Source organism: Massilia sp. P1_C10 (genome assembly GCF_056406475.1).
Genome location: NZ_JBFUAC010000002.1, coordinates 57,672 through 114,103, shown reverse-complemented (window position 1 = coordinate 114,103; position 56,432 = coordinate 57,672). Strand labels below are relative to the sequence as shown.

The 56,432-nt window shown below is 67.0% G+C and carries 52 protein-coding genes (2 of these 52 cut by a window edge); 26 read left to right on the top strand and 26 right to left on the bottom strand.

The genetic code is table 11. The features are described from left to right. The 6 genes in view from AC1D02_RS04625 to AC1D02_RS04600 are tightly spaced (each overlapping or abutting the next) and all read left to right on the top strand, a layout consistent with a single transcriptional unit that may run on beyond the window. Positions 1–309, top strand: the 3' end of a protein-coding gene (locus AC1D02_RS04625; protein WP_477314207.1) for a glucoamylase family protein. The gene continues 1,131 nt to the left of window position 1, outside the view; 309 of the gene's 1,440 nt are visible here — the last part of the coding sequence; the start codon falls outside the window, past its left edge; its stop codon occupies positions 307–309. After that, positions 306–1,589 carry a sugar ABC transporter substrate-binding protein gene (locus tag AC1D02_RS04620; RefSeq protein WP_477314205.1) on the top strand — a complete coding sequence of 428 codons (1,284 nt, stop codon included), beginning with the start codon at positions 306–308 and terminating at the stop codon, positions 1,587–1,589. Before AC1D02_RS04625 ends, AC1D02_RS04620 begins: the two co-directional genes overlap by 4 nt. Continuing rightward, positions 1,586–2,464 (top strand): carbohydrate ABC transporter permease, encoded by an 879-nt coding sequence (locus tag AC1D02_RS04615; RefSeq protein WP_477314203.1) that lies wholly within the window; start codon positions 1,586–1,588, stop codon positions 2,462–2,464. The genes AC1D02_RS04620 and AC1D02_RS04615 overlap by 4 nt, the downstream gene beginning before the upstream one ends. Further along, positions 2,461–3,294, top strand: coding sequence for a carbohydrate ABC transporter permease (locus AC1D02_RS04610; RefSeq protein ID WP_477314201.1), 834 nt, complete (start codon positions 2,461–2,463; stop codon positions 3,292–3,294). The genes AC1D02_RS04615 and AC1D02_RS04610 overlap by 4 nt, the downstream gene beginning before the upstream one ends. Further along, positions 3,291–6,254 (top strand): hypothetical protein, encoded by a 2,964-nt coding sequence (locus tag AC1D02_RS04605; protein ID WP_477314199.1) that lies wholly within the window; start codon positions 3,291–3,293, stop codon positions 6,252–6,254. Before AC1D02_RS04610 ends, AC1D02_RS04605 begins: the two co-directional genes overlap by 4 nt. Next, the gene (locus AC1D02_RS04600; RefSeq protein ID WP_477314197.1) at positions 6,251–7,651 is read left to right on the top strand and encodes a GH1 family beta-glucosidase; all 1,401 of its coding nucleotides are present in this window, start codon (positions 6,251–6,253) and stop codon (positions 7,649–7,651) included. Before AC1D02_RS04605 ends, AC1D02_RS04600 begins: the two co-directional genes overlap by 4 nt. Here AC1D02_RS04600 and AC1D02_RS04595 read toward each other — a convergent pair. Continuing rightward, positions 7,648–8,622 carry a questin oxidase family protein gene (locus AC1D02_RS04595; protein WP_477314195.1) on the bottom strand — a complete coding sequence of 325 codons (975 nt, stop codon included), beginning with the start codon at positions 8,620–8,622 and terminating at the stop codon, positions 7,648–7,650. The genes AC1D02_RS04600 and AC1D02_RS04595 overlap by 4 nt on opposite strands. A 69-nt stretch (positions 8,623–8,691) precedes the next feature. On the opposite strand from AC1D02_RS04595, the gene AC1D02_RS04590 reads away from it, so the two are divergent. Both AC1D02_RS04590 and AC1D02_RS04585 read left to right on the top strand, forming a co-directional pair. Then, positions 8,692–9,351: a hypothetical protein gene (locus AC1D02_RS04590; protein ID WP_477314193.1), complete on the top strand. Its 660-nt coding sequence runs from the start codon at positions 8,692–8,694 to the stop codon at positions 9,349–9,351. A gap of 9 nt (positions 9,352–9,360) precedes the next feature. Then, a complete protein-coding gene (locus AC1D02_RS04585) occupies positions 9,361–10,308 on the top strand; it encodes an alpha/beta hydrolase (protein ID WP_477314191.1) in 948 nt (315 codons plus the stop codon). Between the two features lie 6 nt (positions 10,309–10,314). On the opposite strand, the gene AC1D02_RS04580 is transcribed toward AC1D02_RS04585, so the two are convergent. From AC1D02_RS04580 to cyoA, 7 genes are all read right to left on the bottom strand, one after another. After that, positions 10,315–10,851 (bottom strand): response regulator transcription factor, encoded by a 537-nt coding sequence (locus AC1D02_RS04580; RefSeq protein ID WP_477314189.1) that lies wholly within the window; start codon positions 10,849–10,851, stop codon positions 10,315–10,317. Then, on the bottom strand, positions 10,841–12,091 hold the full coding sequence (locus AC1D02_RS04575; RefSeq protein ID WP_477315353.1) for an ATP-binding protein: 1,251 nt from the start codon (positions 12,089–12,091) through the stop codon (positions 10,841–10,843). The genes AC1D02_RS04580 and AC1D02_RS04575 overlap by 11 nt, the downstream gene beginning before the upstream one ends. A 70-nt stretch (positions 12,092–12,161) precedes the next feature. Beyond that, positions 12,162–12,932: an SURF1 family protein gene (locus AC1D02_RS04570; RefSeq protein ID WP_477314187.1), complete on the bottom strand. Its 771-nt coding sequence runs from the start codon at positions 12,930–12,932 to the stop codon at positions 12,162–12,164. Then, positions 12,929–13,315 carry a cytochrome o ubiquinol oxidase subunit IV gene (gene cyoD / locus AC1D02_RS04565; RefSeq protein WP_477314185.1) on the bottom strand — a complete coding sequence of 129 codons (387 nt, stop codon included), beginning with the start codon at positions 13,313–13,315 and terminating at the stop codon, positions 12,929–12,931. Before cyoD ends, AC1D02_RS04570 begins: the two co-directional genes overlap by 4 nt. Then, complete coding sequence (cyoC, locus tag AC1D02_RS04560) at positions 13,312–13,947, bottom strand: cytochrome o ubiquinol oxidase subunit III (protein WP_477314183.1); 636 nt, start codon at positions 13,945–13,947, stop codon at positions 13,312–13,314. The genes cyoD and cyoC overlap by 4 nt, the downstream gene beginning before the upstream one ends. Then, the gene (gene cyoB, locus AC1D02_RS04555) at positions 13,940–15,943 is read right to left on the bottom strand and encodes a cytochrome o ubiquinol oxidase subunit I (RefSeq protein WP_477314181.1); all 2,004 of its coding nucleotides are present in this window, start codon (positions 15,941–15,943) and stop codon (positions 13,940–13,942) included. Before cyoB ends, cyoC begins: the two co-directional genes overlap by 8 nt. Beyond that, positions 15,927–16,955 (bottom strand): ubiquinol oxidase subunit II, encoded by a 1,029-nt coding sequence (gene cyoA, locus AC1D02_RS04550; protein WP_477314179.1) that lies wholly within the window; start codon positions 16,953–16,955, stop codon positions 15,927–15,929. The genes cyoB and cyoA overlap by 17 nt, the downstream gene beginning before the upstream one ends. Before the next feature lie 152 nt (positions 16,956–17,107). On the opposite strand from cyoA, the gene AC1D02_RS04545 reads away from it, so the two are divergent. Further along, positions 17,108–18,454, top strand: a complete 1,347-nt coding sequence (locus AC1D02_RS04545; RefSeq protein WP_477314177.1) for an MFS transporter — start codon at positions 17,108–17,110, stop codon at positions 18,452–18,454. 61 nt (positions 18,455–18,515) lie between these two features. Here AC1D02_RS04545 and AC1D02_RS04540 read toward each other — a convergent pair whose 3' ends face one another. Genes AC1D02_RS04540 through AC1D02_RS04525 form a run of 4 tightly spaced genes read right to left on the bottom strand, consistent with a single transcriptional unit; the run spans position 18,516 to position 21,084 of the window. Beyond that, a complete protein-coding gene (locus tag AC1D02_RS04540; protein WP_477314175.1) occupies positions 18,516–19,217 on the bottom strand; it encodes an MBL fold metallo-hydrolase in 702 nt (233 codons plus the stop codon). Beyond that, positions 19,214–19,636 carry a YeeE/YedE family protein gene (locus tag AC1D02_RS04535; RefSeq protein WP_477314173.1) on the bottom strand — a complete coding sequence of 141 codons (423 nt, stop codon included), beginning with the start codon at positions 19,634–19,636 and terminating at the stop codon, positions 19,214–19,216. The genes AC1D02_RS04540 and AC1D02_RS04535 overlap by 4 nt, the downstream gene beginning before the upstream one ends. A 10-nt stretch (positions 19,637–19,646) precedes the next feature. Further along, a complete protein-coding gene (locus tag AC1D02_RS04530) occupies positions 19,647–20,075 on the bottom strand; it encodes a YeeE/YedE family protein (protein ID WP_477314171.1) in 429 nt (142 codons plus the stop codon). Between the two features lie 49 nt (positions 20,076–20,124). Continuing rightward, positions 20,125–21,084, bottom strand: coding sequence for a cation diffusion facilitator family transporter (locus AC1D02_RS04525; protein WP_477314169.1), 960 nt, complete (start codon positions 21,082–21,084; stop codon positions 20,125–20,127). Positions 21,085–21,318: 234 nt separating this feature from the next. Here AC1D02_RS04525 and AC1D02_RS04520 point away from each other — a divergent pair, with 234 nt between their 5' ends. After that, positions 21,319–22,782, top strand: coding sequence for an MFS transporter (locus AC1D02_RS04520; RefSeq protein WP_477314167.1), 1,464 nt, complete (start codon positions 21,319–21,321; stop codon positions 22,780–22,782). Then, complete coding sequence (locus AC1D02_RS04515) at positions 22,779–23,330, top strand: DsbA family protein (protein ID WP_477314165.1); 552 nt, start codon at positions 22,779–22,781, stop codon at positions 23,328–23,330. The genes AC1D02_RS04520 and AC1D02_RS04515 overlap by 4 nt, the downstream gene beginning before the upstream one ends. Here AC1D02_RS04515 and AC1D02_RS04510 read toward each other — a convergent pair. Then, positions 23,327–24,085, bottom strand: a complete 759-nt coding sequence (locus AC1D02_RS04510) for a transporter (protein WP_477314163.1) — start codon at positions 24,083–24,085, stop codon at positions 23,327–23,329. The two genes, AC1D02_RS04515 and AC1D02_RS04510, sit on opposite strands and share 4 nt — an antisense overlap. A gap of 139 nt (positions 24,086–24,224) precedes the next feature. Here AC1D02_RS04510 and AC1D02_RS04505 point away from each other — a divergent pair, with 139 nt between their 5' ends. Next, positions 24,225–25,541, top strand: a complete 1,317-nt coding sequence (locus tag AC1D02_RS04505; RefSeq protein ID WP_477314161.1) for an outer membrane protein assembly factor BamB family protein — start codon at positions 24,225–24,227, stop codon at positions 25,539–25,541. A 256-nt stretch (positions 25,542–25,797) separates the two neighbouring features. Here AC1D02_RS04505 and AC1D02_RS04500 read toward each other — a convergent pair whose 3' ends face one another. The 3 genes from AC1D02_RS04500 to AC1D02_RS04490 all read right to left on the bottom strand — a co-directional run bounded on the left by AC1D02_RS04500 (position 25,798) and on the right by AC1D02_RS04490 (position 29,831). Further along, entirely contained in the window at positions 25,798–27,621 is a 1,824-nt protein-coding gene (locus tag AC1D02_RS04500) for a S8 family serine peptidase (protein WP_477314159.1), read from the bottom strand. Between the two features lie 348 nt (positions 27,622–27,969). Beyond that, the gene (locus AC1D02_RS04495; protein WP_477314157.1) at positions 27,970–28,740 is read right to left on the bottom strand and encodes a substrate-binding periplasmic protein; all 771 of its coding nucleotides are present in this window, start codon (positions 28,738–28,740) and stop codon (positions 27,970–27,972) included. A gap of 8 nt (positions 28,741–28,748) precedes the next feature. Continuing rightward, entirely contained in the window at positions 28,749–29,831 is a 1,083-nt protein-coding gene (locus AC1D02_RS04490) for a GGDEF domain-containing protein (protein ID WP_477314155.1), read from the bottom strand. Positions 29,832–29,992: 161 nt separating this feature from the next. Here AC1D02_RS04490 and AC1D02_RS04485 point away from each other — a divergent pair, with 161 nt between their 5' ends. From AC1D02_RS04485 to AC1D02_RS04470, 4 genes are read left to right on the top strand one after another with little or no spacing between them, the layout of a single operon-like run. Next, positions 29,993–31,096, top strand: coding sequence for a hypothetical protein (locus tag AC1D02_RS04485; protein ID WP_477314153.1), 1,104 nt, complete (start codon positions 29,993–29,995; stop codon positions 31,094–31,096). 10 nt (positions 31,097–31,106) lie between these two features. Then, positions 31,107–31,928: a GNAT family N-acetyltransferase gene (locus AC1D02_RS04480; protein WP_477314151.1), complete on the top strand. Its 822-nt coding sequence runs from the start codon at positions 31,107–31,109 to the stop codon at positions 31,926–31,928. After that, positions 31,925–33,793, top strand: a complete 1,869-nt coding sequence (lplT, locus tag AC1D02_RS04475; protein WP_477314149.1) for a lysophospholipid transporter LplT — start codon at positions 31,925–31,927, stop codon at positions 33,791–33,793. The genes AC1D02_RS04480 and lplT overlap by 4 nt, the downstream gene beginning before the upstream one ends. Before the next feature lie 39 nt (positions 33,794–33,832). Then, positions 33,833–34,537 carry a glutathione binding-like protein gene (locus tag AC1D02_RS04470; protein ID WP_477314147.1) on the top strand — a complete coding sequence of 235 codons (705 nt, stop codon included), beginning with the start codon at positions 33,833–33,835 and terminating at the stop codon, positions 34,535–34,537. 8 nt (positions 34,538–34,545) lie between these two features. Here AC1D02_RS04470 and AC1D02_RS04465 read toward each other — a convergent pair whose 3' ends face one another. The 6 genes from AC1D02_RS04465 to AC1D02_RS04440 form a co-directional block, all read right to left on the bottom strand. Further along, on the bottom strand, positions 34,546–34,932 hold the full coding sequence (locus tag AC1D02_RS04465) for a c-type cytochrome (protein ID WP_477314145.1): 387 nt from the start codon (positions 34,930–34,932) through the stop codon (positions 34,546–34,548). Next, on the bottom strand, positions 34,932–35,513 hold the full coding sequence (locus AC1D02_RS04460; RefSeq protein ID WP_477314143.1) for a ferritin-like domain-containing protein: 582 nt from the start codon (positions 35,511–35,513) through the stop codon (positions 34,932–34,934). Before AC1D02_RS04460 ends, AC1D02_RS04465 begins: the two co-directional genes overlap by 1 nt. Before the next feature lie 28 nt (positions 35,514–35,541). Beyond that, complete coding sequence (locus AC1D02_RS04455; RefSeq protein WP_477314141.1) at positions 35,542–36,219, bottom strand: RNA polymerase sigma factor; 678 nt, start codon at positions 36,217–36,219, stop codon at positions 35,542–35,544. 104 nt (positions 36,220–36,323) lie between these two features. Next, complete coding sequence (locus tag AC1D02_RS04450) at positions 36,324–36,665, bottom strand: zinc ribbon domain-containing protein YjdM (RefSeq protein ID WP_477314139.1); 342 nt, start codon at positions 36,663–36,665, stop codon at positions 36,324–36,326. A gap of 50 nt (positions 36,666–36,715) precedes the next feature. Continuing rightward, positions 36,716–37,237, bottom strand: coding sequence for a 4'-phosphopantetheinyl transferase superfamily protein (locus AC1D02_RS04445; protein WP_477314137.1), 522 nt, complete (start codon positions 37,235–37,237; stop codon positions 36,716–36,718). A gap of 8 nt (positions 37,238–37,245) precedes the next feature. After that, positions 37,246–41,262 (bottom strand): Pls/PosA family non-ribosomal peptide synthetase, encoded by a 4,017-nt coding sequence (locus tag AC1D02_RS04440; protein WP_477314135.1) that lies wholly within the window; start codon positions 41,260–41,262, stop codon positions 37,246–37,248. A 165-nt stretch (positions 41,263–41,427) separates the two neighbouring features. On the opposite strand from AC1D02_RS04440, the gene AC1D02_RS04435 reads away from it, so the two are divergent. The 6 genes from AC1D02_RS04435 to AC1D02_RS04410 all read left to right on the top strand — a co-directional run bounded on the left by AC1D02_RS04435 (position 41,428) and on the right by AC1D02_RS04410 (position 47,328). Further along, entirely contained in the window at positions 41,428–42,339 is a 912-nt protein-coding gene (locus AC1D02_RS04435) for a tetratricopeptide repeat protein (RefSeq protein WP_477314133.1), read from the top strand. Between the two features lie 152 nt (positions 42,340–42,491). Then, a complete protein-coding gene (locus AC1D02_RS04430) occupies positions 42,492–43,898 on the top strand; it encodes a cytochrome ubiquinol oxidase subunit I (RefSeq protein ID WP_477314131.1) in 1,407 nt (468 codons plus the stop codon). Between the two features lie 2 nt (positions 43,899–43,900). Further along, positions 43,901–44,908 (top strand): cytochrome d ubiquinol oxidase subunit II, encoded by a 1,008-nt coding sequence (cydB, locus tag AC1D02_RS04425; RefSeq protein WP_477314129.1) that lies wholly within the window; start codon positions 43,901–43,903, stop codon positions 44,906–44,908. An 8-nt stretch (positions 44,909–44,916) separates the two neighbouring features. Then, positions 44,917–45,039: a DUF2474 domain-containing protein gene (locus tag AC1D02_RS04420; protein ID WP_477314127.1), complete on the top strand. Its 123-nt coding sequence runs from the start codon at positions 44,917–44,919 to the stop codon at positions 45,037–45,039. An 89-nt stretch (positions 45,040–45,128) separates the two neighbouring features. Next, on the top strand, positions 45,129–46,805 hold the full coding sequence (locus AC1D02_RS04415) for an AMP-binding protein (RefSeq protein WP_477314125.1): 1,677 nt from the start codon (positions 45,129–45,131) through the stop codon (positions 46,803–46,805). Positions 46,806–46,833: 28 nt separating this feature from the next. Next, positions 46,834–47,328, top strand: coding sequence for an SET domain-containing protein (locus AC1D02_RS04410; protein ID WP_477314123.1), 495 nt, complete (start codon positions 46,834–46,836; stop codon positions 47,326–47,328). Positions 47,329–47,396: 68 nt separating this feature from the next. On the opposite strand, the gene AC1D02_RS04405 is transcribed toward AC1D02_RS04410, so the two are convergent. Beyond that, positions 47,397–48,674: a dicarboxylate/amino acid:cation symporter gene (locus tag AC1D02_RS04405; RefSeq protein WP_477314121.1), complete on the bottom strand. Its 1,278-nt coding sequence runs from the start codon at positions 48,672–48,674 to the stop codon at positions 47,397–47,399. A gap of 115 nt (positions 48,675–48,789) precedes the next feature. On the opposite strand from AC1D02_RS04405, the gene AC1D02_RS04400 reads away from it, so the two are divergent. Genes AC1D02_RS04400 through AC1D02_RS04385 form a run of 4 tightly spaced genes read left to right on the top strand, consistent with a single transcriptional unit; the run spans position 48,790 to position 53,614 of the window. After that, a complete protein-coding gene (locus tag AC1D02_RS04400) occupies positions 48,790–51,177 on the top strand; it encodes a bifunctional salicylyl-CoA 5-hydroxylase/oxidoreductase (protein WP_477314119.1) in 2,388 nt (795 codons plus the stop codon). Between the two features lie 15 nt (positions 51,178–51,192). Continuing rightward, positions 51,193–52,047 carry an enoyl-CoA hydratase family protein gene (locus AC1D02_RS04395; RefSeq protein WP_477314117.1) on the top strand — a complete coding sequence of 285 codons (855 nt, stop codon included), beginning with the start codon at positions 51,193–51,195 and terminating at the stop codon, positions 52,045–52,047. Between the two features lies 1 nt (position 52,048). Further along, positions 52,049–53,203 carry an acyl-CoA dehydrogenase family protein gene (locus tag AC1D02_RS04390; RefSeq protein ID WP_477314115.1) on the top strand — a complete coding sequence of 385 codons (1,155 nt, stop codon included), beginning with the start codon at positions 52,049–52,051 and terminating at the stop codon, positions 53,201–53,203. Positions 53,204–53,221: 18 nt separating this feature from the next. Beyond that, positions 53,222–53,614 (top strand): RidA family protein, encoded by a 393-nt coding sequence (locus AC1D02_RS04385; protein WP_477315351.1) that lies wholly within the window; start codon positions 53,222–53,224, stop codon positions 53,612–53,614. A gap of 60 nt (positions 53,615–53,674) precedes the next feature. Here AC1D02_RS04385 and AC1D02_RS04380 read toward each other — a convergent pair whose 3' ends face one another. The 3 genes from AC1D02_RS04380 to fghA all read right to left on the bottom strand — a co-directional run. After that, positions 53,675–55,018, bottom strand: a complete 1,344-nt coding sequence (locus AC1D02_RS04380; protein ID WP_477314113.1) for an erythromycin esterase family protein — start codon at positions 55,016–55,018, stop codon at positions 53,675–53,677. 3 nt (positions 55,019–55,021) lie between these two features. After that, entirely contained in the window at positions 55,022–55,687 is a 666-nt protein-coding gene (locus AC1D02_RS04375; protein ID WP_477314111.1) for a phosphoribosyltransferase, read from the bottom strand. Positions 55,688–55,769: 82 nt separating this feature from the next. Further along, a protein-coding gene (fghA, locus tag AC1D02_RS04370) for an S-formylglutathione hydrolase (RefSeq protein ID WP_477314109.1) crosses the window boundary here: on the bottom strand, positions 55,770–56,432 show its 3' portion. Its footprint extends 177 nt past the window's final position; only the last 663 of its 840 coding nucleotides appear in the window; the start codon falls outside the window, past its right edge; its stop codon occupies positions 55,770–55,772.

Below are 56,432 nucleotides of genomic sequence, written 5' to 3'. Positions count from 1 at the left end.
GAAATCGCGATCCCCGCAATCGTCCACATGCGCAACCGCTACGGCGAACACATTTACAGCAAATACGGCTTCCTGGATGCCTTCAACCCGACCTTCGACTTCGACGTCAAGCTGGCCAACGGCCGCCGCATTCCCGGCTTCGGCTGGGTCGACACCGACTATCTCGGCATCGACCAGGGCCCGATCCTGGCGATGGTGGAGAACTACCGCAGCGACATGGTGTGGCGGGTGATGCGCAAGAACCCGTACATTCGCGCCGGCCTGGTGAAGGCCGGCTTCAAGGGCGGCTGGCTGGACGCGCCGCAATGATGGTGCGCCGGCGCTCGCTTGCATGCGCGGCAGTCCTGGCCGTCCTGGCAGGACTGCTGGCCGCGTGCACGCATCGCGCCGACAGCCCGGTGGTGCTGCGGTTCTGGGCCCTGGGGCGCGAAGGGGAGGTGGTCCAGCAGCTGCTGCCCGAATTTCACCGCACGCATCCGGGCATCCGGGTCGTCGTCCAGCAATCGCCGTGGCTGTCGGCGCAGGAGAAGCTGCTGACGGCCTTTGCCGGCGACGTCACGCCCGACATGTGCCAGCTCGGGAACACCTGGCTGCCGCAGTTCGCCGCGCTTGGCGCGCTGGCGCCGCTCGATGCGCGCGTCGCCGCATCGACACGGGTGCCGCCGGCCGACTACTTCGAAGGCATCTGGGACTCGAACCGCATCGGCGCCACCTTGTACGGCGTGCCCTGGTACGTCGACACGCGCGTCATGTACTACCGCAAGGACCTGCTGGCCGAAGTGGGCTTCGACAAGCCGCCGGCGTCGTGGGCCGAATTCAATCGCGCCCTCGTGGCCCTGAAGGCAAAATCGCCCGATAAATTTGGCGTTCTTTTGCCCCTGAACGAATACGAGCCGCTGCTGATGTTCGCTTTGCAGCAGAAGGAAGAACTGCTGCGCGACGGCGGCCGTTACGGAAATTTTCGCAGCGCCGAATTTCGCCGCACGCTGACGAATTACGTCGAGATGTTCCGCAACCAGTGGGCGCCGAAAGTGTCTAACACTCAGATCTCCAACGTCTGGGATGAATTCGGCAACGGCTACTTCTCCTTTTATATTTCGGGACCATGGAACATCAGCGAATTCAAAAGCCGCTTGCCGGCGCGGCTTCAGCAAAGCTGGGGAACCGCGCCGATGCCCGGGCCGAATGGACCGACCGTCTCGGTCGCGGGCGGATCGAGCCTGGTGGTCTTCAAGGCATCGAAGCACCAGGACGAAGCGTGGCAGTTAATCGAATACCTCGCGCAGCCCGAGGTGCAGCGGCGTTTCTTCCAGCTGACTGGCAACCTGCCGCCGCGGCGCACCGGCTGGCAGGGCACGGCGCTGGAGAACGACCAGTATGTCTCCGGTTTTCGCGACCAGCTCGAGCGCACCAGGTCGCCGCCCAAGGTGCCCGAGTGGGAGCGCATCGGCACCGAGTTAAGGCTGGTGACCGAGTCGGCGGTGGCTGGCGAGATCACCATCGACCAGGCCGTGACCGAACTGGACAAGCGCGCGGACCGCATTCTTGAAAAGCGCCGCTGGATGCTGCAACACGGAGGTGTCAAATGAAAACCCAACGCGCCGCGTGGCTGCTGGTGGGGCCGTCCCTGCTGGTGATCGGCGTCTTCTTCTTTCTGCCCGTGCTCGCGGCGTTCGCCATGAGCATGACAGATTTCGACCTGTACGCGCTGGCCAGCATGAGCAACCTGCGCTTCGTCGGCATCGACAACTACGTCGAACTGATGCACACGCCCCTGTTCTGGCAGGCGCTGGGCAACACTCTGTTCTTCGTCGTCGCTGGCGTGCCGCTGTCGATCGGCGCCTCGCTGTGCGCCGCGCTGCTGCTCAATTCGAAACTGGCTATGTTCAAGCCGCTGTTTCGCACCGCGTTCTTCGCACCGGTCGTCACCTCGATGGTCGCGGTGGCCGTGATCTGGCGCTACCTGTACCACACGCGCTATGGTTTCATCAATTACGGGCTCGATTCGATCGGCTTCACGCCGGTCGACTGGCTGGGCGATCCACGCACCTCCATGCCGGCGATTATTTTCTTCGCCGTGTGGAAGAACTTCGGCTACAACATGATCATCTTCATCGCCGGCCTGCAAAGCATCCCGGCGGAGCTGTACGAGGCGGCCGAACTCGATGGCGCCGGCACGTTCTCGCTGCTGCGCCACATCACCTTGCCGGCGCTTGCGCCGACGATGTTCATGGTGAGCATCCTGACGATGGCGGGCTACTTCCAGCTGTTCGCCGAGCCGTACGTGATGACGCAGGGCGGCCCGCTGCAAAGCACGGTCAGCGTGCTGTACATGATGTATGAGCAGGGCTTCAAATGGTGGAACCTCGGCACCGCCACCGCGGTCGCCTTCGTGCTCTTCGTGCTGATGTTCGCCGTCACGCTGCTGCAAATGAAATTCGCGCGCAGGGGGCTGGAAGAATGAACCGTCACCACAGTACCGGCGCGAAGCGCACCGGCGTCAACTTCCTGCTGATACTGACCGGCATCCTGACGATATTCCCGCTGGCCTGGATGCTGTCGGTGTCGTTCATGGCGCGCGGCGAGGCGAGCCACTTCCCGCCGCCGCTGCTGCCGGCGCATCCGACGCTGGATGCATACCGCGAACTGTTTGCGCTGGCCGGCATCGGCCGCAATTTCGCCAACAGCGTGCTTCTCGCGGTCGCCGCCACGCTGCTGTCGCTGACGTTCAACGTCGGCGCCGGTTACGCCTTCGCCAAGCTGCGTTTCCGCGGCCGCGAGCGCATATTCAAGCTGCTGCTCGGTGCGCTGGTGATCCCGGGCCAGGTGGCGATGCTGCCGCTGTTCCTGATCCTCAAGCAGATGGGCCTCGTGAACACGTACTTCGGCGTGCTGGTGCCCGCCGCCGCGAGCATCTTCGGCATCTTCCTGGTGCGCCAGTACGCGCTGACGATTCCCGACGCGCTGCTCGAAGCGGCGCGCCTCGACGGCGCCAGCGAGATCCGCATCTTCCGCTCCATCGTGCTGCCCCTGCTGACGCCGATTCTCGTCACGCTGGCAATTTTCAGCTTCCTCGCCAGCTGGAACGACTTCATGTGGCCGCTGATTATCCTTACCGACAAGGACCTGTACACTTTGCCGGTGGCGCTGGCCTCGCTGTCGCGCGAGCACGTGCAGGACAACGAGATGATGATGGCGGGCTCGGTGCTGACCATCTTCCCGGTGCTGCTGCTGTTCCTCGGCCTGCAGCGTTATTACATCCAGGGACTGCTGATGGGGAGCGTCAAGGGATGAAACGGCTCCTGTTCGCATTGCTGCTGGCGGCCGGCGCGGCGCATGCGCAAGTCACCGACGACTTCGAGCGCATCGGCGCATGGCAGGCGGTGGGCTCGGACGGCGTGCGCGCCTCGGTGCAGGGCGTGCCGGGCCGCGAAGGACAGGCGATGCGGCTCGACTTCGATTTCGGCGGCGCGGCCGGTTACGCCGCCGCGCGCCGCGCGCTGCCGCTCGACTTCGGCGACGACTACGAAATCTCGTTCTGGCTGCGTGCCGATGCGCCCGTCAACAACCTCGAATTCAAACTGGTGGACGCCAGCGGCGACAACGTCTGGTGGGTGAACCGGCCCAACTTCGCCATCTCGCGCGAATGGCAGAAGGTCGTCTTCAAGAAGCGCCACGTCAAATTTGCATGGGGTCCGCTGACTGACCACACCCTGCGCCATACCGAAAAAGTGGAACTGGTGGTCAGCGCCGGCCGCGACGGCGGGCGCGGTTCGGTCTACTTCGACCAGCTGAACGTGCGCAAGCTCGCTGCGCCTGGTCCCGCGCCGGAGCCTGTGTTTTCCACCTCGTTCGACGGCGGCGAGCAGCAGCGGACGGTCGACTTCGGCCGGCCGCGCGAATTCGGCGGAGTGATTCTGCACTGGTCGACGCCGGCTCCGCGCTACGACATCGACTTCTCCGACGATGGCCGCACCTGGCGCACGGTGCGGCGCGTGACGGACGGGAACGGCGGCGCCGACCCGATCCTGCTGGGCGAAGCCGAAACGCGATTCCTGCGAGTCGCCATGCATGACAGCGCGGCCGCCAGGTACCGCCTCGACAGGCTGGAAACGAAGGACCTGGACTTTGGCGCGTCGCCCAACGCTTTCTTCCAGGCGCTGGCGAAGGAAGCGCCGCCCGGCGCCTACCCGCGCGGCATGTCCGGCCAGCAGAACTACTGGACCGTGCTGGGCGTGGACGGCGGCCACGAAACCGGCCTGCTGTCCGAAGACGGCGCGCTGGAAGTGGCGCGCGGCGGCTTCTCGATCGAGCCGTTCGTGGTCGAAGGCGGAAAGCGTTCCAGCTGGGCCGACGTCAAGGTCTCCCAGTCCCTGCGCGACAACTACCTGCCCATCCCCAGCGTGACCTGGCGCGCGCCGAAATGGACCTTGCGCACCACCGCGTTCGCGCACGGCACCCCGGACAAGTCCGGACTCGCGGCGCAGTACGAAGTCGCCAACCTGACCGACAAGCCGCTGCAATTAAGACTGGTGCTGGCGGTCCGGCCGTTCCAGGTCAACCCGCCGATGCAGTTCCTGAATACGCCGCCGGGCGTGAGCGAGATCAAGGACATCGCGTGGGACGGCGCCGCGTTCTCGGTCAACGGCAAGCGGCGCGTGATCGCTGCAAGCCAGCCCGACGCAGCGGGCGTGTCCTCGTTCGACGCCGGCGGCGACGGCTTCGGCAAGCTCGCCGTGCACGACGACACCGGCTTCGCTTCCGGCGCACTGGCCTACGACATCCGCTTGGCGCCGCACGCGTCGGCACAGGTCGGACTGTCCATTCCATTGACCGGAGAACCTCTGGCGTCGTCGCACCTGCAGGATGAAGTCGCGGCTTACTGGCGCGAACGCCTTAATCGTGTCGCGATCACAGTCCCACCCGCCGGACGGGCGATCGTCGACACCATCCGTTCGTCGCTGGCGCACATGCTGATGACGCGCGACGGGCCGATGCTGATGCCGGGCACCCGTTCCTACGCGCGCTCGTGGATCCGCGACGGCGCCATGATGTCCGAAGCGATGCTGCGCTTCGGCGACGACAAGGTGGCGCGCGACTACCTCGAGTGGTTCGCGCCGCACCAGTTCGCGGATGGCAAAGTGCCGTGCTGCGTCGACAAGCGCGGCGCCGATCCGGTGCCCGAAAACGACAGCCAGGGCGAATTCATCTTCCTCAACGCGCAACTGTGGAAGTACACGCAAGACCGCGCGCTGCTCGAGCGCATGTGGCCGCGCGTGCTGAAGGCCGCCGGCTTCATGGAAGCGCAGCGCCAGTCGGAGCGCACCGCCGCCAACCGCGGCACTTCGCTATTTGGCCTGCTGCCCGCGTCGATCAGCCACGAAGGCTATTCGGCCAAGCCGATGCACTCGTACTGGGACGATTTCTGGGGCCTGCGCGGCTACCGCGATGCCGCGTTGCTGGCCCGGGTCCTCGGCAAGCCGGAGGCGGCTTCGCTGGCGGCGCAGGCCGACGAATTCGAACGCGAACTATTCGCATCGCTGCGCCAGTCGGCCAAAGAGCACAAGGTCAACTACCTGCCCGGCGCCGCGGAGCTTGGCGACTTCGACGCCACCTCGACCACCATCGCGCTGTCGCCTGGCGGCCTGCAGGAGCGCCTGCCGCAGGATCTGCTGAACGGCACCTTCGAGCGCTACTGGCGGCAGTTCACGGCGCGCCGTGACGGCAAGCTGGAATGGAAGGACTACACGCCTTACGAGCTGCGCAACGTCGCCGCTTTCGTGCGCCTGGGCTGGCGCGACCGCGCGCACGAGCTGCTCGATTTCTTCCTGCGCGACCGCCGTCCGACCCCGTGGAACCAGTGGGCCGAGGTGGTGGGCCGCGAGGTGCGCGAGCCGCGCTTCGTCGGCGACATGCCGCACGGCTGGATCTCATCCGATTACATCCGCTCCGCGCTCGACCTGTTCGCCTACGAGCGCGAGTCGGACCACGCGCTGGTGCTTGGCGCCGGCGTGCCGCGCGCGTGGCTGGCCGGCCAGGGCGTATCAGTGCGCGACCTGCGCACGCCTTACGGCAAGCTTGGCTACCGCATGCGTGAGCGCGCCGGCCGCATCGTCCTCGACATCGACGCGGGCTTGACTATTCCGCCAGGCGGACTCGTCGTTCGCGCTGCGAACGGAGCGGACGAACGGCGTGTCCGCAAACTGCCCGCCACCATCGTCATCGAACAATCAACCAGCAAGGCCAGACCATGAACAAGTCCATCAAGTTTCCCGAAAATTTTGTGTGGGGCGCCGCTACGTCGGCCTACCAGATCGAAGGCTCGCCGCTTGCTGACGGCGCCGGCGCCAGCATCTGGCAGCGCTTCGTCAACACGCCTGGCACCATCCGCGACGGCGACACGGGTGACGTCGCCTGCGACCACTACAACCGCTACAAGGAAGACGTCGCGCTGATGAAGAAGATCGGCCTGCAGGCCTACCGCTTCAGCATCTCGTGGAGCCGCGTGATCCCGCAGGGCCGCGGCGCGATCAACCAGAAGGGCCTCGGTTTCTATGACAAGCTGGTCGACGAACTGCTCGCCAACGGCATCGCGCCGATGGTCACGCTGTTCCACTGGGACCTGCCGGTTGCGCTCGACGACCAGGGGGGATGGCTTAACCGCGATATCGCCGACTGGTTCGCCGACTACTCGCGCGTGATGTTCGACAAGCTCGACGACCGTGTGAAATCGTGGGCCACGCTCAACGAACCCTGGGTAGTGGCCGACCAGGGCTACCTGCACGGCATGCTGGCGCCTGGTCACCGCAACAAGTACGAAGCGCCGGTCGCCGCGCACAATCTGCTGCGCGCGCACGGCGCCGCGGTCAAGGCGTATCGCGAAGTGGGCAATCACCAGATTGGCCTTGTGGTGAATCTGGAACCGAAGTATCCGGCCAGTTCCGATCCTGCCGACATCGAGGCGTGTGCGCGCGCGCATTCGCAGATGAACGCGCAGTACTGCGATCCGATCTTCCTCGGCAAATACCCGGACAACATGAAGGACGTCTACGGCGAGGCATGGCCCGACTGGCCGGCCGAAGACCTGGCGCTGATCAACCAGCCGATCGACTTCCTGGGCATTAACTACTACACGCGCAGCGTCAACCGCCACGACCCGAAAGCCTACGTGGCGCGCGCAACGCCGGTGCGCCAGCCGATGTCGACCCACACCGAAACCGGCTGGGAAGTGTTCGACCAGGGCCTGACCGACACCTTGAAATGGGTCGCCAAAAACTACGGCAATCCGCCGATCTACATCACCGAAAACGGCTCCGCGTTCTACGATCCGCCGGTGGCGGAGGGCGGCAGGGTGAACGATCCGCTGCGCGTGACCTACCTGCAAAAGCACCTGCGTGCGATTCACAGCGCGATCGAGGCGGGCTGCGACGTGCGCGGCTACTGCGCCTGGTCGCTGATGGACAACCTGGAGTGGGCGCACGGCTACTCGAAGCGCTTCGGCATCGTCCACATCAACTTCGAGACGCAGGAGCGCACGCTCAAGGACAGCGCCTATTTTTACAAGGAAGTCATCGCCACCAACGGCGCGGTGCTCGACACGGTGCCGGCGGTGCCCTCGACCTGGCGCGGCGAGCCAATGTGCACTAACTAAAGCCGCAGGATGCGCCTGGCCGCCGCGGTATACAGCGGCGCGCCGGTACGCTGGCTTTCGCGTCGGCAGATGTGAACCAGCTTGATCACGTGGTCGTTGTCCGATTTGATGGCGGCCGCCGCGAATTGATCCCAGCCCCCGGAATCATCCACTTCGCCGGGCGCCTGCAACGGCGGGGAGCCGAAGGACACGTAGGCAGCGCAGAATGCAGCCCAAGTCTGTTCGATGGCATCCGGCGGCAGCAGCTCGCCGATGCTGCGCGCCGCGGCCAGCCCGGTCACCATGTGCAGTGCCGTGAAGTCGTTTTTTTGCCAATAGATTTCGATGGCCGCTCGCGCCATCTCGTCCAGCAGCGAAGCGTGCGGCGTTACGGAGAGGGCAGCGGCGAACACCGGATCTTGAGCGACTCCCCGCAGTTTCGCAGTGATCGACGGGCCGGCGGACGCATATGATTTGCCCTGCATCGCCTGCGACAGGCGTTCCAGTGCCGCATCGACAGTCGGCGCCGACGCCAACTGCGCGACTTCGACCGGCAGGTAGCCGCTGACATACGCCGCCAATGCCGCCGCCACTTCTCCGGTATGACCCACCTCCAGTCCGTAGGCGAGGCGGATGATCGCGTGGAACGCTCCGGTGGCCGGCGCAAACGGCTGTGCGCGAAGCACCGAACGCACCACAGCATCGATTCCGTCCACGCGCATCCAACCCGCAAAACAATCGCTCAACGCACCGAACGCATCCTGCTTTCCGAGCCATGCCTGCCAATCGGCGCGCTCGATCCGATTCGTGTTTGCCGGCGCCGCAATCGCATATCGCTCGCGCCACATCTCGAAGAATTCCTGCAGCCGCTGGTCCGATGCGCCCATATCGGCCAGCGCGCACAAGGCCATCGGACAGTGGTTGGTGGTGCCTTTGGCGTTGAGGGCAAAGGCGCCGTTGGCGTCCAGGAGTTTATGCAGCATGGTGACCATTCGATAGTTTTCGAGGATGACTTTATCGTTACTATGCTCTTTGTCTAATTCTTTGTACAGGAGATGGCCTTGAACAGCTTTGAGGATCGGCTGCTCGCTTGCGAGCAGGAGGATGCCCGACTGCGCAAGCGGATCGCACGCCAGAACATCGTCTGGCTAGGCGGGCTGCTGCTGCTCGCCGGCGGGGCGGCGATTGCCGGCACCGCGATCAAGAACGCCATCTTCGACTCGATCCGCGCCAAGGAAATCGTTGTGGTCGATGCCAGGGGTGTGATCCGCGCGCGCATGTCGGGCGACATGCCGGACGCCGTTTTCTCGGACGGACGCGTCTCCAAGCGCGGCTCGAAGGCCGGCGGTTTCATGATCTACGACGAGGAGGGCACGGAGCGGGGCGGCTACGTCACGATGGACACCGGCAGCAATGCGATGCTGACGCTCGACTCCAAGACGCGCCAGTCGGCCTTGTTCGTCGCCGGACCGGAGCCGAGCCAGGCCAGCGCGCTGCGCCTTTGGACGAATGGCAGCGCGATCGAAATGCGGGCAGACTCGAGCGGGTCGAGGCTCAGCGTATCCGACCAGTCCGGGGTGACCCTGCAGCAGCCCGCGGTGAACCTCTCGCCGGCCAAGTGTGCCGACTACAAGGAGATTGAAAAGAAGCACCCCGGTGAACGCGCATGCCAGGGCAGGTTCACCGAAGCCGCTTGCAACGTGTGCCTGAAGGGCGATTAAGGGGATAGTTTGAAATACGCTCTTTTTATGATTGCGGCATTTGCCTGTGCCAGCGCGCACGCGGCTGCGTGGCAACCGGCGAACGGGCTTCATCAAATCCCGATCTGGCCTGGAGCGATTCCTGACGCGAAACCGGCGCCCGGGCCGGAGGATCAAACGACGCTGCGGCAAGAGAAGCTGATCGCCGGGAAGCCCTGGCTTCAGGTGGCCAACGTAACGCGGCCAACGATGACCATTTACCCGCCGAAGGGAACGAATACCGGTGCCGCCATTGTCGTTTTTCCCGGCGGAGGCTATCGGGTTCTGGCAATCGACCTGGAAGGCACCGAAATTTGTGATTGGGCGACATCGGCCGGAATGACTTGCATCCTGTTGAAGTATCGCGTCCCGGGATCGGGACCGCACTGGGATTCAGTTCGCAACGCTCGCGTCATCCCGAAGGTTCACACCGCGCTGCAGGATGCGCAGCGAACCCTGGGCCTCGTCCGTCATCATGCAGCGGAATGGAAGATCGATCCGAACAAAATCGGAGTCATCGGATTTTCCGCGGGCGGGCACCTGGTCGCGGCAATCAGCACCCATCCCAAGCGAATCTATGCGCCTGTCGACAAGGCGGACGAGGAAAGCTGTCGTCCCGATTTCGCGGTGGCGCTGTATCCCGGGCATATGTCGGCGAACTACAGGGAAGACCTTTCGCATCTGAATCCGACCATCCGATTCACCAGTAAAACGCCGCCCACCTTCCTGCTTCACGCGCAGGACGATCCGGTCGATCCTGTGGAGTTCTCGCTGCTTTATTACGCGGGGCTGAAAAAGGAAAACGTACCGGTCGAGATGCATTTGTTCGCGCAGGGCGGGCACGCGTTCGGACTGCGGCCCACCAAGGCGCCAATCACGAAATGGCCCGCGCTGGTGGAAACATGGCTTGGCACGATTGGCATGATTCCCGCCAAATGACGATGCTTATTTGACGCGCTGCTTTTCCAGCTTGCGCGCCAGCGTGCGCCGGTGCATGCCGAGCCGGCGCGCGGCCTCGGAGATATTGAAGTCGGTCTCGGCCAGCACCGCGTGGATGTGCTCCCACTCGAGCGTCTTGATCGACGTCGGCCGTTCGGTCAGCGCCAGTTCGGTGTTAGCTTCCTGGTGGCCGAACGCGGCCTCGATGTCGTCGGCGTCCGATGGCTTGGCCAGGTACTGGCAGGCGCCCAGCTTGATCGCGTCGACCGCAGTGCCGATGCTGGCGAAGCCGGTCAGCACCACGATCAGCATCGCCGGATCGTGCGCGTGCAGCATCTGCACGCAGGCCAGCCCAGACGCCGCGCCGGACAGCTTCAGGTCCACCACCGCATACGCCGGCGTGTTCGTATCGAGCAGCACCGCAGCTTCGTCGTAGCTGGCCGCGTGCAGCACGCGGTAGCCGCGCCGCTCGAACGAGCGCCCGAGCGTGCGCGCGAAGGCCGCGTCGTCCTCGATGATCATCAACAGGCGGTCAGGCTGCATGGCTTTCCTCCGGATCGAGCGCGATGGCCGACAGCGGCAGGCTCAGTCGCACCAACGCGCCGCCGTCTTCGCGGTTGCGCGCGGCGACGCTGCCGCCCAAAGTGCGCGCCACGTTCACCACCAGGAACAGCCCGAGGCCGCCGCCGGGGCGTCCCTTGGTCGACTGGTAAGGCTTGCCGACGTGGTCCAGCATGCCCGGCGCGAAGCCCGGCCCGGCGTCGGTGACGACCAGGTTGAGCGAGTCTCGGTCGCGCGTGGCCTCGAGGCGCAGCCATTGCGGCGAGGCCTCCAGCGCGTTATCGAGCACGTTGCAGATCATCTGCTTGAGCGCCGAATCGGACACCACCGCGATGTCTCGCTCGATACGGTTGTCGTACTCAAATGAGACAATCGGCCGGCTCGCGCGCCACTCCTCGACCAGCTGGTCGAGGAACACCTTCATCGTCGTCTTGGCCGACGATTCGCCGCGCGCCTGGCCGCCCGACAGCAGGATGCCGCTGACGATCGCCTTGCAGCGCTTGATCTGGGTCTGCATCTCGCCGATCTCGGCGAGCAGCTCGGGATTTTTCGCGAACTCCGGCATGCGCTTCCAGTCGCCCAGGATCACCGCCAGCGTGGCCAGCGGCGTGCCCAGTTCGTGCGCGGCGCCCGAGGCCAGCAGGCCCATGCGCACGATGTGCTCTTCCTCGGCGGCGCGCTGGCGCAGGTCGGCCAGTTCGGCGTCGCCGGTGCGCACGTTGCGCGTGATGCGCGTGATGAACACCACCAGCAGCGCGGCGTTGACGATGAAGCTGATCAGGATCCCCTTCATGTACAGCGAGAGGGTGCCGGGGCTGTCGGCCGGCAGCGCCAGCGGCGGCGCGAACAGCGCCAGCGCGGCCACGCACATGCCGGTGATGGCGACGATGGTCCAGCTCGACCAGGGCTGCAGCAGCACCGCCGCCAGGATCACTTGAAGCAGGTAGAGGAAGACGAAGGGATTGGTCATCCCGCCCGACAGGTACAGTTGCGCGGTGAGGCTGAACACATCGACCAGCAGCGCCAGGAACAGCTGGCGGTTGTCGACGGTGCGCTGCTCGTGCCAGCGCAGCTGGCTGAAGATGTTGAAGGCGACCAGGCAGGCCAGCACGCGCAGCATGGCCGGCAGCGGCAGGTCGACGCCGAGGAACATGGTGGCGGTGGCGATCGTCGTGATCTGGCCGACGACGGCGATCCAGCGCAGCTGGATCAGCTGCTGCATGTTGCGGTAGCCGGCGGCGTGCTCCAGGGTTCCCGGCGCCGCTGTCGGTGAAATCACTGTGCTTCTCCGCTCAAATTGGACCTTCGGTTCGGCGCCCGTCGCGGGCGAATACCACGCAGCCGGCGGCCGCCATCGCGGCCAGCGCGAACCAGGTCAGCGCATACACGAGGTGGTTATTGTTGAAGGATATCACTGTCAGGCCGCCCACGGGCGCGCCGGCCACCGGCGCGGGCGCGGCGTCCTGGTCGATGAAGTAGGGCGCCACGGCGTCGAGCCCGCGCGCGGCGGCGATCGCCTTGACGTCGCGCGAATACCAGCGCTCGGCGCGCGCGTCGTTATCGCGCAGGAAGCCGCCGCCGGTCTCGCTCATGCGCAGCAGGCCGGTGACTTCGACATCGGCCGGCGCGCTGCCGCACACGGCGTGGCGCTTGCCGGCGGTGCGCGGCGTGGACGCCGGCACGAAGCCCCGGTTGACCATCACGATGGCGCCGTCTTCGCCGCAGAAAGGGGTGAGCAGCCAGTAGCCGCTGCCATGTACGGTGGACGCCTGCACCAGCGTGCCGAGGTCGTCGAGGAAGTGTCCGCGCAGGGACAAGTGGCGGTATTCGTCCTGGTCCCTGGTCAGCCGCGACCAGGAGATCGGGGCCGGCGCCGCGGCGGGCGCCGCGTGCACGCGCTGGTCGACGCGCTCGATCAGCGCGGTCTTCCATTGAAGTCTGACGATTTGCCAGGCGCCCAATGCAAGGAGGCCGGCGCACAGCAGCGCCATCAGCGCCGCCGCGACCAGCCTCGCGCGGGCAGAACGGGGCGCATTCAATCCTGCGCCCTCAGCTCCGTTCATTGATGAACCATCTCCGCCGGCATCACGCCGGGGATCATGTTGTGGTTCATGTGGTACATCACCCAGAGCGAACCGCTCAGCATGACCACCACCACCATGATGGTAAACACCATGGCCAGCATCGACCAGCCGCCTTCGACCTTGCCGTCCATGTGCAGGAAGTAGATCATGTGGACGACCACCTGCACGGCGGCGATGCCGAGCAGGACGAAGCCCATCGTGGCCGACGAGTCGATCGATTTGTTCATCACCAGGTAGAACGGGATCGCGGTCAGGATGACGGCCAGGATGAAGCCGGTCACGTAACCCTTGAGGGTCGAGTGAGGCACGTTGGCGTCGTGGTGATCGTGGTGGCCGTGGCCGTCGTTGTGATGCGCGCTCATGGCAGCACTCCCATCAGGTAGACAAAGGTGAAGACGCCGATCCAGATGACGTCCAGGAAGTGCCAGAACATCGACAGGCACATCAGGCGGCGCTTGTTCTCGTGCGTCAGGCCGTGCTTATTCAGCTGGAACATCAGCGTGATGAGCCAGACGATGCCGAAGGTGACGTGCAGGCCGTGCGTGCCGACCAGCGAGAAGAACGAGGTCAGGAACGCGCTGCGCTGCGGGCCGGCGCCTTCGTGGATCATGTGGGCGAACTCGTACAGCTCGATGCCGAGGAAGCCGGCGCCGAACAGGCCCGTGATCGCCAGCCACACCAGCACCAGCTTCATCTTCCCCTTTTGCATTTCGAGCATGGCGAAGCCGTAGGTGATCGACGACAGCAGCAGCAGCGTGGTGTTGACGGCCACCAGCGGCAGGTCGAACAGCTCGGAGCCGGTCGGGCCGCCGGCGTAGTTGCGGCCCAGGACCGCGTAGGCGGCGAACAGGCTGGCGAACACCAGGCAATCGCTCATCAGGTACATCCAGAAACCGAGCAGCGTGCCGTTTTCCGGGTGGTGTTCGCGCACCCAGAAGCGCGCGCTTGGGTCGGACGGCGTGGCGCCCGCGGTATTAATGGTCATCTCAGACATGGGCATCAAGCAGTTGTGAGTAGGCGTTTTCCGTGCGGGTGACTTCGGCCGCGGGGATGTAGTAATCGCGCTTGTAGTTGAACGTATGGACGATGGTCGAAGCCACCATGCCGATGAACGAGACGATCGCCAGCCACCAGATCTGCCACACCAGCGCGAAACCGACCGCGAAGCAGAACAGCGAAATGATGAAGCCTGCGCCGGTGTTCTTCGGCATGTGGATGTCGAGGAAGCCGGTGCGCGGACGCTTGTAGTCGTTGGCCTTCATGTCGGCATAGGTGTCGTTGTCGTACACGTGCGGCGTGAACGCGAAGTTGTAGTCCGGCGGTGGCGACGAGGTCGACCACTCCAGCGTACGGCCGCCCCATGGGTCGCCGGTGACGTCGCGCAGTTCCTTGCGGCGCATGAAGCTGACGAAGAACTGAACCAGCATCGCGCCGATGCCGGCGGCAACCAGCACCGCGCCGAAGGCGGCGATGACGAACCAGATCTGCAACGACGGGTCGTCGAAGTGGCTCATGCGGCGGGTCACGCCCATCAGGCCCAGCACGTACAGCGGCATGAAGGCGAGGTAGAAGCCGATGACCCAGCACCAGAACGAGATCTTGCCCCAGAAGGCGTCGAGCTTGAAGCCGAACGCTTTCGGGAACCAGTAGTTGATCGCGGCGAACACGCCGAACACCACGCCGCCGATGATCACGTTGTGGAAGTGCGCGATCAGGAACAGCGAGTTATGCAGCACGAAGTCGGCCGACGGAACGGCCAGCAGCACGCCGGTCATGCCGCCGATGACGAAGGTGATCATGAACGCGATAGTCCACATCATCGGCAGCTCGAAGCGGATGCGGCCGCGGTACATCGTGAACAGCCAGTTGAAGATCTTGGCTCCGGTCGGGATCGAGATGATCATCGTGGTGATGCCGAAGAACGAGTTGACCGATGCGCCCGAACCCATGGTGAAGAAGTGGTGCAGCCACACCAGGTAGGACAGGATCGTGATCACGACGGTCGCATAGACCATCGAGGTGTAGCCGAACAGGCGCTTGGCGCTGAAGGTCGAGACGATTTCCGAGAACACGCCGAACACCGGCAGCACCAGGATGTAGACCTCGGGGTGGCCCCAGATCCAGATCAGGTTCACGTACATCATGGCGTTGCCGCCCATGTCGTTGGTGAAGAAGTGGGTGCCGACGGTGCGGTCCATCGACAGCATGGCCAGCACGGCGGTCAGGATCGGGAAGGCGGCGACGATCAGCACGTTGGTGCACAGCGCGGTCCAGGTGAACACGGGCATGCGCATCATCGACATGCCAGGCGCGCGCATCTTGACGATGGTGGCGATCAGGTTGACCCCGGACAGCAGGGTCCCGACGCCGGCAATCTGCAGCGACCAGATGTAGTAGTCGACCCCGACGTCCGGACTTTGCATGATGCCCGACAGCGGCGGATAGGCCAGCCAGCCGGTCTTGGCGTACTCGCCGACGAACAGCGAGACCATGGTCAGGCCGCCGCCGAACGCGGTCATCCAGAACGAGAAGTTATTCAGGAACGGGAAGGCGACGTCGCGCGCGCCGATCTGCAGCGGCACGACGTAGTTCATCAGGCCCGTCACCAGCGGCATTGCGACGAAGAAGATCATGATCACGCCGTGGGCGGTGAAGACCTGGTCGTAGTGGTGCGGCGGCAGGAAGCCGGCGTTGTCGCCGAACGACATGGCCTGCTGGGCGCGCATCATCAGCGCATCGGCGAAGCCGCGCAGCAGCATCACCAGGCCGAGGATGATGTACATGATGCCGATTTTCTTGTGGTCGATGCTGGTGACCCAGTCGCGCCACAACGGGCCCCACAGGCGGAATTTGGTCATCGCGCCGATCAGCGCCATGCCGCCCAGGGCGACCATGGCGAACGTGACCAACAGGATCGGTTCGTGGTAGGGAATCGCTTCCCAGGAAAGCCGCCCGAGCAGCAGCTTGGTCAGGTCAGTATGTTCTTGCATTGGTGTTCTTCACGGAAGTGGATGGCGTGGTGCAAATTTCTTTGGCCGACTCGGCCAGCATGGCAGGGGTCTTGACGACCGCCGCGGACAGCGGCTTTTCGCCGTTGCGCATGGCGTCGTGCGACATCATCTGGTTCATGCACATCGAGCCCGGCTCGACGCAGCGGTTCAGGATCGCTTCGTACAAGTCGCCGACGACGGCGTTGTAGTGGCGAACCGGTTCTTTTTCGCTCGGCTTTTCCAGCACGACGTAGGAGGCGCGGTCGAGCGCCGTGGCGCCGCCCTTGACCTGCTTGACCCAGGCGTCGAAGCCGGCCTGGTCCTTGCCGTGGAACTTGAAGCGCATGTGCGAGAAGCCGGCGCCGCTGTAGTTGGCCGAGAAGCCGTCGAACACGCCCGGCTTGTTGATGACCGCGTGCAGCTTGGTCTCCATGCCCGGCATCGCGTAAATCTGGCCGGCCAGCGCGGGGATGTAGAACGAATTCATCACGTTCGAGGCGGTGATCTTGAACTGGATCGGGGTGTCGACCGGCGCGACCAGTTCATTGACCGTGGCGATGCCCTGCTCAGGGTAGATGAACAGCCATTTCCAGTCGAGCGCCACCACTTCGACCACCATCGGCTTGTGACCGGCCGCCAGCGGACGCTGGGCGTCGATGCGCGACAGCGGACGGTAAGGGTCGAGCACGTGGGTGCTGATCCAGGTGATCAGGCCGAGCGCGATAATGATCAGCAGGGGCGCGCCCCAGATGACCAGTTCCAGCTTGGTGGAATGGTCCCAGTCAGGCGTGTAGGTCGCCTTGGTGTTGTTTTTGCGATAGCGCCATGCGAAGATGATAATCAGGGCGATCACCGGGACGATGATCAGCAGCATCAGGGCGGTCGACACGACTACCAGACGGGCTTCTTGTACGGCGATATCGCCTGACGGCTTCATGACCACCGTATCGCATGCGGTCAGCAGTGCGAGAGGCGCCAGGAGCAGTAAGCGACGAACGAGTGAATGATTCATGCGATATGTTGCGATCGTAGTAGGCGGGAGCTTGTTAGTTTATATTGTTCAGGTCGGCCGCACGATTGGACAAATTGTCCTACCCGGCGGTTGGCCTTGCGATAAGCTTGAGGCGTAAGAACCACATATAACAACAGTAGGAGAAGCATCGTATGACCGGCACACACATCCCATCCTCCGGAGTTCCGCACGATTTCCCGACGATCCACGACGATGCGCGCAGGATCAACGCGGATCACTCCGCGATCGATCCGGGCGAAATCGCCGTCGGCGTCGTCATCGGGCGCGCCTCGGAATATTTCGACTTCTTCGTCTACGCGATTGCGTCGGTGTTGGTGTTCCCGTCGATCTTTTTCCCCTTCGTCGACAGCCTGACCGGCACCTTGTACGCGTTTGCGATCTTTTCGCTTGCCTTTATTGCACGGCCGATCGGCACGGCGATCTCGATGGCCATCCAGCGCCGCTACGGACGCGAGGTCAAGCTGACCATCGCGCTGTTCCTGCTCGGGGTATCGACTGCAGGTATTGCTTTCCTGCCAACCTACGCCACTTTGGGCTCCAAGGCCATCATCCTGCTTGCGCTGCTGCGCGTGGGGCAGGGCCTGGCGCTGGGCGGTTCGTGGGACGGCCTGCCGTCCTTGCTCGCTTTAAATGCTCCAGCGAACCGTCGTGGATGGTACGCCATGTTGGGTCAGCTCGGCGCACCGGTGGGATTCATCCTCGCCGCCAGCGTGTTCTGGTATTTGCTGTCCGACACAAGCCCCGCCGACTTCATGGCCTGGGGCTGGCGCTACCCGTTCTACGTGGCATTTGCGATCAACGTGGTGGCGCTGTTCGCCCGCCTGCGCCTGATCTCCACCAATGAATATGCGCACCTGCTGGAAGAGCGCGAGCTCGAGCCGACCCCGTTCGGCGAGATGACCCGCAACCAGGGCCGCAACGTGATCATCGGCGCGCTGGCCGCGCTGGCCAGCTACGCGCTGTTCCACGTCGTCACCGTGTTCCCGCTGTCGTGGATCCGGCTGTTCTCGCCGCGTTCCATCACCGGCTTCCTGGAAATCCAGATCTTCGGCGCGGCGATTGCCGGCGTGGGCATCGTCATTTCCGGCCTGATCGCCGACAAGCTGGGCCGGCGCAACACGCTGGGCACGCTGGCGGCGCTGATCGCGGTGTTCAGCTTCTTCGTGCCTTCGCTGATCAGCAGCGGCGACGCCGGCCAGAACACCTTCATCCTGGTCGGCTTCGCGCTGCTGGGCTTGTCGTACGGCCAGGCGGCCGGCGCGGTGACGGCGAACTTCCCGGCGCGCTACCGCTACACCGGCGCGGCCTACACCTCGGACCTGTCGTGGCTGGTGGGCGCGGGCTTCGCGCCGCTGGTGGCGCTGGCCCTGGCGGCCAAGTTCGGCCTGGTGTATGTCGGGCTGTACCTGCTGTCGGGCGCGGTGTGCTCGCTGGCGGCGCTGAGCCTGAACCGCGCGCTGGACATCCGCAACGACTAACTGGAAGTAAGGGGTCAGGTCCCGCGGACCTGACCCCGGGTTGGTCCCCGCCGCCTGAATCTTAGGCGCCGTGAGGAAGGCCGAGGTTCTGGTTGGCCGGCACCGCGATGTCGATCAGCTTCGGCCGCGGCAAATTCAGTGACGCCATGATCGCGACGAACTCCTGCCTGCTGCGATTGGCCAGCCGCGCATTGTGGCGCTTCTCCCAGCCGATCGAGGACACCGACTGTCCCTTGTAATCGTGCGCCGGCCACACCTTGGTAGCGTCCGGCAGCACGAACAGCTTGTTCATCACGCTGTCGTACAGCGCCTCCGAACTGCCGCTCTGGAAATCGGTGCGCCCGCAGCCGTCGATCAGCAGCGTGTCTCCCGTGAACACATTCCCGCGCCAGATGTAGCTCATGCTGCCGGCCGTATGTCCCGGCGTGTGCAGCACCGCGATCTGCTCGCCGTTACCGAAGCGGATGACGTCGCCCTCGGCCAGCTGCAGTTCGGCCGGCGCGATGCCGCAGCCCGACGGCACCGCCGCCTTGGCGCCGGTCAGCTCGCGCAGCCGGCCCGCCGAGGTCACGTGGTCCGCATGAGCGTGCGTCTCCAATATGTAGACCAGGTCGAGGCCGAGCCGCTTCAGGTGGTCGATGTCGCGCCGCCAGTGATGGTCGACCGGGTCGATGATCACCGCGGCGCTGTCGCCAGGCGCCGACAGGATGTAGGTGAAGGTGGACGACTCGGCGTCGAACAGCTGGATGGGATTGATGTTCATGTCGGACTCCTGAATCGTTCGACGGTTTCGAAAATGGCCATGCCGGCGACCATGGCGGCGGTGAAGATCAGCGGCTTGACGCCGTAAGCTGCGAGGGAGGCGATCGCCGGCCCGGGGCAGAATCCGGCCAGGCCCCAGCCGACGCCGAACGCCAGGCTGCCCAGCACCAGGGGGCGGTCGATGCGGGACGCTGTCGGCAGGCGCATCGGATGGCCGAGCAGGGAGGTGGCGCGCGCGCCGGCGATGCGGAAGGCGATGGCGCCCACCGCCACCGCGCCGCCCATCACAAACGCGAGCGACGGATTCCAGGCGCCGGCCAGGTCGAGGAAGCCGAGCACCTTGGACGGGTCGGCCATGCCGGAGACCAGCAGGCCGACGCCGAACAGCAGTCCGACCAGGGCGGCAAAGACGATGTGCATGGCGGTCTCCTTATGCGAGCAGGTGGCGCACGATGAACACGGTGGCGAAACCGGCCAGCATGAAGGCGACGGTGGCGGCCATCGAGCGCGGCGACAGGCGCGACACGCCGCACACGCCATGGCCGCTGGTGCAGCCGGCGCCGTAGCGGGTGCCGACGCCCACCAGCAGGCCGGCCGCCACCAGAGTCGCGGTGTCGGCGTCGATCCGTGCGGCCGGCAGCGGCGCGGCCAGGGTCCATGCGAGCGGCGCGGCGACCAGGCCGGCGAGGAAGGCGAGGCGCCACCACACGTCGCCCGATTGCGGGCGCAGCAGCCCGCCGAGGATGCCGCTGACGCCGGCGATGCGGCCGTTGAACAGGATGAACAGCGCGGCCCCGAGGCCGATCAGCGCGCCGCCGGCGAGCGAGGCCCACGGGGTGAAGTTGGTCCAGTCGATCATGGAATGCTCCTTGTGTCGGTGCCAGTGGCGGCGGCGTGCAAATGCGGGGTCAGCTCCGGCGGACCTGACCCCCGGCGACTGCGCGGTGATCGAGGTCCGCGCGGCGCCAGGGATCGACGTGCGTCATCAGGTTCAGCACGCGGTGGCGCTGCAGCACGCGCTGGCGCGCCGCGACCGCGATCGTGTGGCCATCCTCCACGGTCAGGGTCGCATCGACCTCGAGGTGCACGTCGACCACGATCATGTCGCCCATCTTGCGGGTGCGGATGTCGTGCACGCCCATCACGCCCGGCGTGTCGGCCAGGGTCTGGCGGATCGCCTCGACTTCGCGCTCGTCGACGGCCCGGTCCATCAGGTCGTGCAGCGCGTCCCAGCCGAAGCTCCAGCCCATTTTGCCGATCATGAAACCGACGATCAGCGCGGCGATCGGATCGAGGATCGGGTAGCCGGCCAGGTTGCCGGCGATGCCGATGCCCACCACCAGCGAGGAGGCGGCGTCCGAGCGCGCGTGCCAGGCGTTCGCCACCAGCATGCTCGATTTGACGCGCTTGGCGATGGCCATCATGTAGCGGAACAGGGTCTCCTTGGTGACCAGCGCGGCGCCGGCCACCCACAGCGCCACCGCGTGCACCTGCGGCACGCTTTCCGGCGACTGCAGCTTGACGAAGGCCGACCACAGCATGCCGATGCCGACCGCGAGCAGCAGTCCCCCCAGTGCGAGCGAGGCGGCGGTCTCGAAGCGCTGGTGACCGTACTGGTGGTCTTCGTCGGCGTCCTTCTTGCTGTGATGGCCCGCGACCAGCACGACGAAGTCGCCCACGAGGTCGGACAGCGAGTGGATGCCGTCGGCGATCAGGCCCTGCGACTTGGCGAACACGCCCACGCCGACCTGCAGGATCGCCAGCGCGATATTGACCGCCACGCTGACCCAGGTGCTGCGCGATGCGGCGGTGGCGCGCTCGGCGAGGATGGCCGGACTGTCTTCGTGATCGTCGTGTTCGAAATTCATGCGGTGCGGTCTTTGCGGAAACGTGAAAGTGACATTTTAACCAGCCCGGGGCCTTGTGTGCGAAGTGCAGCACATACTTCGGCATGGGCGCCGCGGTGCCGAAGGCCAAGGAAGCCGAGCAGCTCGCGGCCAATCAGCTGAAAAAGGCCTTTGCGGCCAGGCACTAAGGCAATATGGAGTCAGGTCCGCCGGAGCTGACCCCATCTTCAGCATGATCCCGAGGTTTAACCTATCATGAGACCTCCGAGCGACCCATTTCCTATCCCGATGAGCACCGCGCTGCCACCCGCCTGCGATCGCGCCTTGGCCGACGCGATACCGTGCGCCCGCGCGCCGGCCGACGGCGCCAATCTCGTCCTCGCCACCACCATCCTCGCATCGAGCCTGGCCTTCATCGACGGCTCGGTGGTCAACGTCGGCCTGCCCGCGATCGGCCGCAGCCTGCACGCCGATGGCGCCGGCCTGTCGTGGATCGTCAACGGCTATCTGCTGCCGCTGTCCGCGCTGCTGCTGCTCGGCGGCGCTTGCGGCGACCGCTTCGGCCGCAGGCGCGTCCTGCTGCTGGGCGTCGCGCTGTTTGCGCTGGCCTCGCTGCTGTGCGCCGCCGCCCCCAGCCTGGCCTGGCTGGTGGCCGGCCGCGTGCTGCAAGGCTGCGGCGCGGCGATGCTGATGCCGACCAGCCTGGCGATCCTCGGCGCCAGCTTCGCCGGCGAGGCGCGCGGCCGCGCCGTCGGCATCTGGGCCGCGGTGGGAGCGATCGGCGGCGCCATCGCGCCGCTGCTCGGCGGCCAGCTGATCGACCTGTTCGGCTGGCGCACGATTTTCCTGATCAACCTGCCCATCGCCGCACTGGCGATATGGCTTGGCGCCCGCGCGCTGCCGGCCGACGAGGCCGGCGCCAGGCAGCCGCTCGACCTGGCCGGCGCCGCGCTGGCCAGCATGGGCCTGGCCAGCCTGACCTGGGGCCTGACGGCGGCGTCGGCCGCATCGGATTTCGGCGGCGCCGCGCTGGGCGCGATGCTGGCCGGCGTCGCGGTGCTGGCGGCCTTCCTGTTCGCCGAGGCGCGCGCCGGCGAGGCCGCGATGCTGCCGCTGTCCCTGTTCGCGTCGCCCGGTTTCGTCGGCCTGAACCTGCTGACCTTCCTGCTGTACGGCGCACTGGGCGCGCTGCTGGTCGCCGTGCCCTTCGTGCTGATCGAGGCCGGCGGCTACTCGGCCACGGCGGCCGGCGCGGCCTTGCTGCCCTTGCCGATCGTGATCGCGCTCGGCTCGTCGGCGATGGGCAAGCTGGCGGCGAAGACCGGGCCGCGCCTGCCGCTGACGGTCGCGCCGGTGGTCGTCGCCGCCGGCTTCTTTCTGGCGACGCGGATCGCCGATGGCGGCGCATACTGGAACACCACGCTGCCGGCGCTGCTGCTGATATCGCTGGGCATGGCCGGCGCCGTGGCGCCGCTGACCACCGCGGTGCTGGCCGGCGTCGACGCGCAGCACACCGGCGTCGCGTCCGGCTTCAACAGCGCGGTCGCGCGCTCAGGCGGGCTTGTGGCGACGGCGCTGCTGGGGCTGCTGCTGGCGGCGCGCGGCGCGCAACTCGAGGCCGCGTTCCGGCTGGTGGCGGTGGCGGCGGGCGTGGCGGCGCTGGCTGCGGCCGGCTGCGCGTTTGCCTGGCTCGGTAAAGTGAAGGAGGGTGCACCATGAACGACGACGACATCGACGACCCGATCAACCCGGGCGGCTTGCCGGCCAGCGAGCATGAGGCCGGCAGCGTCTTTTCGCCGGTCACGCTGGTCGAATACGGCGACTACGAGTGTCCGCGCTGCATGCAGGCGCAGCTGGAAGTGAAGCACCTGCTGGACGCGTTCGGCGAGCAGTTGCGCTTCGTGTTCCGCCACTATCCCGATGCGGCCGCGCACCCGCACGCCGAGCTGGCGGCGGAAGCGTCCGAGGCCGCCGCGGCGCAGGGCAAGTTCTGGGAGATGCACGAATTACTGTTCGGCCAGACCATGCACATGTCGCCCGGGGGAATCATGCGCGACGCCGAGGCGATCGAGCTGGACATGACGCGCTTTCGCGCCGACCTCGCCGACCACGTCTATCTGCAGCGGGTGCGCGAGCATCACGCGGCCGGCGTGCAGCTCGGCTTGCGCGGCACGCCGAGCTTCTTCCTCAACGACGTGCCGATCGACGTGTCGTTCAGCCTGGAAAACCTGGAAAAGGCGGTGCGGACCGCGCTGACCGAACCTTAGCGGAACTGGGTCATCGGCAGCACCAGCCCGGAAAACAGCGACCACTGCGGCGAGGCCGAGGTCAGGCCGCGCGCCACGCCGACATCGATGGTCAGCTGTTTGGTGGGACTCCAGGCCCCGGCCAGCAGCAGCTGGGCGGTATGGTCGGCGCCGCTGCGGCGGGTGCCCGACAATTCGGCGGTCGCCGCCCATTTTTCCGCCGCCGGGATCGCGAAGGACGCCGACCAGCCGGCCTGGTTGCGGCTGGCGCCATCGTCGACCGCGCCCAGGCGGGTCAGGTTGGCGTTGGCATCCATGTGGACTTTGCCGATGTCGCGGCTGTAGATGGTGTTGACGGTGTAGTCGGCCTTGCCGCTGCCGATGCTGTCCTTCGCGGTCGGCAGCTTGGCGCCGAATTCGAGGCCGAACGCCGTCGCGTCGTCGATGCCGAAGGCGCGCTTGATGGTCAGCTCGGTGTCGCCCAGCCCGCGCGCGCGGTGGCCGTCGGCGTCGCGCACGGAGACGAAGGCGTCGCCGCCGACCAATACGCCCCACTGTTCGGACAGGGCGTACTTGAACAGCACCGGCATGCTGTCGCGCCGCTCGCCATGGTCGCGCGTGGCGAGGAAACCGGCTTCGTATTCGAGCTGGCCGACAGCCGGAAGCTGGGCCGGCGTCGAGACCGAGGGACGGTAGGGCGTGACCGCGGCGGTTTCGTCGGCGTGGCTGGTGGCGCCGATGCCGGCGAGCAGAAGGGCGAGATAGAGTTGCTTCATGGCGTGCCTGTCGATTTCTGGTGCGCCCGATTATAGGGCGTCCCATTGGCCGCCAACGTTACGTATCGGAGAGACAGCGCGAACGAAATGGGGCAGGGCGGCGTCGAACGCTTGTACACAGCACAAAAGGAGCCCGTCCATGCCGCCCATCCCGCGCTTCAAACTGGTCGCCGCCCTTGGCGTGCTGATCGCGATCCTCGGTATCGGCATCGCGCTGCTGATGCGCGATTCGCACGACCTCGCCGGCGCCTTGCCGGCAGTCCCCGCCAATCCGATCGAGGAGGACGCCGCCGCTCGGATCGTGCCGGCGGGCGAATGGCGCGCATACGGCCGCACCGCCTATGGCCAGCGCTACTCGCCGCTCGCCGGCATCACGCCCAAAAACGTTGCCGGCTTGAAGGAAGTGTGGCGGTATCGCAGCGGCGGCGAAAACGTCCAGCTTCTGAAGGCCGGCTGGCGGATTTACCTCTGCGCGTCGAACCAGTCGGTCATCGCGCTTCATCCCACCAACGGCATCCAGCTATGGCGCCGCGACATCGCGAAGCAGCGCCTGAGCTGCCCGGGCGTGGCGTACCAGCCGCCGGTCTCGGAACCCGTGATCGCAGGCGGCGAGTGCGGATCCAAAATATTCATGCCCGCCGCCGACGGACGCCTGCTGGTGATGGACACTGAAACTGGCGCGCCATGCGCCAAGTTCGGCGGCAAGGGCGAGATCGACCTGTGGGCGGACATGCCGAAGCGCCGCCCGGTTTCTGCGTCGCCGATCGTTCTGACGAGGAGGCTGGCGATAGCTCGCGGGACGGGGGTGGTGCGCGCCTTCGACATCGACACCGGCGCGCCGGTGTGGACCTGGGATTCGGGGGCGGTTTCTCCTTCAGTCGCGAGCTTCGACGAAGGGCTCGGCATGGTCTACGTCGCGACGGGAAAAGCGCTGGCCGCGCTTGATCTGGCCTCAGGCAAGTTGCGCTGGACGTTCCCGGCGCGTGCGACTGCGCAGCCTGCGCTGGTCGACCTTGCCACAGTGCCGGCGCTGGTGCAGCCGACGCCGGGCGGATTGCTGCTGCTGGACCGCCGCACCGGCAAGCCGATGAAGCAGCCCATCGAAGTGGTCGGCAATAGCGGATTGGCGGTGGACCCGCGGCGCGGAGCCGCGTTGGTCGTTGGGTCCGGCCATGTCGCCGGTGTCGATCTTGCCGGCGGCAAGGTCGTGTGGAAGCACCGTGCCGGCGCGGCGGGCGAGCCGATGATCACCGCCGGCGGCGTCGCCTTCGTGTCCGGAGCGCAGGACAACATGGTGCGCGCTTATGACGTCAGCACCGGCCGGCAGCTGTGGGAAAGCCAGCTGCCGGCGCGCGGGCAGGGGACGCCGATCACCTACGCCGGCGACGAAGATCGGCAGTTCGTTGCCGTGGCCGCCGGCGAATATATCATCGCCTACGCGCTGCCCGAGCAATGAGGCGCGCAGGCCTCATCGTAAAAGGATGGTGTTTCTGATAATTTTAATTTTGTTGAACTTTACCCACAGATTCTGTGGGTAAAACGTGGTTCGGCGAACGGTCCTTCCTAGTACGGCCGACCTAATTATCGGCGTGCTAAAAAAATAGGCAGATTCGCGTGGCGTGCGCGAGCGCTGCGCTCACTGCGCGCCGATCGATGAAAAAAGGGCGCCGGCATTGCTGCGCGTCGCCCTCCGGTTGGCTACGACGCGGCGATCAGCGCACGACGTTGACGGTCACCGAGGTGGTGGCCGAGTTGCCCGCGGCATCCTTCGCCACGGCGGTCACAGTGTGCGCGCCACGGGTGTACTGGCGGGTGCGCCAGTTGTAGGCGAGCGCGCCGCCCTTGCCGGTGGCGACCAGCTTGTTGTCGATGTACAGCGACTCGCTGATGCCGGCGGCGCCGCTGTTGTCGCTGGCGCTGACGGCGACCGATACCTGGCCGCTGACCGTGCCGGCCGCCGGGTTGTCGATCTTCACCACTGGCGGCGTGGTGTCCTGGGCCGGCGGCGGCGTCACGTTGGCGACGTTGACCGACACCGGCGCCGAGGCGGTGGTGTTGCCGGCGGCGTCGTACGCGGTGGCGACCAGCGTGGCCATGCCGTTGGCGGCGTTGGCCGTGTTCCAGCTGAAGCCGAACGGGCTGGAGATGTCGGTGCCGATCACGGTGCCGTTGGCTTTCAGTTCGACGTGGTCGACGCCGACGTTGTCGCTGGCGGCCACGTTGACCGTCACGATGCCGCTGACCGAGGAGCTGGCCGCCGGCGATGTGATCGCGGACGTCGGCGCCTGGGTATCGGCGACCGGCGCCGCGACTTTCACCGCGTTGACGGCGGCGGCGGCGTTCACGCGGCCGTAGCCGAAGTACGAATCGCGCCCGGCGGTTCCGAGGTCGACCGCGGTGGAGAACAGCGCCTGCTCGATCTTCGCGCCGTCCAGCGCAGGATTGGCCGCCATCATCAGCGCGGCCACGCCGGCCGCGACCGGGCTGGCGAACGAGGTGCCGTTCCAGCCCTGGTAGATGCCGCCCTTCGACGTGGTCCAGATGCCGGCGCCGGGCGACGCCAGCGAGACGAACGAACCGTAGCTTGACCAGCTGGCCTTGTTGTCGTTCGAATCGGTGGCCGAGATCGCGATCAGGCTGGTGGTCGGGGTGATGTTCTCGTCGACGCCGTTGTTACCGGCCGAGACGAACACCAGGCCGCCCTTGCTCTTCATGTAGTTGGCCGCGCTCTGGATGGTGGCGCTGCCGGCCAGCGGGCCGTAGCTGACGTTGGCGATGCGCGCGCCGTGGTCGGCCGCCCAGGTGATGCCGTTGGCGATGGTGCTGGTGTAGGCATAGCAGCCGCCGCTGGCGCTGTCGTAGTAGGCCACGCGGATCGGCATGATCTTGGCCTGGCCGGCGACGCCGGCCACGCCCACGCCATTGTTGGTTCGCGCCGCGGCCGAGCCGGCGACGGCGGTGCCGTGGCCGCACACGTCCGCCGTGTCGGTGTTATTGCTGTACATGTTGTAGCCGGCGACCAGGTTCGGCGCCAGGTCCGGGTGCGTGCCGTCCACGCCCGAGTCCAGGATCGCGATCGTCACGCCGGCGCCCTGGGTGGTGTCCCACGCGCTGCTGGCGCCGATTTTCGGAATGTGCCACTCGCTGCCGATGTACGGATCGGTGACGGCCATCGTGCTCTTGACGCGGCGGTCCAGTTCGACGTGCTTGAGCGCCGGATTGCGGCGCAGCTGTTCGACCACTTGTGCTTCCGAAGCGCCCACCGGCAGCTCCACCACGTTCAGGTTCGACTGGCCGATCTTGCGGCGCTTGCCGCCGTGGACCTTGAGGATTTTTTCGAGGTCGTCGCCCGCCAGGCCGGCGCGCGCTTCGACCAGGATGCGGCCGCGCGCGTACTGGTTGACGCCGTCGCTGAAGTCGGCCGCGCCGGCGCTGCCGACGATCGTTGCGAGGGCGGCGCCCAGGGCGAGTACCAGCGGACGCACGGCGGCGTTGCGGGCGGTGACGGAACCTTGAACCAATGGGAATTTCTTCATGCGTGAGCGTCCAATCTAAAGGGAATGAGATGTGGCGAAGAGGTTCGCCGGAGCGGCTGAAAACTGCGAGAGAACGGATAGTAATGGCGTTCTAAAGCTGCCGCAAGACACTATTTTGCGTGGGATATTCTCTTGCTAACGGCTAAGAGCCTTTGTCTGCGGATGCCGGGCAAACGTCGATAACTGTTTGATTACGCAGACATTATTGTTCCGCTATGGATCAGCCCGTTTTCCCCACGGACGGCGCGCGGGCGCACCAATCTGGTGCGAAATCGGCCACGTCCGGATGGCATGCACGCAAGGCAACTGCGCTCACATCTGGTAACAAATTTTTTTAGAGGAGGTTTGCTATTCCGGACAGAATTTCGCGCAGCGCGCCTTCCATCGCGCCTGGATCACCTGGCGCGCGCCGTTGGCGCCGATGGCCTCGAAGCCGGCGTTGAAACGGCGCCGCTGGGCGTCGCCATCCGGATGGCGCGTGGAGAAGCCGATGAACGACTGCTGCGGCTCGCTCTGGAACGCGAAGGCGATGTCGCCGACGCCGGCCTGGCGCTGGATCAGGTCCGGGCTGCGCATCTCGTCGGTCATGATCAGGGCGATGTCGAGGCGATTCGCGGCCAGCTTGCGCAGGTTGGCGACGTCCGACTGCGCGCTGTCGAGCAGCACGCCTTGCTGCGCCAGCTGCTGCACGAAGGCCGGGTATTCGTAGCCGCGCACGATCCCGACCCGCATGCCCGGCCGGATGTCGGCCAGCGACTTCGGGCGCGCGCCGTGCTTCGGGTTGTAGTAAATGCGCGGGGTGACGCTGAACAGGGGCTTGTCGGCGAAGCGCACCAGCTTGTCCAGTTCGGGCGAGGCGGACATGCTGAAGCAGCCGACTGCGCCGCCCTGCATGACCAGCGCCTTGCAGCGCGCGTAGGGCACCACCACCAGGTCGGCGGGCATGCCCGCGGCCGCGAACGCGGCGCGCACCAGGTCGTTGGCGTAGCCGACGCCTTCGTGGTTCGACCACGGACTGGCCGCGTCTTCGACCAGGATCTGCACGCGTGCGACCGGCGCGGCGGCGCCGGCCAACGCCAGCGCGCAGGCGCCGGCCAGCAGCGCGCGACGGCAAAGCATCGACCGCTTCATGCCGCCAGCACGCAATTGCGACCGTTGGCCTTGGCCCGGTACATCGCTTCGTCGGCGCGCTGGATCGCCGCGTCGAAGCGCTCGTGATCGCGCGACGCGGCCACGCCGGCCGAAAAGGTGAGCCTTAGCGAAGGGTCGATGTCGGGAAAGCGCAGCGCGTCCACGCGCCGGGCCATGCGGGCGATCACGGCCAGCGCTTCTTCCAGCAGGGTGTCGGGCATCAGCAGCAGGAATTCTTCGCCGCCCCAGCGCGCCAGCGTGTCGGCCGCGCGCAGCGAGACGCCCGCTTCGCGCGCGAAGCCTTGCAGCACGGCGTCGCCGGCCGCATGGCCGTAGCGGTCGTTGATCGACTTGAAGAAGTCGACGTCGATCAGCGCTACGCACACGTCGTTCGGCCGCGCCGCGCGGCGCTGCTGCTCGAGGGCGAGCAGCTCGTTCATGTGGCGGCGGTTCGCCAGCAGGGTCAATTCGTCGGTGGTGGCCAGCTTGCGGATGGTGCCGACCGCGTCGATCAGCTGGGCGCGCAGGCGGCTCAATTCGCCGGTGATCGCGGTGACGCAGACGATGCCCACCGTGGTCAGCGCGAAGTGCACGCTCTCCTGGTAGAACGAATGGTGGAGGGGATCGAAGCGCAGCAGCGCGGCCTGGGTGGCGGCCAGCGCGACGATGGCGAAGGCCGCCAGCCAGAAGGTCTGGCGCGGGCGCAGCGCGAAGGCGCAGAACACGATCACCACGGGCATGCCGATCAGGATCGAGCCGCGCAGGTTGTCCAGCACCGAGTACAGCGCCAGGTTGAAGACGATCGCGAACTGCGCCTGGTACAGCGCCAGCTTCCAGTTGGGGATGTTGAGGCGGGGGCCGGCGCGCAGCAGCACATAGAAAACCGCGGTGCCGAGCATGCCGAACGTCGCGGCCACGCGCGCCGTTTCAGGCGCCATCGCGCCCGCGTTAACTTCGCGCCAGACGATCAGGCAGCAAAAGCTGTACAACAGCGCGGTGGCCGCCCAATAGGCGAGCACGCGCCGCATTTTCGGCGTGGAGCCGAAAAGCCAGCTTGAAATCTGTTGAAGCGAAGACATGCCATTCACGATGCAGATTGTAAGAAGCTGTCAGTCTACTTTACTGACCGAAACATTCAAACCTTTTATGGCTGGGTGTGGCATGTATGTGTTCGCCTGCGCACAGAGGCAGGCGGATCGATGTGTGATCCTCATTTATCGCCATCATCCCAGGACGCCGCATGTTCGCCGACTCTCCACGCCTGCCATCCCGGCCTCCCGCTGCCCGCGCGCGCGCAGCGGCCCGGCGCGGCGCGCTGGAGGCGATGCCGAAGTGGCTGGTCTGCGTCCCGATCGTCATCCAGTGGGCCTGGCTGGCGCTGCGCTACCGCAGCGTCACGCTGCCGACGGCGGCCAATCCGCGCATCACGGCCGGAGGGCTGGTCGGCGAAGGAAAGCTTGAATACTTCGATCAGATGGGGCCATTGGCGCGCGCCGCGACCGCGCGCCACGTGGGCATCCGCCATGCGCGCAACTGGTCCGACAGCGAGTGGAAGGCGGCGCTGGCGCCGGCGCGGCTGCGCTTCCCGCTGGTGGCCAAGCCCGACCTGGGCCTGTGCGGCTACGGCGTCTGCAAGCTCGATACGCTGGACGCGCTGCGCGACTACGCCGCGCGCTATCCGGATGGCGAGACCTTCGTGCTGCAGGAATACCTCGACGAGGAGGGCGAGGCCGGCGTGTTCTATGCGCGCGATCCGGCCAGCGGGGAAGGTCGCCTGATCGGACTGGCGCTGCGCTACTACCCGCGCGTAACCGGCGACGGCGCCGCCACGCTCGGACAGCTGATTCGCGCCGACGCCCGCGCCGCCCGCGTGCTCGGATCGAACGCCCACGCCAGCACGCTCGAGCTAGACGCGGTGCCGTCCGCCGGCCAGGTGGTGCGGCTGTCGACCATCGGCTCGACCCGTGTCGGCGGCTTGTACCGCGACGGCGCGCGCCTGGTCACGCCGGAGCTGACCGCGGCGATCGACGCCATCGCGCGCGACATGCCCGACTTTCACTTCGGCCGCTTCGACGTGCGCTTCGCCAGCGAGGGCGAACTGGCGGCAGGGCGCGGCTTCACCATCATGGAAGTGAACGGCGCCGGCTCGGAGGCGATCCAGGCGTGGGACCCGGAGATCGGCCTGGCGCATGGACTGGGCATGGTGTTCGCCAAGCAGCGCGTGGTGTTCGCCATCGGCGCGGCCAACCGCAGGCGCGGCGCCAGGCCGATCGGGCCGCTGGCGCTGATCCGCCTGAACTGGCGCCAGAACGCGCTGATCGACCAATATCCCGCATCGAATTGAGGAGCACGACTTGACCCTGGAACTCGCCGCCGCCTCGCCGCGGTCCCCGTTTGCGGAGCCGCCATCGCCGAAGCAGGCCGACTGGCGCTTCGAGGCCAGCTGGGCCGAGTCGGAAGCCGACGTGCGCGAGGCCCAGCGTTTGCGCCACGCGATCTTCGCCGGCGAAATGGGCGCGCGGCTGGCGCCGCCGGCCGGCACGCCCGACGGCCACGACGCCGACCGCTTCGACAGCTACTGCGATCACCTGCTGGTGCGGGCCCGCGAGACCGGCAGCGACGAGCCGGGCCAGCTGGTGGGCACTTATCGCGTGCTGGGGCCGGACGCCGCGCGCCGCGCCGGCGCCTGCTACACCGAGGGCGAATTCGACCTGGCCCCGCTGGCGCCGCTGCGCGGCGGCGCGGTGGAGCTGGGCCGCGCCTGCGTGCATGCCGACTGGCGTTCCGGCGGCGTGATCCTTTCGCTCTGGAGCGAGCTGGGAAAGTACATGGTCGCGCGCGGCCTGCACACCATGTTCGGCTGCGCCAGCATCGGCATGGCCGACGGCGGCCAGCTGGCGCGGCGCATCTGGAGCGCGCTGCGCGAGTCGCCATACATGGTCGCGCCGGAGTTCCGCATCCGGCCGCTGAACGCGCTGCCGGCCGACGGCGTGGGCGCGGGCGCCCTGTCGTTGCGCGACATGCCGCCGCTGATCAAGGGCTACCTGCGATGCGGCGCCCGGGTGATCGGGGCGCCGTCGTTCGACCGCGAATTCAACACCGCAGACCTGCCCATCATGATGCGGGTGGGGGACCTGCCCGAGCGCTACAGCAAGCAGTTCCTGGCGCGGCGATGAAGCCGCTGCGGGCCTTGCTCGGCGCGCAGTTCTTCACTTCGCTGGCCGACAACGCGCTGCTGATCGTCGCGATCGGCCTGCTCGCCGAGCGCGCGTCGGCCGCCTGGATGACGCCGGCCTTGCGCATCTCGCTGTACCTGGCCTACGTGGCGCTGGCGCCGTGGGCCGGCGCGCTGGCCGACGCGCTGCCCAAGGGCCGCGTGATGCTGCTGGCGAACGTGGTCAAGCTGGGCGCCTGCGTGCTGCTGGCGTCCGGCCTGCACCCCTTGCTGGCGTTCGCCGCGGTCGGCGTGATCGGCGTCACTTACGGCCCGGCCAAGTACGGCATCCTGGCCGAGCTGCTGCCGGCCGACCAGCTGGTCAGGGCCAACGCGTGGATCGAGATATCGACGGTCGCCTCGATCATCGGCGGCACCCTGCTGGGCGGCGCGCTGCTGGCAAAGCTGCCGGCGCAGGGCGCCAGCCTGGCGATCGTCGGCGTGTACGCGCTGGCCGCGGCCATGGCGGCGGCGATTCCGTCGACCCGCGCGGCGCGCCCGGCGCCGGCGCGCTTCTGGCGCGAGCTGCGCGTGCTGTGGCGCGACCCGCAGGGCAAGATCTCGCTGGCGGTGACGACGCTGTTCTGGGCGGTCGCGGCGGCGCTGCAGTTCCTCGTCATCCAGTGGGCCGGCGCGGTGCTCGGCCTGACCCTGCCGGAGTCGGCGCTGATGCAGTGCGTGCTGGCCGTGGGCATGGTGGCCGGATCGGCAGCCGTGGCGCGCCTGGTCGCCACCGCCGGCGCGATGAAGGTGCTGCCGTCCGGCCTCGCGCTGGGCGCGGCGATCCTCGCGATGGCGCTGGTCGACGGCCTGTGGGTGGCCTGCGCGTTGCTGCTCGTGACCGGCGCGGTGGCGGGCGTGGTGCTGGTGCCGATGAACGCGCTGCTGCAGCAGCGCGGCGAGGCGCTGATGGCGCCAGGCGTCTCGATCGCCGTGCAAAGCTTCAGCGAAAACTTGGCGTCGCTGGCGCTGCTGGGCGTGTACGCGGCGGCGCTGGCGCTGGGCGCGCCGCTGCAAGCGATCATCGCCGGCTTCGGCGTGCTGGTGATCGCGCTGATGCTGGCGATTATGCGCTGGCACGGCGCGCGCCCGCTGGCGCTGGCGTGGCGCTTTTTATGCGTAATCTTGCATATTTTGACGGGCCTGGCGACCTGCCTGCTGGTGTTCCCGTGGCTCGGCGCAGCCGGCCGCATGGACCACATTCGGCGCTGGTCGCGGCGCGTGCTGCGCACCTTCGGCGTGACGGTCGAACTGGCGGGCGCGCCGGTGCTGCCCAACGTGCTGCTGGTGGCAAACCACATTTCGTGGGTCGACGTGTTCGTCATCAACGCGCAGTTCCCGTCGCGCTTTGTCGCCAAGTCGGAAGTGCGGCACTGGCCGCTGATCGGGACCCTGAGTGCGCTGGCCGGCACGCTGTACGTGGCGCGCGGCAGCCGCGGCGACCTGCGGCGCGCGGTCGGCGAACTGGCGCGCGGCCTGCGCGCGGGCGAACGCGTGGCGTGCTTCCCGGAGGGCACGTCGTCGGCGCAGGGCGACCTGCAGCCGTTCCACGCCAACCTGTTCGAAGCGGCGATCGAGGCCGGCGCGCCGGTGCAGGCGATCGCGGTCAGCTACGTCGATGCCGCGGGCGCGCCGCACCGCTCGGTCGAGTACCTGATCGAGACCTCGCTGGGTGAGAGCATGCTGGCAATGCTGACCGGCCCGCCGATCCGCGCGCGGCTGCACGTGCTGCCGGCGCTGGCGGTGGACGGCGAAGACCGGCGCGCTCTGGCGCGGCGATCGCATGCGCAGGTGGGCGCAGCGCTCTCACAGGGAAATGCGGCATAATCTCCGGTCCGCAAGCGTGCATTTATCCGAGGTGCCAGCATGACCGATTTGTCCGATTTTCCGATCACCAAAAAATGGCCCGCCGCGCATCCCGAGCGCATCCAGCTGTATTCGCTGCCGACGCCGAACGGCGTCAAGGTGTCGATCATGCTGGAGGAAACCGGGCTGGCGTACGAGCCGCACCTGGTCAGCTTCGAGACCAACGACCAGATGACGCCCGAGTTCATGTCGCTCAACCCGAACAACAAGATCCCGGCGATCCTCGATCCGGACGGGCCGGGCGGCAAGCCGCTGGCGCTGTTCGAGTCGGGCGCCATCCTGATCTACCTGGCCGAAAAGACCGGCAAGCTGCTGCCGCAGGATCCGGCCGGGCGTTACCAGGCGATCCAGTGGGTGATGTTCCAGATGGGCGGCATCGGGCCGATGTTCGGCCAGCTCGGGTTCTTCCACAAGTTCGCCGGCAAGGAGTACGAGGACAAGCGGCCGCGCGACCGCTACGTGGGCGAATCGAAGCGGCTGCTGGCGGTGCTCGACAAGCGGCTCGAGGGGCGCAGCTGGGTGATGGGCGAGGAGTACACAATCGCCGACATCGCGATTTTCCCGTGGGTGCGCAACCTGGTTGGCTTCTACGGCGCCGGCGAGCTGGTAGGCTTTGGCGATTTCAGGAACGTGCAGCGCGTACTCGATGCATTCGTTGCGCGTCCTGCCGTCGCGCGCGGTCTCGACATCCCGAAGCGCGGCTGACCCCCGGCTTACTTTGCGGCTGCGCACTCGCTGCCGCCATTGGCCGCCTTGAGATAGGCGATCAGGGCCGCGCGCTCGGCTTTGTCGGGCACGCCGGCGTAGGTCATGCTGGTGCCCGGCACCGCTTTCGGCGGATTGGCCAGGAAGCGGTCCAGCGTCGCCGCATTCCACACGATCTGCGAGCGCTTCATCGCCGCCGAATAGTCGAACCCGGCCACGCTGCCGGCGCGCCGCCCGAACAGGCCGCAGTGGCGCGGCCCGGTGCGGTCGTACGCCAGTGCGTGGCAGGCCACGCAGCGCGCATACACCGATTCGCCCAGCTTGACGTCGGACGCCGCATGCAGCGGCGCCGCGAACGCAAGCCACGCGGCGGCGGCGGCGAGCGCGCGCATCATCACGACATGAAGGCCGACGGCACCGGCGCCTCGCCCAGCGCGTTGCGCAGCACGGCCCAGTGCATCGCTTCGTCGCCGAGGATGCTGGCGGCTGCCTTGGCCAGGTCGCGGTTGCCGAACAGCGGCACCGCGCCCAGGTAGGCGCTGACCGCACCTTTTTCCAGGCCGGCCGCAAAGCGCAGCACGTCGTTCTGGTTCTTCAGCGTCTCGGTCGGGAACTGGTACCTGGCCTTGGCCGATGCCGGCTTGCCGCCCAGTTTCATGATTGTCTTCGACAGCACTTCGGCGTGCTCCTTGTGGTGGCCCTGGAAGGTGACCGCCAGGTCGAGCACCGGCTTTTGCAGCAGGCCGCTTTCGGCGCCGAGCTGGTAGGCGGCGATCGCTTCGAGTTCGGCTCCCAGCGCCGTGTTGAGGATCTGGATGTCGGAGTGGGCGGCGTCACCGCCCTTGGCGGCGGCCAGCGCGTCCTGGCCGGCCATCAGCGCGACGGCGGCGCCGGACAGCAGCAGGCCGGATTTGCCGAGGAACATGCGGCGTGGATGGACTGCGTCTGGATCGTTCGGCTGGATCAGGAAGGACATGGCGGGTCTCCGGTGGTGGGTGGGCAAATCAGTTGTTATTGGTATCGAGCCGGGCCAGCACGCCGGCCACGATGCGGTCGCAGCGCGCGCCGTCGAACGAGAAGGCCTGTTCGAACGCGCGGTCGACGTCGTGCGCGAGGGCGGCGCGCAGCAGGGCGCGGGCGCGGAAGAAGCGGCTGCGCACGGTCGCTTCGGGGATGTCGAGGCAGGCGGCGACTTCTTCGCCGCTCATTTCTTCGAGCGCGCGCAGCACGAACACGGTGCGGAACTGGTCGGGCAGGGCGTCGATGGATTTTTCCAGCAGCGCGCGGGTTTCTGCGCGCAGCGCGCCGGTTTCTGGGGAGTCGTCCATGCTCGGCTCGGAAGGATAGTCGGCCGGCTCGGCGGCGGGATGCAGCGGCATGATGTCGGCGCGCCGCGCGCTCTTGCGGGTGCGGGCCAGCGCCTCGTTGATGACGATGCGGGTCAGCCAGGTGGACAGGCGGGCGTCGGCGCGGAACTGGCCGATCGAGCGCCAGGCCCGCAGGTAGGCGTCCTGCAGCGCGTCTTCGGCTTCGGCGTCGTAGCGCAGGATGCTGCGGGCCGTGCGGAACAGCAACTGGTTATGGCGGCGCATCAGCAGCACGAAGGCTTGCTGGTCCTGGGCCGCGACGCGCTGCGCCAGGTCGGCGTCGCTGCTGCGGTCGGGTAGTGGTGCGGCTTGCATACGGGTTCTCGGCTTTTTCGGTTATTTACACATTAGATGAACCGAATGTTCGCCGCGTTCCCGCTTTTTTGCCAGAACGAAGATTTATTTTTTGCGGGCGCTGCTTACACCTTCTTGACGAACTCCGTCTTCAGGCTCATCGCGCCGAAGCCGTCGATCTTGCAGTCGATGTCGTGGTCGCTGTCGACCAGGCGGATGTTCTTGACCTTGGTGCCCATCTTGACGGTGCCGCCGCCGCCCTTGAGCTTGAGGTCCTTGATGACGGTGACGGTGTCCCCGTCCTGCAGCACGTTGCCGGCCGAATCGCGATACACGCGCGGGCTGTCTTCGGCCGGCGCCGCGGCGCCGGCGCTCCACTCATGGCCGCATTCAGGACAGACCAGGTTCGCACCGTCCTCATACGTGAATTCGGAATTGCACTTGGGGCAGGGTGGCAGCGCGCTCATGGTATCGGTCCTTTTGAAAAGCGCGAAGTATACAGCGGTTTTCGAGGCAGTCAGGATGGCAGGGCCAGCGCGCCCGCGAATCCCGCTGGCAGGTCCAATTCGAACAGGCGGCAATCGGGCAGCGGCGACCATTCCGTCAGCGACTCGCCCAGCAGCTTGAATTTGGCTTCGCGCTCGGCCCACGCCTGCGCGAACGCGAGCGGGCGCGCCTCGGCGCCCAGCGCGGCCAGCTGCACCGCCACCGACATGCCCAGGTAGTCGTGCGCGACGCGCGCCCAGTCCGACGGCAGCTGCACCTTCATTACGTCCACGCCGACCGGGCCGTCGCGATGCAGCGCCGCCATCGAGATGCCGTCCTCGTGGCTGATCGAAAGGCCGATCGCGCTCGCGACGCCGTCGACCGTTACTGTCGGCGCGCTGCCTGGCGTCGATACCACTTCCACCGCGCCGCCCAGCACTTCGCACACGGCCTTGCGAATCGCTTCGCGCGCCTCGTCGCGCGGCCCGCCGGCGGTGGAGATGACGATCAGCCCGTGCTCCCACGTCGGCTGCGGCCCTGGCCACGCGTGCACGGCGAAGCTCATCGCGCCGGCCCCGCGGGACAGCCCGCCCAGCTGGTGCCGGCCGGGATATGCTCGCCCTTCATCACCAGCGTCAGCGCACCGAGGCGGGCGTTGTCGCCGACCCTGGCGCTGTACAGCACCGCGCTGCGCGGTCCCATGTAGACCTTGCTGCCGATGACGACGTGGTCGATCTTCATCACGCGGTCCTCGAACAGGTGGGTCTGCGGGCACGCCAGCGCATTCAGCTCGCTGTAGTCGCCGATCGTCACGCAATCGAATTCGGTGATGTCGGTGGTGTCGAGGTAGACGCCGCGGCCGATCCTGCTGCCCAAGGCGTTGAACGCCAGCGGCAGCCACGGCGTGCCGCGCAGGTAGCGCATGAAGTTGGGCACGGCGATGCCTTCGTACAGGTTGGTCACGCCTTCGGACAGCCAGACGAACGGCGTCCACATCGGCTCCGCGCGCTTGCGATAGCGTCCCAGCAGCAGCCACTTGAACGCCATGACGAACAGGTAGTTGCCGATGCCGTAGATCAGGCCCGCCAGCGCCAGGTCGATCACCACGGCGCCCCAGCGGCCGGCGCCGGCGATCGGCACCACGTCGAGCACCACCGTGTAGCCGACCGCGATCACCACCGCGTGCGGCGCGACGATGCGGAACGCTTCGACCAGGGTGCGGCCCAGCCGGCGCAGCGGCGACGGCCGGTACGTCAGCCACTCGGGATAGCCGCTCACTTCCTCGCGCGCCGGCAGGTGAATCGGCGGCGAGCCTAGCCAGGTGTCGCCACTCTTCATGCGCTCGTTGGCCGGCGCGTGGGTGTGCACGCCGACCAGCACGCGCTCGGGCAGCACCGTGCCGTCCGGGATGTAGCTGCCGTTGCCGACGAAGCTGCGGTCCGACACCACCGTCGGCTGCATGGTCATCCAGCCGCCGTCGATCTGTTCGTCGCCCAGCATCACGGCGTCGGCGATGAAGGTTTCGTCGCCCAGCGTGAGCATGTCCGGCACCACGCCGAGCGCGGTCGAGATCTCGGCGTCGCGCCCGACCTTCGCGCCCAGCAGGCGATACCAGAACGGTGCGAACACGGTCGCGTAAATCCCGTGCAGCACGTTCAGGCTCGATTCCTGGATGTGGCTGACCAGCCATTTCTGGCAATAGGTGTTGCTGTGGATGGCGGACCTGCCGGGCTTCAGGCGCGGCATGGCGCCCCAGCGAATGCCGGCCGATACCAGCGCGGTCAGCAGGATCAGCACCGCACTGGCGGGGAAGGCCAGCACGAAGTAGCGCGCCAGCTGCACGGTGACCTGGTCTCCGGACAGCCATGGCAGCAGCTCGCGCTCGTCGAACCAGTCGATCAGCACGAAACTCGGGAACACGGGCATGAAGAACAGCGTGGAGATCAGCAGCATGCCGAACACGAAGAATACGGCCTCGCCGGCGATGCGCAAGCGGGTGACGGCAGGCCGCGGCGGCACCTGCGATTCGAAGGCGCCGATGTCGCGCGCGGGCGAACCGCCCCAGACGCGGCCAGCTGGAACGCGCATGCCGTCGGCCAGCGCGGCCTGGCCTTCAAGGTGGCCGAGCGCGCCGATTTCGGTATTCCCTTCGAGGACGGCGTAGGAGGCGACGCAGGCGTCGTCGCCCACGGTGATCTGGCCGAGCAGCAGGCGGCCGCGCTCGACGCGGGCGTTCTCGAAGTTGACGGCGTTGCCGATGCTGACGTTGCTGCCGATATCGAGCAGGTCGGGCGAACGCAGGGTCATCGAGCCGATCACCACTTCGCGGCCGACCTTCGCGCCCAGCGCCCTCAGCCACCAGTTGTAGAGCGACGAGCCGCCAAGCAGGTAGGCCGGCGCCGATTCGACCAGGCGGTCGGCCAGCCACCAGCGGTAGTAGGTCAGGCCCCACAGGGGATACGAGCCGGCCTTCAGGCGCCCGGCCACCAGCCATTTGCCGCCGACGGCGAACACGAACTCCATCAGGGTCGCGAGCAGGAACACGGCAATCGAGGCGGCGATCGCGCGCGGCACCGAGTCGCCCGGCGAACCGGTGAAGTAGTGATAGGTGAAGAACGGCGCCAGCCATTGCGCCATGCGCAGCGTGACCAGGAAGGGGACCGCCGCGGCCTGGGCGACCCCGCAGCGCCAGCGCGCCAGCGCCGACGGCGGCGTCCAGTCGGCCTGCGCGGCGGCGGCGTCGGGCGCATCGGCCAGCGCGGCGGCGATCTTGCCGATCTCGCGGTTGTGATAGATGTCGCGCACCGTCACGTGGGCAAAGGCCGGATCGGCGCGCAGGGCCGAAGCCAGGCGCGCGGCGAAGAAGGAGTGGCCGCCAAGGTCGGTGAAGAAGTCGGCGTGGCGCCGGATCGGCTGGCCGGGAAACAGCTTGGCCAGCTCGCGGAACAGCGCGGTCTCGGCTGGCGTTTCGGGCAGGTCGGACTCGCCCGCGGCGCCGGCCGGCGGCGCCGACAGCGGCATCGCCTTCAGCGCCTTGCGGTCGATTTTGCCGGAGGTCAGGCGCGGCATCACGGACAGCATCTCATAGCGGCCCGGCACCATGTAGGGCGGCAGGTGCTCGGTCAGCGCGTGGCGCAGGGCGGAGCCGTCCGGATCGCAGCCGCTTGACGCCACGATGTAGGCCACCAGCTGGTCGATGCCGTCGTCCTTGCGCAGCAGGACCGCGACCGTGCCGACTCCTGGCTGCTGCGCGAGCACCGTCTCGATCTCGCCCAGCTCGACGCGGAAGCCGCGGATCTTGACCTGGTCGTCGGTGCGGCCCAGGCACTGGACTTCGCCGTCGGCGTCGATGCGCGCCAGGTCGCCGGTACGGTACAGGCGCGCGTCGTGCAGGCCGGTGGACCAGGGATTGGCGATGAATTTTTCGGCCGTCAGGTCGGGGCGGCCAAGGTAGCCGGCCGCCAGGCCGATGCCGGTGATGCACAACTCGCCCATCTCGCCGCGCGGCAGCAGCGTGAGGATCGGGCCTTCGGTGCCGATCACCAGCAGGCCGTAGTTCGGCAGCGGCGTGCCGATCGTGATCGGGCGCCCGGGCGCCAGGCGCGCCAGGCTGGCCGACACCGTCGCCTCGGTCGGGCCGTAGGTGTTGAACATCTGGCGGCCCGGGCGCGACCAGCGCTCGACCACCGATTCCGGGCACATCTCGCCGCCCAGGTTAATCAGGCGCAGGGTCTCGACTTCCTCGGCGAACAGCGCGAGCAGGGTCGGCACCGCGTGCAGCACGGTGACGTGGTTCGCCGCCAGCATGCGCGGCAGCGTTTCCGGGTCGCCCGAGATTTCCTTGGGTCCGACCCAGAGCGTGGCGCCGACCAGGTAGGCGATCCAGATCTCCTCGAACGACATGTCGAAGGCGACCGAGAAGCCCTGGTAGACGCGGTCGTCCGCGCGGATCCCCAGCACCAGGTTTTCACTGCGCAGGAAGTGGCAGATGCTGCGCTGGCTGATCAGGATGCCTTTCGGCTTGCCGGTCGAGCCGGAGGTGTAGATCACGTAGGCCGGCGCGTCGGGCGACACCGGGCCGCGGCGGCGCGGGCTTTGGCCGGCGCCGAGCGGCTCGAGCAGCGCCTCGTGGGTCCAGACCGGGCGCGCCACGCCGTCCAGTTGGGGCGCGAACAGCTCGCAGCTGACCACGCCGATCGCCGCGGCGTCGTCCAGGCACACCTGCAGGCGTTCGACCGGGGTGTCCTGGTCGACCGGCAGCCAGGCAGCGCCGGTCTTGGCGATCGCCAGCTGCATGACCAGCAGTTCGATCCCGCGCGGCAGCCACAGGCCGACGATGGATCCGGCCGCGACGCCGGCGTCGAGCAGGCGCGAGGCGGCCAGCGTGGCCAGGTCATCGAGTTCGGCGTAGCTGATCTCGCGCTGTTCGTAGATCAGCGCGATCTGGCCGGGCGTGCGCCGGGCGCTCGCTTCGAACAGGTCGGCGAGGATTTCTTCTTTGAGCAGGGAAGGGTCGGCCTGGCCGTACAGGACATCCGGGCTGATACTGGTGGCGTGGGACTGTGCGAGATCGTTCATTCAACGTGGTTCTGGGCTGGACGCGGCGGATGCGGCGCCAGCCTCCACCTTACAGGAATTTTTGCTGATCCATGGTTCCTTAACCTACTCTTAATGTTGGGGTGCACGTCTTGACAATTCGGGCCTGCCCCCCGATATTCGACTCACTTGATAAAGGAGATCCACATGTCCATTCGATCATTCGGCGCGATAGCGGTATTGGCGGCGGCCGCCTGGTGTGCGGCGCCGGCGGCGTGGGCGCAGGAGCCCACCATGAATCAGGTTCACGAGGCGGCTGCGGCGGGCAAGTTCATCGAGGCGCAGGCCATGATGGACAAGGTGCTGGCGGCCCACCCGAACAGCGCCAAGGCGCATTTCATCGAGGCGGAGCTGCTGGCCAAGCAGGGCAAGTTCGAGCGCGCCCGCACCGAGCTGGCGACGGCCGAGCGGCTGGCGCCGGGGTTGCCGTTCGCCAAGCCGGCGGCGGTGGAAAAGCTGCGGTCGGTGGTGGCGCAGGCCAAGGCGAGCCCCGCGCCCGCGGCGGCGGCGCCGGTGCAGTCGCGCCTGTCCCCGCCCGACCTGAGTTATGAGCGGCAGGCGCCGGCTGGCGGAGGCATTCCCTGGGGCATGATCGCGCTGGTCGGCGGACTGGTGGCGCTGGCCGTCATGTTTTTCCGCAGAAAGTCCGCGGCGCAGGCGGCACAGGGAAGGTATTCGCCGACGGCGGGTCCGGCCGGCGCGCCGGGCATGGGGGCGCAGTATCCGCAGTATGCCAATCCGGGGCAGGCGCCATTCGGTGCCGGACCGGCTCCCGGCGGCGGCATTGGTTCGGGGATCATGGGCGGCCTGGCGACCGGCGCGGCGCTCGGTGCGGGCATGGTGGCGGGGCAGGCGCTGGCCCATCAGTTCACCGACGGCAATCGCTCGAACCACGATTCGAATGCGAACAACCTGACCTCGTCGAATCCGGAGCAGTTCACGCCGATGGAGACGCCGCCATCGAATTACGACATGGGCGGGGACGATTTCGGGGTGTCCGATCCAGGCAGCTGGGACAGCGGCGGCGGGGACTCCGGCGGCGGCAGCGACTGGGATTGAGCCTGGCGTACCAGCGCAGGCTGGTGCCTATCCGCTGATTCAGTATAGGTACCAGCCTTCGCCGGTACGACAATCGCGGCGCTCAGGGTTTGGCGAAGATGGTAGATTACTGGTGAGTTCCGCATCCCCGCGGGACGCACCGGAGTTGCGCGATGCTTGGTCTTACGGCCCTTGAACTGGCGCGGATCCAGTTCGCCTTCACCATGTCGTTCCACATCCTGTTCCCGGCCATTACCATCGGCCTGGCGAGCTACCTGGCGGTGCTCGAACTGTGCTGGCTGCGCACCCGGCGCCAGGTCTACGTCGACCTGTACCAGTTCTGGCTCAAAATCTTCGCCGTCAACTTCGGCATGGGCGTCGTCTCCGGCCTGGTGATGGCCTATCAGTTCGGCACCAACTGGAGCTTCTTTTCCGAATTCGCCGGCAGCATCACCGGGCCGCTGCTGGCCTACGAGGTGCTGACCGCGTTCTTTCTCGAGGCCGGCTTCCTCGGCGTGATGCTGTTCGGCTGGACGCGGGTCGGCCCTGGCCTGCATTTCTTCGCCACCTGCATGGTCGCGGCCGGCACGCTGATCTCCGCCACCTGGATCCTGGCCTCGAACAGCTGGATGCAGACGCCGCAGGGCCACGTCATCGCCAATGGCGTGGTGGTGCCGGTCGACTGGCTGGCCGTTATCTTCAATCCGTCCTTCCCCTACCGCCTGCTGCACATGTGCGTGGCGGCCTTCCTGTGCACCGCGCTGTTCGTCGGCTCCTCGGGCGCCTGGCACTTGCTGCGGTCCAACAACTCGCCGGCCGTGCGCAAGATGCTGTCGATGGCGATGTGGATGATCGTCATCGTCGCGCCGATCCAGGCGGTGATCGGCGACTTCCACGGCATCAACACGCTGAAGCACCAGCCGGCCAAGATCGCCGCGATGGAGGGACATTGGGAAAACCGCGGGGACGAGGGACTGCCGCTGATTCTGTTCGGCCTGCCCGACATGCAGGCCGAGACGACCCGTTACGCCGTCGAGGTGCCGCACCTGGGCAGCCTGATCCTGACGCATTCGTGGAACGGCCAGATCAAGGGCCTGAAGGAATTCGCGCCGCGGGACCGGCCGAATTCGGCGATCGTGTTCTGGTCGTTCCGCATCATGGTCGGGCTGGGCGTGGCGATGATCGCGCTCGGGCTTTGGGGGCTGTGGAACCGGCGCGGCGGCGCCATCTTCACTGCGCGGCCGTTCCTGCACGCCGCGCTGTGGATGGGGCCGAGCGGGCTGGTCGCGCTGCTGGCTGGCTGGATCACGACCGAAGTGGGGCGCCAGCCGTGGGTGGTGTACGGGCTGATGCGCACCAGCCAGGCGGTGTCGCCGCATGGCGCGGCACCGCTGGCGCTCACCCTGGGCCTGTTCATCGTCGTGTACTTCTCCGTGTTCGGCGTCGGCATCGCCTACGTGTTCAGGCTGGTAAGAAAAGGGCCGCAGCACTTCGACGCCAGCCGGCCGGCCGAATCCGGCGCGGCCACGGCGAGCCGGCCGCTGTCGGCCGCCAATGAACAGTTGCCCCTGGGGAGATGACGATGGGATTCGACCTGGCGGTGGTGTGGGCCATCATCATTTTCTTCGGCGTGTTCATGTATGTGGTGATGGATGGCTTCGACCTGGGCATCGGCATGCTGTTCCCGTTCTTTCCGGAGCGCATGGACCGCGACGTGATGATGAACACCGTCGCGCCCGTTTGGGACGGCAATGAGACCTGGCTGGTGCTGGGCGGCGCCGGCATGCTGGCGGCGTTCCCGCTGGCGTACTCGATCATCCTCAGCGGGCTGTTCCTGCCACTGACCTTCATGCTGCTCGGTCTCATCTTCCGCGGCGTCGCCTTCGAGTTCCGCTTCAAGGCGCGCGACCATGAGCGGCACATCTGGGACAAGGCCTTCATCGGCGGCTCCGTGGCGGCGGCGTTCTTCCAGGGCGTGACCCTGGGCGCCTTCCTGCAGGGCATTCCGGTGCACGGGCGCACGTATGCGGGCGGGCCGTTCGACTGGGTGGCGGCGTTCCCGCTGCTGAGCGGGGTGGGCGTGATGATCGCTTACACGCTGCTCGGCAGCACCTGGCTGATCATGAAGACCGACGGCGCGCTGCAGCAGCGCATGATCCGCGTGGCGCGGCCATTCGCGCTGATGCTGCTGGGCGCCATCGGCGTGGTCAGCGTATGGACGCCGCTGACGCAGCCGCTGGTGGCGGCGCGCTGGTTCAGCTTCCCCAATATCGTGCTGTTCGCGCCGGTGCCGCTGCTGGTGGCAGGCTGCGTGTTCTGGCTGCTGAAATCGCTCAAGGGCGATCCTTACCTGGGTCCGTTCCTCGCGGCGCTGGGGCTGATCTTCCTCGGCTACACCGGCATGGCGATCAGCATCTGGCCGAACATCGTGCCCCCTGCGGTATCGATCTGGGCCGCCTCGGCGCCGCCGCAGAGCCAGGGCTTCGCGCTGGTCGGCACGCTGGTCATCCTGCCGTTCATCCTTGGCTACACGGTGTGGTCGTATTACGTCTTCCGCGGCAAGGTGCGCGCGGGCGAGGGCTACCATTGAAAGCGCGCATGTGGCTGCGGCGCGTGGGCTGGCTGGTCGCGATATGGGCTGCCAGTGTGCTGGCGCTAGGCCTGGCCGCCGGGTTGATGCGCTTGATCATGCGGCTTGCAGGCATGCACACCTGGGTCTGACCCCAAGGGTCAGACCCTTTAAGACCGGCACGCGGCGCCGCTCCATGTCACAATGCCTGTTCGTCATGATTCGCACAGGAGGCTGGCCGATGACCCCTTACCAACGCTTTGTCGAAGCACGCGATTTCCTGCAGCAGCACCGCACCGATTACGAGCACGCCTACCACGGCTACATCGCACCGGCGCTCAACGAGTTCAATTGGGCGCTCGATTACTTCGACGTCCAGGCCCGGGGCAACGATACGCCGGCATTGCGCGTGGTCGGCGACGATGGCGCCGACCAGTCGATCAGCTACGCCGAGATGGCGGCGCGCTCGAACCGCGTCGCCAACTGGCTGCGCGCCCAGGGCGTCGGTCGCGGCGACCGGGTGCTGCTGATGCTGCCGAACCGCGTCGAGCTGTGGGAGATCATGCTGGCCGGGATCAAGCTCGGCGCCGTGATGGTCCCCACCAGCATGCTGGCGATGCCGGCCGACCTGGCCGACCGCATGCAGCGCGGCGCCATTCGCCACGTCATCGCGCAGGCGTCCGAGGCCCCCAAGTTCGCGGCGATGCCCGGCGACTTCACCCGCATCGCCGTCGGGGGCGCGGCCGATGGCTGGCGCGACTTCTCGGAAAGCGCGGCCGCCGTCGCCGCCTTCACGCCCGAAGGCGTGACGATGGCCCACGATCCGGTGCTGCTGTATTTCACCTCCGGCACCACCGCCCAGCCCAAACTGGTGCTGCACAGTCACGAGAGCTATCCGGTCGGCCACCTGAGCACGATGTATTGGATCGGCCTGCAAGCGGGCGACGTGCACTGGAATATCAGCTCGCCCGGCTGGGCCAAGCACGCGTGGAGCTGCTTCTTCGCGCCGTGGAACGCCGGCGCCACCGTGTTCGTCTTCAACTACGAGCGCTTCAGCGCCAGGGCGACGCTGGACGTGATCGGGCGCTGCGGCGTGACCTCGCTGTGCGCGCCGCCGACCGTGTGGCGCATGCTGATCCAGGAAGACCTGACGCAGTGGAAGCTGCCGCTGCGCGAACTGGTGGGCGCGGGCGAGCCGCTCAATCCGGAAGTGATCGAGCAGGTCGAGAAGGCCTGGGGCATCCGCATTCGCGACGGCTTCGGCCAGTCCGAGACCACCGCGCAGATCGGCAATACGCCGGGCCAGCTGATCAAGCCCGGCTCGATGGGGCGGCCGCTGCCCGGGTATCACGTCGAACTGCTCGACATCGACGACCATCCGTCCGACGAGGGCGAGATCGCCGTCAAGCTCAAGCCCGACCTGGTCGGCCTGATGCTCGGCTACGAAGGCGAGCACGCCAAGACTGCCGAAGTGATGCGCGCCGGGTACTATCACACCGGCGACACCGCCACGCGCGACAACGACGGCTATTATTTCTACGTCGGCCGCAACGACGACGTGTTCAAGTCGTCCGATTACCGCATCAGCCCCTTCGAACTGGAGAGCGTGCTGGTCGAGCACGACCTGGTGCTGGAGGCGGCCATCGTGCCCAGTCCCGACCCATTGCGGCTGTCGGTGCCGAAGGCCTTCATCACGCTGATCGCGGGGATCGAACCGAGCAACGCGGTGGCGCAGGACATCTTTGCATTCGCGCGCGCGCGGCTGGCGCCGTACAAGCGGATCCGCCGTATCGAATTTCGCGAACTGCCGAAGACCATCTCCGGTAAAATCAGGCGCGTCGAGCTGCGCAAGGAAGAAATCGCGCGCGGCGATGCAGGGCAGGGCGCCGGCGAATTCCGCGAAGACGACGCCACCTGAATTTTTTTAGTCCATCATTGTTAGCGACATGAGCAAACTATCTACCCGCAGCAAATCCTATGAAGTCAGGCGTTCGCCGGTGCACGGCAACGGCGTATTCGCCACCCGCGCCATCGAGGCCGGCGAGCGCATCATCGAGTACAAGGGCGAGCATATCGACTGGCCGGAAGCGCTGCGGCGCACCGCGGAGAAGGACGGCCCGGTCAACCACACCTTCTTCTTCACGCTCGACGACGGCAACGTGATCGATGGCGGCGCCAAGGGCAACGACGCGCGCTGGATCAACCATGCCTGCGAACCGAATTGCGAAGCGTACGAGGACGACGGCCGGGTGTACATACACGCGCTGATGCACATCGACGCGGGCGAAGAGCTGAACTACAACTACGCGCTGGTGTACGACGAACGGCACACGGCGAAGGTCAAGGCCCAGTTCAAGTGCCTGTGCGGCACGCCGGGCTGCCTGGGCACGATGCTGGCGCCGAAAAAGCGCAAGTCGCGCGCGAAAACCGCCTCAACTTGAATTTACGCTGCGGCGCGCAGTACGGGGTCAGGTCCGCCGGACCTGACCCCAGAGGTTAGGCCGCGGCTCTAAATCTTGCCGCGACCCCGGTAAGTCGCTTCGTCCAGTTCTCCTTCCATGCGCGCTACGGTCGTCGTCACTGCCAGGTTCGCGCTGGCGCTGGCCACCGTGCGCGTCATGTCCAGCAGCCGGTCGAACGGCAGTACGAAGCCCACCACCAGCGCGGTCTGCTCGACGCCGACACCCACCGCCGCAAGCACGGCGGCCAGCATGAACAATGACGCCGACGGCACCGGCGCCGTGCCGAATGCGGCCAGCGTCGCCGTCAACAGCACGATGAAGTAGGCGCCCGGCGCCAGGTCGATGCCCAACGCCTGCAGGCTGAAGAGGCTAAGCAGCCCGACATACATCGCCGTGCCGTCCTTGCCGATCGCCGCTCCCAGCGGCAGCACGGTCATGAACACCGGCTTCTTGACACCCAGGTTGTCGCCGGCCACGCGCATCGCCACCGGCAGCGTGGCCGAACTGGAGGCGGTGGAAAACGCCACCATCAATGCATCCACGATACCGCGGAAGAAAGGCAGCACCGGCAGGCGCGCCACCAGCCGGATCAACGCACCGTGCACCAGCAGCACCTGCAGCGCCGAACCGATCACCACGCACAAGGCCAGCCAGCCGACGTTGACGAACACCGCGGTGCCGTTTGCCGCCACCGAATTGGCGATCAGCGCGAATACGCCGAACGGGGTCACTTCCATCACGATGGTCACGATACGCAGCATGACCGCCGACGCGGACTGGAAGAAGCTGGACAACGGGCGCCCCGCCTCGCCGGAAGTGATCGTGCCCACGCCAAGGAGGATCGCGACGAAAATAATCGCGAGCATGTCGCCCTTGGAAAGCGCCTCGAAGATATTCAGCGGCACGATGCCGATCAACTGCTCGCCGACGGTCTTGGTGGCGCCAAGCGCCTTGGGCACCGCGCCGGCAATCTTCGCGCCGACGCCCGGATGCAGCAGCGTCGCCACCGCCATGCCGATCGACACCGCGATCACAGTCGTGCACAGGAACAGGCCGATGGTGCGGCCGCCGAGCGAGCCAAGACGCTTCGGGTCGCCCAGCGAGGTCACGCCGGCGGTAATCGTCACGAACACGATCGGCGCGACCAGCATCTTGATCAGGCGGACGAACAGGTCGCCGAGGAAGGCGACCTGCGGCGCCGCCGCCGGCCACGCCAGGCCGACGATCACGCCGAGCACCAGGCCGGCCATCACGCGCTGCCACAAGGGAATCGCGAACCAGCCGCGCGGAGTGGAGGTGAGGGCGGGGGTCTGGGCGTCGTGCATGATGGTCGGAGCAGGTGGTTTCGGTGCGCCATCCTACCGCAATATGGCGCCCTTTTTTCGGTTGCGGCGGCAAATTGCTTTATACTTAAAGTATTATCAGGCCCATGGAGCGGGAATGAAGATTGTTTGCGTGGGAGGCGGCCCGGCGGGCCTGTATTTCAGCCTGCTGATGAAGCAGCAGGACCCGTCGCACGAAGTCACCGTGGTCGAGCGCAACCGCCAGGACGACACCTTCGGCTGGGGCGTGGTGTTTTCCGACCAGACGCTGGGCAACTTGGCCGCCGCCGATGAGCCGACCGCGCGCGCCATCCTGCAGTCTTTCAATCACTGGGACGACATCGACGTCCATTTCAAGGGCCGCACCATCACGTCCGGCGGCCACGGTTTCTGCGGCATCGGCCGCATTCGGCTGCTCGGCATCCTGCAGCAGCGCTGCCTGGAACTGGGCGTGAAGATGGTGTTCGGCCTGGAGGTCGCCGACGACCAGGCGCTCGCCGCGCAGTACGGCGCCGACCTGGTCGTCGCCTGCGATGGCCTCAACAGCCGTATCCGCAACCGCTACGCGGACACCTTCCAGCCCGAGATCGACCAGCGCCAGTGCCGCTTCGTCTGGCTCGGCACGCACCAGAAATTCGACGCCTTCACCTTCGCGTTCGAAGAGACTGCGCATGGCTGGTTCCAGGCGCACGCCTACCAGTACGATGAAAACACCTCGACCTTTATCGTCGAGACGCCGGAAGAAGTTTGGCGCGCCTGCGGCCTGGACGAAATGAGCCAGCAGGACGCCATCGCGTTCTGCCAGCGCCTGTTCGCCAAGTACCTGGGCGGCCACGACTTGATGAGCAACGCTTCGCACCTGCGCGGTTCGGCGATGTGGATCCGCTTCCCGAAGATCGCCTGCCGCAAGTGGGTGCACTGGAACGAGATCGACGGGCGCCGCGTGCCGGTGGTGCTGATGGGCGACGCCGCCCACAGCGCGCACTTCTCGATAGGCTCGGGCACCAAGCTGGCGCTGGAGGACGCGATTGAACTCGCGCGCAGCTTTGCGAAGGGCGGCAGCGTCGATGAAGTGCTGGCGTCCTACCAGGAGGCGCGCTCGATCGAGGTGCTCAAGCTGCAAAGCGCGGCGCGCAATTCGATGGAGTGGTTCGAGAACGTCAGCCGCTACACGGCGATGGAGGCCGAGCAGTTCGCCTACTCGATGCTGACGCGCAGCCAGCGCCTGTCGCACGAGAACCTGCGCCTGCGCGATCCAGCCTACGTCGAGCAGTTCGAGCGGTGGATTGCGCAGCGCGCCTTCGACCAGGCAGGGCTCGCGAAACGCGCCGCCGCCAAGCCGATGCCGCCGATGCTCACGCCGTTCAGGGTGCGCGGCACGGTGCTGAAGAACCGCATCGTGGTCTCGCCGATGGCGCAGTACTCGGCGCTGGACGGCGTGGCCGGCGACTATCACCTGATGCACCTCGGAGCGCGCGCGATGGGCGGCGCCGGCCTGGTATGCGCCGAGATGACCTGCGTGTCGGCCGACGCGCGCATCACGCCGGGCTGTCCGGGCATGTACGAGCCGCGGCACACGGAGGCGTGGCGCCGCATCGTCAACTTCGTGCATGCCAACAGCGACGCGAAGATCGCAATCCAGCTGGGGCATGCGGGCGCCAAGGGTTCGACCCGGCGGGCGTGGGATGGGGCCGACCTGCCGCTGGACGAGGGCAACTGGCCGCTGGTCTCGGCCTCGCCGCAGCAGTACCTGGCCGGCGTGTCGCAGGTGGCCCGGGAGGCCAGCCTCGACGACCTGCGCCGCATCCGCGACGACTTCGTGCGCGCCACGAAAATGGCCGCCGATGCCGGTTTCGACTGGCTGGAGCTGCACTGCGCCCACGGCTACCTGCTGTCGTCGTTCATCTCGCCGCTGACCAATCAGCGCAGCGACGAATATGGCGGCTCGCTGGAGAACCGCTGCCGCTTTCCGCTCGAAGTGTTCGCTGCTATCCGCGCCGCCTGGCCGGAAGACAAGCCAATCAGCGTGCGCGTGTCGGCGCACGATTGGGTCGAGGGCGGCATCGTTCCCGGCGACGCGGTCGAGGTGGCGCGGATGTTCAAGGCGGCAGGCGCCGACATGATCGACTGTTCTTCGGGCCAGGTCAGCAAGCTGGAAAAGCCGGTATATGGCCGCATGTTCCAGGCGCCGTTCTCGGACCGCATCCGCAACGAGGCGGGGATACCGACCATCGCCGTGGGCGCCATCTACGAGGCGGATCACGCCAACAGCATCATCGCGTCGGGCCGCGCCGACCTGTGCGCGGTGGCGCGCCCGCACCTGATCAATCCCGCGTGGACACTGACCGAGGCGGCGAAAATCGGCTACACGGCGCTGCCATGGCCGAAGCAGTACTACGCGGCCAAGGTGCAGCTGGAACGCAATCTCGAACGCGAACGCCAGCTTGCCGCCGCCAACAGCGGATTGACGCCGCAGCAAATCGCAGCCCGGCTGCTCGAAGGCTAACAGGAGAAACACACGATGCGACATTTGACGGGCGAAGCCCACCAGCTGCCGGGCCAGCGCTCCACCCTGGCCGGATACGCCGCGCGCCACTTCCGGTTCGAGGTCGCGCAGGCCGTGGCGACCATCACGCTCGACCGGCCAGAGCGCAAGAATCCGCTGACCTTCGATTCGTACACCGAGCTGCGCGACCTGTTCCGCAAGCTGGCCGAGGCCGACGACGTCAAGGCGGTGGTGATCACCGGCGCCGGCGAGAACTTCTGCTCCGGCGGCGACGTGCACGAGATCATCGGCCCGCTGACCAAACTCGACATGCCCGGCCTGCTGGCGTTCACGCGCCTTACCGGTGACCTGGTGAAGGCGATGCGCGCCTGCCCGCAGCCGATCGTCGCCGCGATCGACGGCGTCTGCGCCGGCGCCGGCGCGATGCTGGCGCTGGCTTCCGACCTGCGCTACGGCACCGCGCGCAGCAAGACCGCGTTCCTGTTCACGCGCGTCGGCCTGGCCGGCTGCGACATGGGTGCCTGCGCCTTGCTGCCGCGCGTGATCGGCCAGGGCCGCGCCGCCGACCTGCTTTACAGCGGCCGCAGCCTGGGCGGTGAAGAAGCCGAACGCTGGGGCTTCTTCAACCGCCTGTGCGAGCCGGGCGACGTGCTGGCGCAGGCGCAGGCTTTTGCCGCTTCGCTGGCGCAAGGGCCGACCTTCGCGCACGGCATGACCAAGAAGATGATGCAGCAGGAGTGGAACATGGGCGTCGACGAGGCGATCGAAGCGGAGGCGCAGGCGCAGGCGATCTGCATGGCCACCAACGACTTCCACCGCGCTTATCACGCCTTCGCGGCGAAACAGAAACCGCAATTCGAAGGCGACTGATATGGCGGACACCAAATACCTGGACTGGCCGTTTTTCGAGCCGCGCCACAAAGAACTGGCGCAGTCGCTCGAGGCATGGGCGGCAGAACACATTCATGACGACCACGGCGCAGACGTCGACGGCGCCTGCCGCACGCTGGTGGCGCAGCTTGGGGCGGCCGGCTGGCTGAGTCACGCGGTCGGCGAGAAGATCGACACGCGCGCCATTTGCCTGATCCGCGAAACGCTGGCGCGCCATTCCGGCCTTGCCGATTTCGCGTTTGCGATGCAGGGTCTGGGCAGCGGCGCGATCTCCCTGTTCGGCAGCGAAGCGCACCGCGCCAGCTACCTGCCGAAAGTGGCGCGCGGCGAGGCGATCGCGGCGTTCGCGCTGTCCGAGCCGGAGGCCGGCTCCGACGTCGCGGCGATGCAGTGCGCGGCACGGCTCGACGGCGCCCACTATGTGCTCGATGGCGAAAAGACGTGGATCTCGAACGGCGGCATCGCGGACTTCTACGTGGTGTTCGCGCGCACCGGCGAATCGCCGGGTTCGCGCGGCATCTCGGCCTTCATCGTCGACGCCGATGCGCCGGGCTTCGAGATCGCCGAGCGGATCGAAGTGATCGCGCCGCATCCGCTGGCGCGCCTGCGCTTTACCGGGTGCCGGGTGCCCGCGGCGAACATGCTGGGCGCTGCGGGACAGGGCTTCAAAGTGGCGATGGCCACGCTGGACGTGTTCCGCACGTCGGTGGCGGCGGCGTCGCTGGGATTTGCGCGGAGGGCGATGGACGAAGCGCTGGCGCGGGCGGCTTCGCGCAAGATGTTCGGCAAGACGCTGGCCGACTTCCAGCTGACGCAGGCCAAGCTGGCGCAGATGGCGACCGGGATCGACGCCGCGGCCTTGCTTACCTACCGCGCCGCCTGGCAGCGCGACCAGGGACAGCGCGTCACCCGCGAAGCGGCGATGGCCAAACTGACCGCAACCGAAACTGCGCAGCAGGTGATCGACGCGGCGCTTCAGATGTTCGGCGGCCTTGGCGTCGTCAGCGGTCAGCCGGTCGAGAAACTGTATCGCGAAATTCGCGCGCTGCGCATCTACGAGGGCGCCACCGAGGTGCAGCAGTTGATCATCGCGCGCGAACTGCTGGCTGATGTCGGCGTGAAGCCGCAGGGCTGACATATATAAAGGAAGATGATGGAATTCTTGCATCCACCGGGCTGGCCGCGCGCCAAGGGCTATTCGAACGGCGTGGCCGCGACGGGGCGCACCATCTGCGTCAGCGGCATGATCGGCTGGGATGCCGACGGCGTGTTTCAGACCGACGACTTTGCCGGGCAGGTGCGGCAGGCGCTGGAGAACGTTGTGGCGGTGCTGGCCGAAGGCGGGGCGCGGCCCGAGCACATCGTGCGGATGACCTGGTACATCGTCGACAAGAAGGAGTACCTGGACGCCGCGCGCGAAATTGGCGCCGCCTATCGGGAGCTGATCGGCAAGCATTACCCCGCGATGAGCGCGGTGCAGGTGGCCGCACTGATCGAGGATCGCGCGCGCGTTGAAATCGAAGTGACCGCCATCGTCCCGGAGTAGCCCGCGGCGCTGACAAAAGGGGGCAGGTCCGGCGGACGTGACCCCGGGTCGCCGGCGCGTCTACAATCCGGCTGGGTAGGTCTCGGGCGCCTCGCCGGTGTCCCAGTGACTGGTAGGCTCCAGCGGCTGCACCGCGTCGGTGCTGTCGAAGTGGATCATCGCATCGAACTGCTGCGGCAAATCGGCCATGAAGTAGTGGCTCTGGCGTTCGGTGCGCGGCAGGTACAGCACGCCGATCGCGCGCTCCAGCCGGTGCTCGCTCAATGCTTCGCGCACCGCGCCGTCTCCCCGCATCGGCAGCACGAAGTTGCCGATGCCGGTCTGGTGGAACACATCCTCGTAGCTGCCCGGCAGCGCCGGCCTCACCTGCTTGCGCTCGGCCGGCCCGTCCCAGTCGGAGGCCGCCGTCACCCAGCCGTCGTAGGTCGAGAAGCCGACCAGGAAGGCGTCGGCGCCGTAGCGCTTGCGCGACAGCTCGCCCACGTTCCATTCGCCCTGCCTGCCGATTTCGGTTGCGCGCGCGTCGCCAACGTGCGAGTTGTGCTCCCACACGACGATGCGCGGCGCCGCGCCGCGCGTTTCGCCCAGGTGCACCGACAGCGCGTCGAGCGTTTCGGACATGTGCTTGTCGCGCAGGTTCCATGACGAGATCCGGCCGCGGAACATGGTGCGGTAATACTCCTCGGCGTTCTTGACCAGCCGCGCGTTCTGCTGCGCGTAGAAGAAGGCGTCGCTGGCGGCGATGCCGTCCTGGCGCATGTAGTCGGCGGCGCGCTGCTGCAGCTCGTGCAGCTGGGCGATGACTTCGTGCTGGCACGACTCGGAGTGGCCGATGCCGGCGGCGTAGGCGTACTGCTGGCTGTCGTCGCCGTAGTGGTCGAAGCAGCCGTAGCGCTGGCGCGCTTCGCCGGCGGCGTCGGGATCGACGTCGTCGAGGTAGCGCAGCACTTCGGACATCGAGGTAAACAGGCTGTAGAGATCGAGACCGTAGAAGCCGACCCGCGCGCTCGGCGCCTGGCGGTCGTTGTAGCCGCGCAGCCAGTCGACGAAGTTGACCACCTCGGCGTTGCGCCACATCCAGCTGGGGAAGCGCTGGAAGCCGGCCAGCGCGCTTTTGGCATCGTGGTCGTCGCCTTCGCCGCGCACGTAGCGGTTGACGCGGTAGGCGTCGGGCCAGTCGGCTTCGACGGCGACCGCGGTGAAGCCTTTTTCGGCGATCAGCCGCTGCGTGATGCGCGCGCGCTCTTCGTAGAATTCGTGGGTGCCGTGGGTCGCTTCGCCGAGCAGCACGTAGTGGGCGTCGCCGATCATGTCGAGCAGGCCGTCGTAGTCGGCCGGGGCGCCGCGGATGTGCTGCGCGGCGGCGCCGATCGCGGCGTTCAGTTGGGATTGGGCGAGACTCATGGCTCAACGATCCTTTTCAGAGTGCCACGCCTGCGCGAGCAGGTCCTGCACCTCGGCGTCGCTGGTCTGGTCGAAGTGGCGGTACCACTGGCTGACCGCGTGGAAGCCGAAAGGCGTGGCGAGGCAGACCATCTCGTCGACCTCGGCCTCGAGTGCGTCCACGCTGTCCGGGGCGCCGACCGGAGCGGCGACGACCAGCCGCGCCGGCTTGCTCTTCCTGACCACTTCGACCGCCGCACGCAAGGTGGCGCCGGTGGCGATGCCGTCGTCGATGATGATGACCGTGCGGCCTTCGATGCGGGGCGGCGGGCGGCCGGCGCGGTACAGCCGGTCGCGGCGCGCGATTTCCGCCGTTTCGCGCTCGCTCGCTTCCTCGATCGCTTCCCTGGTCACCAAGCCCGATTCGACCAGGCCGGACTGGATCACGCGCACGCCGCCGGCGCCGATCGCGCCCATCGCGTATTCCTCATGGCCCGGCATGCCGAGTTTGCGCACCAGCATCACGTCGAACTCGACGCCGAGTTCCTTCGCGACCGCGAAGCCGACCGGCACGCCGCCGCGCGGCAGCGCCAGGATCAGCACGTCGGGCCGGCCGGCGTACTCGGACAGGCGCTCGGCCAGCAGCTTGCCGGCGTGCGCACGGTCCTTGAATCGATCTGGAATTGTCATGCGAACGCCCATCCACGAACAGCATCCATGGATTCTTTATATGTCAGGCGCAGGACGATTTCAAGCGCGCGCGGCGCCGGCCCTAGCCGAGGTTTTCGCGGTGGAAGCGCAGGTGGTCTTCCATGAAGGTGGAGATGAAGTAATAGCCGTGGTCGTAGGCGGCGTGGCGGCGCAGTTCGAGGCGCTGGCCGGCCTGCGCGCAGGCGCTTTCGAACACCTCGGGCCGCAGCTGGGTGCGCAGGAATTTGTCGCCCAGGCCCTGGTCGATCAGGATGCCGTTGGGGAAGGGCGCCTGCATCTTGCGCATCAGCTCGCTCGCGTCGTAACGCTGCCAGGCGGCATGGTCGGCGCCGAGGTAGCCGGTGAAGGCTTTCTCGCCCCACGGACACAGCGATGGCGCGGCGATCGGCGCGAACGCCGACACCGAGCGGAACAGCTCGGGATTGCGCAGCGCCATCACCAGCGCGCCGTGGCCGCCCATCGAGTGGCCGAAGATGCCGACCCGCGCATCGTCGACCGGCAATTCGTCGACCACCAGCTGGCGCAGCTCGAGCAGGTAGCTGTACATGCGGTAGTGGCGGCTCCACGGCTCGGTGGTGGCGTCGAGGTAGAAACCGGCGCCGGCCCCGAAGTCCCAGTCGTCGGTTTCGCCGGGAACATTGGCGCCGCGCGGGCTGGTGTCGGGCGCGATTAGGATCATGCCCTCGCGCGCGGCGTAGCGCTGGGCGCCGGCCTTGGTCATGAA

Coding starts and splice junctions, on each gene's coding strand:
- AC1D02_RS04380 (WP_477314113.1), bottom strand. CDS start 55,018: ATGAGTCTCGCCCAATCCCAACTGAACGCCGCGATCGGCGCCGCCGCG.
- AC1D02_RS04405 (WP_477314121.1), bottom strand. CDS start 48,674: ATGCACGACGCCCAGACCCCCGCCCTCACCTCCACTCCGCGCGGCTGG.
- lplT (WP_477314149.1), top strand. CDS start 31,925: ATGAAGCCGCTGCGGGCCTTGCTCGGCGCGCAGTTCTTCACTTCGCTG.
- AC1D02_RS04455 (WP_477314141.1), bottom strand. CDS start 36,219: ATGCAAGCCGCACCACTACCCGACCGCAGCAGCGACGCCGACCTGGCG.
- AC1D02_RS04460 (WP_477314143.1), bottom strand. CDS start 35,513: ATGTCCTTCCTGATCCAGCCGAACGATCCAGACGCAGTCCATCCACGC.
- AC1D02_RS04575 (WP_477315353.1), bottom strand. CDS start 12,091: ATGCAGCAGCTGATCCAGCTGCGCTGGATCGCCGTCGTCGGCCAGATC.
- AC1D02_RS04595 (WP_477314195.1), bottom strand. CDS start 8,622: ATGGTCACCATGCTGCATAAACTCCTGGACGCCAACGGCGCCTTTGCC.
- AC1D02_RS04440 (WP_477314135.1), bottom strand. CDS start 41,262: ATGAACGATCTCGCACAGTCCCACGCCACCAGTATCAGCCCGGATGTC.
- cyoD (WP_477314185.1), bottom strand. CDS start 13,315: ATGAGCGCGCATCACAACGACGGCCACGGCCACCACGATCACCACGAC.
- AC1D02_RS04395 (WP_477314117.1), top strand. CDS start 51,193: ATGCGACATTTGACGGGCGAAGCCCACCAGCTGCCGGGCCAGCGCTCC.
- AC1D02_RS04505 (WP_477314161.1), top strand. CDS start 24,225: ATGCCGCCCATCCCGCGCTTCAAACTGGTCGCCGCCCTTGGCGTGCTG.
- AC1D02_RS04385 (WP_477315351.1), top strand. CDS start 53,222: ATGGAATTCTTGCATCCACCGGGCTGGCCGCGCGCCAAGGGCTATTCG.
- AC1D02_RS04515 (WP_477314165.1), top strand. CDS start 22,779: ATGAACGACGACGACATCGACGACCCGATCAACCCGGGCGGCTTGCCG.
- AC1D02_RS04605 (WP_477314199.1), top strand. CDS start 3,291: ATGAAACGGCTCCTGTTCGCATTGCTGCTGGCGGCCGGCGCGGCGCAT.
- AC1D02_RS04610 (WP_477314201.1), top strand. CDS start 2,461: ATGAACCGTCACCACAGTACCGGCGCGAAGCGCACCGGCGTCAACTTC.
- AC1D02_RS04580 (WP_477314189.1), bottom strand. CDS start 10,851: ATGCAGCCTGACCGCCTGTTGATGATCATCGAGGACGACGCGGCCTTC.
- AC1D02_RS04540 (WP_477314175.1), bottom strand. CDS start 19,217: ATGAACATCAATCCCATCCAGCTGTTCGACGCCGAGTCGTCCACCTTC.
- AC1D02_RS04490 (WP_477314155.1), bottom strand. CDS start 29,831: ATGTCTTCGCTTCAACAGATTTCAAGCTGGCTTTTCGGCTCCACGCCG.
- AC1D02_RS04530 (WP_477314171.1), bottom strand. CDS start 20,075: ATGATCGACTGGACCAACTTCACCCCGTGGGCCTCGCTCGCCGGCGGC.
- AC1D02_RS04520 (WP_477314167.1), top strand. CDS start 21,319: ATGAGACCTCCGAGCGACCCATTTCCTATCCCGATGAGCACCGCGCTG.
- AC1D02_RS04415 (WP_477314125.1), top strand. CDS start 45,129: ATGACCCCTTACCAACGCTTTGTCGAAGCACGCGATTTCCTGCAGCAG.
- cyoA (WP_477314179.1), bottom strand. CDS start 16,955: ATGAATCATTCACTCGTTCGTCGCTTACTGCTCCTGGCGCCTCTCGCA.
- AC1D02_RS04545 (WP_477314177.1), top strand. CDS start 17,108: ATGACCGGCACACACATCCCATCCTCCGGAGTTCCGCACGATTTCCCG.
- AC1D02_RS04375 (WP_477314111.1), bottom strand. CDS start 55,687: ATGACAATTCCAGATCGATTCAAGGACCGTGCGCACGCCGGCAAGCTG.
- AC1D02_RS04620 (WP_477314205.1), top strand. CDS start 306: ATGATGGTGCGCCGGCGCTCGCTTGCATGCGCGGCAGTCCTGGCCGTC.
- cyoC (WP_477314183.1), bottom strand. CDS start 13,947: ATGTCTGAGATGACCATTAATACCGCGGGCGCCACGCCGTCCGACCCA.
- AC1D02_RS04525 (WP_477314169.1), bottom strand. CDS start 21,084: ATGAATTTCGAACACGACGATCACGAAGACAGTCCGGCCATCCTCGCC.
- AC1D02_RS04570 (WP_477314187.1), bottom strand. CDS start 12,932: ATGAACGGAGCTGAGGGCGCAGGATTGAATGCGCCCCGTTCTGCCCGC.
- AC1D02_RS04470 (WP_477314147.1), top strand. CDS start 33,833: ATGACCGATTTGTCCGATTTTCCGATCACCAAAAAATGGCCCGCCGCG.
- AC1D02_RS04535 (WP_477314173.1), bottom strand. CDS start 19,636: ATGCACATCGTCTTTGCCGCCCTGGTCGGACTGCTGTTCGGCGTCGGC.
- AC1D02_RS04485 (WP_477314153.1), top strand. CDS start 29,993: ATGTTCGCCGACTCTCCACGCCTGCCATCCCGGCCTCCCGCTGCCCGC.
- AC1D02_RS04495 (WP_477314157.1), bottom strand. CDS start 28,740: ATGCTTTGCCGTCGCGCGCTGCTGGCCGGCGCCTGCGCGCTGGCGTTG.
- AC1D02_RS04600 (WP_477314197.1), top strand. CDS start 6,251: ATGAACAAGTCCATCAAGTTTCCCGAAAATTTTGTGTGGGGCGCCGCT.
- AC1D02_RS04450 (WP_477314139.1), bottom strand. CDS start 36,665: ATGAGCGCGCTGCCACCCTGCCCCAAGTGCAATTCCGAATTCACGTAT.
- AC1D02_RS04400 (WP_477314119.1), top strand. CDS start 48,790: ATGAAGATTGTTTGCGTGGGAGGCGGCCCGGCGGGCCTGTATTTCAGC.
- AC1D02_RS04615 (WP_477314203.1), top strand. CDS start 1,586: ATGAAAACCCAACGCGCCGCGTGGCTGCTGGTGGGGCCGTCCCTGCTG.
- AC1D02_RS04420 (WP_477314127.1), top strand. CDS start 44,917: ATGTGGCTGCGGCGCGTGGGCTGGCTGGTCGCGATATGGGCTGCCAGT.
- AC1D02_RS04465 (WP_477314145.1), bottom strand. CDS start 34,932: ATGATGCGCGCGCTCGCCGCCGCCGCCGCGTGGCTTGCGTTCGCGGCG.
- cyoB (WP_477314181.1), bottom strand. CDS start 15,943: ATGCAAGAACATACTGACCTGACCAAGCTGCTGCTCGGGCGGCTTTCC.
- AC1D02_RS04390 (WP_477314115.1), top strand. CDS start 52,049: ATGGCGGACACCAAATACCTGGACTGGCCGTTTTTCGAGCCGCGCCAC.
- cydB (WP_477314129.1), top strand. CDS start 43,901: ATGGGATTCGACCTGGCGGTGGTGTGGGCCATCATCATTTTCTTCGGC.
- AC1D02_RS04410 (WP_477314123.1), top strand. CDS start 46,834: ATGAGCAAACTATCTACCCGCAGCAAATCCTATGAAGTCAGGCGTTCG.
- AC1D02_RS04430 (WP_477314131.1), top strand. CDS start 42,492: ATGCTTGGTCTTACGGCCCTTGAACTGGCGCGGATCCAGTTCGCCTTC.
- AC1D02_RS04500 (WP_477314159.1), bottom strand. CDS start 27,621: ATGAAGAAATTCCCATTGGTTCAAGGTTCCGTCACCGCCCGCAACGCC.
- AC1D02_RS04510 (WP_477314163.1), bottom strand. CDS start 24,085: ATGAAGCAACTCTATCTCGCCCTTCTGCTCGCCGGCATCGGCGCCACC.
- AC1D02_RS04435 (WP_477314133.1), top strand. CDS start 41,428: ATGTCCATTCGATCATTCGGCGCGATAGCGGTATTGGCGGCGGCCGCC.